The organism is Ruegeria sp. E5, from assembly GCF_056534105.1.
In genome coordinates this window covers 1,353,594-1,409,239 of record NZ_JBQFPA010000001.1, presented here as the reverse complement: position 1 = coordinate 1,409,239, position 55,646 = coordinate 1,353,594, and the positions used below count along the sequence as shown (strand labels likewise).

The following is a 55,646-nucleotide window of genomic DNA, read 5'->3' as shown; positions in this document are numbered from 1 at the left end:
TTGGTTGATCAACGGGCTGACCCCTTCTGAAACAGCCGCCCGCGAGGCCTGGGAAGAGGCTGGTGTTTTGGGGCAGTGCGGAAGCGAAAGTCTTGGTCGGTTTGCCTATATCAAGAACCGGCCTGGCAAGCCATCGGCGCTGTGTCTGGTTGATGTGTTTCCGCTGCATGTGCAGCGATTGGAGGCGCAGTTTCCCGAAGCGGGTGAGCGCAGGCGCAAATGGGTTTCGCCCAAAAAGGCATCGTTGAAGGTGTCGTCGCCCGATCTTGCTGCGCTTTTGGGTGGATTCGGGTTGCATCGGCAATAGCGGGCCAAGATCAAGACTTGATATTGCCATGTTGGTCGGTATCTATTCGCCAACCGGATTTTGGATGTGATATGATTCAATACGCATTGAAATGCAGCAATGACCACAGCTTTGACAGTTGGTTTCAATCCGCAGCCGCCTTTGACAAACTGTCAGCGGCCGGGTTGGTAACCTGCGCGGTATGCGGCTGCGACAAGGTGGAAAAGGCGGTGATGACACCGCGTGTCCGGCCTGCGCGCAAGGCGGTGACCGAGGTTGCACCAGCGCAGCCTTCTGCGGATGAGATCAGCATGGCAACACCTTCGCCCGAGATCGCTGAGGTCCTCAGCGAACTGCGTCGAAAGGTCGAGGAAAACTCGGACTATGTGGGCAAGGATTTCGCCAAAGAAGCCCGCAAAATCCATCTGGGGGATGCGCCCGAGCGCGCAATCTATGGTGAGGCCAAGCCCGAAGAGGCGCAATCGCTGATTGAAGACGGCGTGCCGGTCGCACCGCTGCCGTTTGTTCCTAGCCGCAAAACCAACTGACCCATGCACATCGTTGTTACGGGCGCGAACCGAGGGATCGGGAAATCCATTGCGGATCAGTATCGTGCAGAAGGTCATGAAGTGACCGGAACTGCCCGGGACGGTAGCGCAGATATCGTGCTGGATGTCACGGACCCAGAACAGCACGCTGCGATGGCCGAGCAACTGCGAGGCCGCCAGATTGACCTGCTGATCTGCAATGCGGGCGTTTATCTGGACAAAGGACACGACATTAGTGGCTATCCCGCCGAGATGTGGGCGCAAAGCTTCGCCGCCAACGTGACAGGCGTGTTTCTTACCATCCAGTCCTTGTTGCCGAACCTGTGTACCGCGCGGGGCCGGATCGCCATCGTTTCGTCTCAGATGGCGTCACATACGCGCGCGCCGGGTGGCAGCTATATCTACCGTGCGTCAAAGGCGGCGGCGCTGAATTTGGGCCGCAACCTAGCGACTGACCTACAGGCGGATGGCATTGCGGTGGGAATCTACCATCCGGGCTGGGTGCAGACGGACATGGGCGGATCTGCAGCAGAGATCACGGTCGATCAGGCGGCAAACGGCTTGATCGAGCGATTTGCGGCTCTCTCGCTCGATACTACCGGTTGTTTTGAAACCTGGGATGGTCGGGCGCACCCTTACTGAGAGTTCAGGGCCGCCTTGGGGATTTCGTAGACTTCACCGGGATCAATGAAGATCACCATGATATCACCGCGTGTCTCATAGGTCAGTTTCGATGTCGAACTGCTGGAATCCGGCACACCTTTGGTGAAGTAAATCCGCCGAACCTCGCCAGTGTTCAACTGAACCGCCAACGTCGCCGTTCCATCTTCGCGCTTCCGCAATTCGGCCGGACAACTGGCCAGTGTATCACCTGCCAATGCAGCGCATGGAACGGTGCCTAATGAGTTCTCGCCATCCGTTCCCGATAGGGTGGCCACTTGGGCATTTGCGGCAGTCGAAACCAGGCTTAGGGCAAGGGCAAAGCGGAACATTGAAATCCTCGTGGAATAAGACTTTGACCGAACGCTTACACCACGCACGACCAAAGTAAAGCACTGCGGTGCAGACTTTGCCCACTTGCCCTTGCGCCCCCCCTCGCATAAGAGGCACGGGATCAGAAATTCAAGGCGCGGAGACACTAGCCCCCATGCCCGTACTCGTGATGAAATTCGGCGGCACATCGGTCGCCAATCTAGACCGGATCCGCCGTGCTGCCAAACGGGTTGGTGTCGAGGTAGCCAAAGGCTATGACGTCATCGTCATCGTTTCGGCGATGTCCGGCAAGACCAACGAGCTGGTGGGCTGGGTCGATGAAATCTCTCCGCTCTATGACGCGCGCGAATATGATGCCGTTGTCTCCTCTGGTGAAAACGTTACAGCTGGCCTGATGGCGCTGACCCTGCAGGAAATGGACATCCCGGCGCGCAGCTGGCAGGGTTGGCAGGTGCCGCTGATCACCAACGGTGCCCATTCAGCGGCCCGGATCGAAGAAATCCCGCCCGAGAATATCAACCAGAAATTCGGCGAAGGGATGCGCGTTGCGGTGGTCGCGGGCTTCCAGGGCATCAGCCCCGAAGGTCGCATCACCACGCTGGGTCGGGGCGGTTCGGACACCACCGCCGTGGCTTTTGCTGCCGCTTTCGAAGCCGAGCGCTGCGACATCTATACGGATGTGGACGGTGTCTATACGACCGACCCGCGCATCTGTGAAAAGGCGCGCAAGCTGGACAAAATCTCGTTCGAGGAAATGCTCGAACTGGCCTCGCTGGGGGCCAAAGTGCTTCAAACCCGCTCGGTCGAGCTGGCGATGCGCTACAAGGTGAAACTGCGCGTTCTTTCAAGCTTTGAGGAACAATCCGACGAGGCCGGTACACTGGTCTGCGACGAGGAGGATATCATGGAATCCAATGTTGTGGCCGGTGTGGCCTATTCCCGCGACGAAGCCAAGATGACCGTCGTTTCCGTGGCGGACCGCCCCGGCATCGCCTCGATCATCTTTACTGCGCTCAGCGACGAGGGCGTGAACGTGGACATGATCGTCCAGAATATCTCGGACGAAGGGCGCACCGACATGACGTTCTCCTGTCCGACCAATCAGGTCTCCCGCGCCGAAAAGGCATTGCTGGCGATCAAGGATCAGGGTGAGCTGAACTACGCCGAACTGGTTGCGGATGAGGACGTTTGCAAGGTCTCAGTTGTCGGGATCGGTATGCGCTCGCAATCCGGTGTTGCGGCCAAGATGTTCAAGATTCTCTCGGATGAGGGGATTAACATCAAGGTCATTACAACCTCCGAGATTAAAATTTCCGTCCTGATCGACAGGAAATACATGGAACTTGCGGTTCAGGCACTGCATGATGCCTTTGAACTGGACAAGGCGGCCTGAGCTTTCAGCCAAGTGTCCTGTCTGAAACCGTAACGTGGGTGGGCCATGGCGGAAGGCACGGAAACAGAATCTCGCAAGCTGCTGGGACGGCTGCGCGAAGAAATGGCGAGCGAAGCCGCCGGTCAGGAACGTCTTGACCGGATCACGCACCTGATCGCCGACAGTACCGGTCGCGAAGTTTGCTCGATCTACCTTTTTCGGGATGAGGATACGCTTGAACTGTGCGCCACCGAAGGTCTGTCCCCAGAAGCGGTGCACAAGACGCGGATGCGTATGGGCGAAGGGCTGGTCGGTCGCGTCGCCAAATCTGGCAAGGTGGTGAATACGGCGGACGCGCCCTCGGCCAAGGGCTTTCGGTACATGCCGGAAACTGGCGAGGAACGGTATTCGTCCTTTCTTGGTGTGCCGGTACAGCGTCTGGGTCAGAAACTGGGCGTGCTGGTGGTTCAGTCCCGGGACGCGCGCGAGTTTTCAGCGGATGAGGTTTATGCGCTGGAAGTTGTCGCGATGGTTCTGGCCGAAATGGCCGAACTGGGCGCGTTCGTCGGCGAAGGCGCGGCCTTGTCACCGCTGCACCAGCAATCGGTGCAACTTACCGGTGGCCCGGCGCAGGAGGGATCTGCTGAAGGCCATGTCTGGCTGCATGAACCTCGTGTTGTTGTCACCAATCCCATTGCCGAAGACCCGCATCGTGAGCGTGAGCGGCTGACCGAGGCAGTTGAAGAGCTACGCGTCGGCGTCGACAAGATGCTTGAGATTTCTCAGGGCGGCGACAAAGAGCAGTTGCAGGTTCTGGAAGCCTACCGGATGTTCGCCAACTCCAAGGGTTGGATGCGCCGGATGGAGGAGGACATCGCTCTTGGTCTCAGCGCAGAGGCGGCGGTCGAGAAAGAACAATCTCAGGCGCGGGCTCGCATGGGGCAGGTCACCGATCCGTATTTACGTGAACGGTTGGCCGATCTGGACGACCTCAGCAATCGGTTGCTGCGAATTTTGACTGGACAGGGTAACGGAAATGGGGCTGACCTGCCGCCCGATCCGATCCTAATTGCGCGAAATATCGGCCCCGGTGATCTGCTGGAATATGGCCGTTCTCTCAAAGGGATCGTATTGGAAGAAGGCTCGGTCGGAAGCCATGCCACTATCGTGGCGCGCGCGTTGGCGATCCCACTGGTGGTGCATGTAGGCCGCATCACCACCGAAGCGCTGAATGGCGATCACATATTGGTGGATGGGGATAGCGGTGTCGTACATCTGCGCCCCGAGGACACCGTCGTTAGTGCTTTCCGTGATAAAATCGCGATGGAAGCCAAGGCGCAGGAACGCTACGCCTCGATCCGTGAAACGCCCACCGTCACGCAGGATGGTGCGCGAATCAACATGGTGATGAACGCGGGCCTGATGGCCGATTTGCCCTCGCTTAGTACCTCTGGCGCCGAAGGAGTGGGCCTGTTCCGCACCGAGTTGCAGTTTCTGATCCGCAATCAGATGCCCAAGCGATCCGAGCTGGTGACGCAATACAAACGTGTCCTGGATGCTGCGGGAGAAAAGCGCGTGGTGTTCCGCACGCTCGATATCGGGTCAGATAAGGTTCTGCCTTATATGAAACATGTGGAAGAGCCGAACCCGGCGCTGGGCTGGCGGGCGATCCGGGTGGGTCTGGACAAGCGCGGCGTGATGCGGATGCAGTTGCAGGCGCTGATCCGGGCCGCCGATGGCCGCCCCCTGACGATCATGTTCCCGTTTGTCGCGCAGGCTGACGAATTCCGTGAGGCGCGCTGGGAGGTCAAGAAAACGATCGAGCGTGAACGGCGTCTGGGCCATGTTCTGCCTGAATCGCTCGAAGTGGGGGCGATGCTGGAAACGCCTTCACTTGCCTTTGCGCCGCAGAAGTTCTTTGACGAAGTCGGCTTTATCTCGATCGGTGGGAACGACCTGAAACAGTTTTTCTTCGCCGCCGACCGCGAAAATGAACTGGTTCGCCGTCGCTACGATACGCTGAATGTCAGCTTTCTGAGTTTCATTGAACGTATCGTTGAGAGATGCTCGATCTCGGACACACCGCTCAGCTTCTGTGGCGAAGATGCCGGTCGCCCGGTCGAGGCGCTGTGTCTCGCGGCCATGGGCATCCGTACCCTTTCGATGCGCCCGGCCTCAATCGGGCCGGTCAAAAGCCTGTTGTTGCGGTCGAACCTTCAGGATGTGCGTAAAATTATCGCCGATGCCCGCCATCGTGGGGAACAATCCGTGCGTCCGGCGGTGATGGACTGGCTGCGGACGCAGTCCTGACTGATCTTCCGCGATGCCAGCTGCAAATCCGCGCTTGATTTTTGCGCTCAGGTTTTCTATTCAGCCGGTGAATGTTAGCGATAACATAGCTAATGACGCACATGCGTTTTAATCCCGGGCTGAAACCTCGCTTATGCTGGCGGGGAATTCGAAAGGAGCCTTGCAATGGTCTCACGCGTAATTCCGGTAGATCCGTTCGACCTTGTGTTGTTCGGCGCGACGGGCGATTTGGCGCAGCGTAAAATCCTGCCGGGCCTCTATCATCGCTTCGAAGTCGGCCAGATGCCTGAGAATGCGCGCATCATTGGAACCGCCCGATCCGACATGGACAGCGACGGGTTCCGTGAACAGTTGCGTGCGTCGATGCAAGAGTTTGCGCCGGGTTTTAAAAAGGATACGCTTGATCGCTTTCTGTCCCGCGTCGAGTATGTTCCGGTAGATGCGCTTGGCGATGCGGGTTGGTCTGACCTTGCGGGAACGCTGCGACCGGATGTGGTACGCGCCTTCTATCTGTCAGTAGGCCCAAGCCTTTTCTCGGGCATCGCCCAACGTCTGAACGAGCACGGCCTGTCCACACCTGACAGTCGTATCGTGGTCGAGAAACCCTTTGGTCACGATCTGGCATCAGCCAAAGCGTTGAACGAAGGGCTGCGGGCCTGTTTTGAAGAACATCAGATTTACCGGATCGATCATTATCTGGGCAAGGAAACCGTGCAGAACCTGATGGCGCTGCGCTTTGCCAATTCGCTTTTCGAACCGCTCTGGAACGCCACTCATGTTGATAACGTCCAGATCACCGTGGCCGAAACCGTGGGCGTCGAAGGGCGCGGTGCTTATTATGATCAGTCCGGCGCGATGCGCGACATGATCCAGAACCATCTGGTTCAATTGCTGTGCCTGACGGCGATGGAACCGCCTTCGAAATTCTCACCCAACGCGGTGCGCGATGAGAAGGTCAAAGTGATCGAAGCGCTGGAGCCGGTGGAACCCAAGGATATCGCTCGTGGTCAGTACCGCACCGAAAAAGGGGGCGATGGCTATCTGGATCACGTCGGCAACCCCGCCAGCCGTACCGAAAGCTTCATTGCGCTGAAGGCGCATATCGGCAACTGGCGCTGGGCCGGTGTCCCGTTTTATCTGCGGACCGGCAAGCGCCTGCGCGCACGTGAATCCGAGATTGCAGTGTTCTTCCGCGACCCGCCGCATACGATTTTTCCGAATGTCGGCCCATTGCATGGCAACGTGCTGGTGATCCGCCTGCAACCGGACGAAGGGATCACGCTCCGCACCACCATCAAGGAACCGGGGCAGGGCGGGTTCCGCCTGTCCGACGTTGCACTCGATATGAGTTTCGCTGATGCGCTGGGCGACGACGGCCAATCCCCGGATGCCTATGAACGCCTGATCATGGATGTCATCCGCGGCGACCAGACTTTGTTCATGCGCGGGGATGAGGCCGAGGCCGCATGGGCCTGGGTCGATCCCATCATTCACGGCTGGGAAGAGCGTGGCGATAAGCCCGCGAAATACGATCAGGGCAGTTCGGGGCCTGAAGAAGCATTGATGCTGATGCATCGCGATGGGCGCCGCTGGCGTCAGATCGGAGGGTAATCATGGTCAACACAGTTATATCCGACGTCACCAAACGCATCATCGACCGCAGCGCCGATCTGCGTGGCCCGCATCTTGAACGAATGGAGCAGGCCAAATCCAAAGGCCCTGCGCGTGCGCACCTGTCCTGCAGCGGGCAGGCCCACGCCTATGCCGGGGCGGGCGAAGATCAGGACTCCATGGCCGCCGGCACGGCTGGCAATCTGGGGATCGTTACCGCCTATAACGATATGCTCTCGGCCCATCAGCCTTTCGAACGCTACCCGGCCCTGATCCGCGATGCGATCCGCGCAGCAGGCGGCACAGCGCAGGTTGCAGGCGGCGTGCCAGCCATGTGCGACGGCGTCACGCAAGGCGAGGCGGGGATGGAACTATCTCTGTTCTCGCGCGATGTGATCGCGCTGGCGACCGGAGTGGCGCTAAGCCACAACACTTATGACGCCGCCGTTTTCCTGGGCGTCTGTGACAAGATCGTGCCCGGCCTAATCATCGGCGCGCAAGCCTTTGGGCATCTTCCTGCCGTCTTCCTGCCTGCAGGACCGATGACCAGTGGCCTGCCGAATGACGAAAAGGCCAAGGTCCGCCAGAAATTCGCCGCCGGAGAGGTGGGCCGCGAAGAGCTGATGAAGGCCGAAATGGCCGCATATCACGGCCCCGGCACCTGCACCTTCTACGGAACTGCCAACACCAACCAGATGCTGATGGAATTCATGGGCCTGCACCTGCCAGGGTCCAGCTTCATCAACCCCAACACCCCCCTGCGCGATGCCCTGACCGAGGAAGGCGCGCGCCGCGCCCTGTCTCTCAGCGCGTTGGGCAATCACTACACACCGGTCTGCCAGATCCTTGACGAGCGCGCTTTCGTCAATGGCATCGTCGGCCTGATGGCCACCGGCGGTTCCACTAACCTACTGATCCACCTGATCGCCATGGCGCGTGCCGGTGGTATCGTGCTGGACTGGGAGGATTTTTCCGACATCTCCGCTGTCGTGCCTTTGGTCGCGCGCGTCTATCCCAACGGTCTGGCAGACGTGAACCACTTCCACGCTGCGGGTGGCCTGGGCTTTGCCATCGGCACGCTGCTGGAAGATGGCTTGCTGCACCCCGATACGCTCACTGTCGCGGGGCAGGGCCTGCACAACTACACCAAAGAACCCAAGCTGAAAGACGGCGAGTTGGTCTGGGAAGAGGGCGCGGGCCACAGTCTGAACGAAAAGATCGTTCGCCCGGCCAAAGACCCGTTCCAACCCACGGGCGGGCTCTCTCGCTTGACGGGCAATCTGGGCACAGGGGTCATGAAGGTGTCGGCTGTAGCACCTGAACACCAAGTGGTCGAAGCGCCCGTGCGTGTATTCCACGACCAGAACGCCGTTAAAGCCGCTTTCAAAGCCGGAGAATTCACCGATGACGTCATCGTTGTTGTTCGCTTCCAAGGGCCAAAAGCCAACGGTATGCCTGAACTTCATTCGCTGACGCCGATCCTGTCGATCCTGCAGGGCAGGGGGCAGAAGGTGGCTCTGGTCACCGATGGCCGTATGTCGGGCGCATCCGGCAAAGTGCCCGCCGCCATCCATGTCTGCCCCGAGGCGCTGGATGGTGGACCGATCGCCTATCTGCAAGACGGTGACCTGTTGCGCGTTGATGCGGTCAAGGGCGAGTTGGAAATCCTGACCCCCGGTGTTCTCGACCGCAATCCGGCCACCGCCGACCTTACGGCAAACCAACACGGCGTTGGTCGTGACCTCTTCGGCGCCTTCCGTCAGAATGTCGGCTCAGCCGACACCGGCGCCAGCATTTTCGGAGTGTAACCCAATGTCCAAAACCCAACGCACCCGCGAGATCTGCGCGCTGGCCCCGATTGTTCCAGTCCTGGTCGTCGACGACGCGGCCCATGCGCGCCCGTTGGCCGAAGCTTTGGTCGCCGGTGGCCTCCCGGCGCTTGAAGTCACCTTGCGCACTCCCGCCGCGCTCGACGCGATCCGCGCCATGGCCAACGTCCCCGGCGGTGTTGTCGGGGCGGGTACACTGGTCACGCCCGAAGATGTCCGCGCTGCCAAAGAGGCTGGCGCTCAGTTCGGCGTCTCGCCCGGTGCGACCGATGCCCTGATCGCCGCCTGCGAAGCCGAAGGTCTGCCCCTTCTCCCCGGTGCGGCTACTGCAAGCGAAGCCATGGCTCTGCTGGAAAAGGGCTATGACATGCTGAAATTCTTCCCCGCCGAGGCCTCAGGAGGGGCTCCCGCCCTAAAAGCCATCGGCGCACCGCTACCGCAGATCACCTTCTGCCCAACTGGTGGCGTATCGCCGTCAAATGCCCTCGATTACCTGTCGCTGTCGAATGTTGTCTGCGCCGGCGGCAGCTGGGTCGCGCCCAAGCAGATGGTTCAAAACGGTGATTGGTCCGGGATCGAAACACTTGCCCGCGAGGCCGCCAGTCTGCTGGATTGACGCCGCAGGGCAAGACGCTAGGGTAGGCCTCAATTCAAACAGGTTGCCCTCATGACAAACCAAACCTCCCTCGCGCATGGGCGCGAGTATCTGGCCATCCCCGGCCCTTCGGTCATGCCCGATACGGTGCTGCAGGCGATGCACCGTCCGTCGCCCAATATCTATGACGGCGAATTGATCGAGATGATGCCCGCGCTCACCCGAGACTTGAAACGCGTTGCCGGAACCCAGCACAACGTCGCCATCTATATCGCCAACGGCCACGGTACATGGGAGGCTGCGCTTTCCAACGTCATTGCACCCGGTGAAACCGTGCTTGCCCCGGCCTCTGGCCGATTCACCCACGGTTGGGCCGAGATGGCCGAAGGAATCGGCGCCAAGGTTGACCTGATCGATTTCGGAATGTCCTCGCCCTGGGATCTTGACCGCATCGCCGAGGCCCTGCGTAACGATACCAGCCACAAGATCAAAGCGGTCCTTGCGGTCCACGTCGATACGTCCACATCGATCCGCAACGATATCCCGGCTCTGCGAGCGTTGCTCGACGACCTTGACCACCCAGCCTTGCTGATGGCTGACTGCATCGCGTCGATGGGCTGCGACCGGTTCGAGATGGATGCCTGGGGTGTCGACGTCACTGTCACGGCTTGCCAAAAGGGGCTTATGACCCCGGCGGGCACCGGCTTTGTCTTCTTCAACGACAAGGCGCAAGCCAAGCGCGCCACAATGCCCCGCGTCTCGCATTATTGGGACTGGCAGCCGCGCGCCAATCCCGATCTGTTCTATCAGTATTTCAACGGCACCGCGCCAACCCACCACCTGTATGGCCTGCGCGCGGCGCTCGACCTGATCCATGGCGAAGGGATCGAACAGGTCTGGGCCCGCCATGAACACCTGGCAACGGCCATCTGGGCCGCCTGCGAAATCTGGGCGCAAGGTGGCGCGCTGCATTTCAACGTCACCGACCCCGCCCATCGCAGCCACGCCGTCACTGCTCTGAGGTTGGCAGAGGGGCGCGGCACGCCGCTGCGCAGCTATACCGAAACCCAACTGGGTCTGACGCTGGGCATCGGTCTGGGAATGGAGGATTGGGACGGCTGCTTCCGCCTTGGCCACATGGGGCACGTAAACGCTCAAATGGTCATGGCCATGCTGGGTGGCGTCGAAACCGCTATGGCTGCGCTCGATATCCCCCGTGGTCAGGGTGCGCTCGAAGCCGCCGCCGCGACGCTGGCCGGATAAGCCCGATCCGCCTCTTCATCTGGCCCGAAATACCTTCGGGGGAAATCGCGCATGGGCGCGATAGGGGGCAGACAGCCCCCTTTACGAGGCTCGGGCTTTTGCCAAGGCCGTGGGCAGAGCAGCTTCAAACGCCGCCATTTCCGCCTCACCTCCGCAGCTGACCCGAATGCACCGGTTCTGGGGCGCGGCAAATGGCATCCGCACGAACACGCCTTGTTCAACGAGCGTGTCCAACACGGCCTTGGCAAACACCCCATCGCGCCCACAATCAATCGCCACAAAGTTTGTCGCAGACGGCAAAGGCACCAGACCATTCGACCGTGAAATCTCTTCGATGCGGTTCCGGGACCCGGCAATCCTTTGCTGCACATGCGTCAGCCAATCTTCATCTTTTAGCGCGGCCAATGCCCCTGCCTGCGCGGCTCGGTTCATGCCGAAATGGTTGCGCACTTTGTTGAAGCTCGCAATCAACTCGGATGAGCCGATAGCATAGCCTACCCGCGCCCCGGCCATGCCATAAACCTTGGAAAACGTTCGCATCCGGATCACACGTGAATCATCAGCAGCGACAGGTGCAGCGGTCCCCTCGGGCGCGCATTCGACATATGCCTCGTCAAGAACCACCAAACAGCCCTCTGGCAAAGCCTCCAGAGCGGACACGATATCCTTACCTGCATGCCATGTTCCCATCGGGTTGTCCGGGTTGGCCAGATAGACCAACTTGGCGTCTACCTCCGCCGCTTTGGCGAACAGTGCCGTCGGGTCCTCGTGATCGTCGCGGTAGGGGACCTTGTGCAATACCCCACCAAACCCGGCCACGTGGTAATTGAAAGTCGGATAAGCTCCATCCGAAGTCACAACTGCATCGCCGTAACCAACCAGCAGGCGCACCAGATAGCCCAGCAACCCGTCAATGCCTTCGCCAACCACGATATTTTCAGGCGCAACCCCATGATGTACCGCCAGCGCATGGCGTAGTTCGTAATTCTCGGGATCGCCATACATCCATATCTCGCCTGCGGCCCGTTGCATTGCATCGATGGCGCGCGGGGACGGGCCAAACACGCTTTCATTCGCACCGATCCGGGCCACGAAGGGCGCGCCACGTTGGCGCTCCTGCGTTTCGGGGCCGACAAAAGGCACGGTCGCGGGCAGCGTGAGGGCAAGCGGGGTATAACGAGGACCAGTCATGGCCGCAGATAAGCGCAACCGATCAGGCGGGGCAAGCCTTGCCAGAAGTTCAAAGGAGGCTTCGGATGCGCGGTTTGCCCTGACGTCGCTGTGGCGCTGCTGGCGTCTTGCTGGCATGTTTATACAGCAAATCACGCCCCGGAGGTCCCATGTCCCGCGTATCCGTCGAATACAAAGACCACATCGCCCATGTCACGCTGACTCGCGGCGACAAGATGAACGCGCTGGACGATGCGATGATCAAGGCGATCCTTTCGGCCGGCCAAGAAGTCGCCGCAGCCGATATCCGCGCCGTGGTGCTATCGGGAGAGGGCAAGAGCTTTTGCGCAGGGCTCGATATGGCCAGCTTTGCCAGCATGGCACACACAGACCCAAGCGAATGGCTGATGACCCGCAGCCACGAAGATGCCAACGAAATGCAGGAACTTGCCTTGATCTGGCGGCGCGTCCCAGTGCCGGTGATCTGCGCTATTCAAGGCGTCGCCTATGGCGGTGGGCTACAGATCGCGCTGGGTGCCGACATCCGCATCGTGCATCCCGAAGCCAAGCTGGCAGTGATGGAGATGAAATGGGGCATTATCCCCGACATGGGCGGCATGGTTCTGCTGCCAGAGCTCGTGCGCTCGGACGTGCTGCGCCTGCTGACCTATACCGCCCGCCCTATCGGAGCGCCACAGGCGGCAGATTGGGGGCTTGTTACCAAACTGTCGGATGATCCCCTGACCGAAGCGCTGGCGCTGGCCGAGGACATCGCGGGTAAAAGCCCGTCCGCCATCCGCGCCGCCAAACGGTTGATTGATGTGGCCGAAACCCGTGACCGTGCTGATGTGCTGTTGGCCGAGTCTACCGAACAGGTCGACCTGATCGGTAAGTCGGATCAAATGGAAGTTGTCATGGCACAGATGCAGGGCCGAAAGCCCGAGTTCAAATGATCACCGCATGAATGCGCGCCGTGCATCGCGGGCCATGTTGTATCGCATCTCAAGATCAGCAATCTTTTTCATTGCGGCCCTGCGGTCCTGATTGTCAGGCAGCGCTGCAAACTCCTTGCGGGCGGCGTCGAGCTGTTTCTTGATGTCGAACTCCTCGGGTAGCACTCCGGCCTGCGCCATGATCCGATGACCCGCAGCAATGGCGGGATCGCCTTGTGCCTCGCCCGAGCGGTCGGGTAACGGGGCACCTTCGCCTTCAAGACCCTGCAGTTGGCCTTCGGCCTGCGCCTTTATGATCTGGCGTTCAATCAGTTTTCCAAGCGATCCGAACATGCGCTCATTTTACCGCCTGAGGGGTTCTGATGAAAGGGCTCAGCGCACTCGGTTTGTTGCCAGATATGCGATACCCCCAGCCAACAGCCCCCAGACTGCCGCGCCCAACCCAAAAACCGTTATGCCAGAGGCCGTAATGGCCAGTGTCAAAATAGCCGCTTCGCGCTCGACAGGGACGTCCAGCGCGGCATGCATGGCATTGGCCAGGACCCCGATCAGGGCCACACCTGCCAGAGTGCCCATAAGCAGCGGGTCGGCATGGGCGGCAAAACTGGTGATCGCCACGGCAAAGATACCGAAGAGGCAGTAGAACACGCCACCCATGATTGCCGACCAATAACGCTGCGCCGGATCGGGGTGGCTTTCCTCGTTGGAACACATCGCTGCGGTGATTGCGGCCAGGCAGGTTGCGGGCGCCCCGAAAGGGGCCGAAAGCATGCTTGCGCCACCGACGGATGAAAACAACCGGCCGGGAACAGGATCAAAGCCAAAGCTGCGCATCACCGCGACGCCGGGGATATTCTGTGTCGCCATCGTGACGATAAACAGCGGTACGCCGATCCCGATGGCCGACGCGACCGAGAATGATGGCATGGTCCAGATCGGAGCCGCGATCAAACGATCCGGCATCAATTGGGCATCTCCTGCGTTCAGCGACACAATGATAGCCGCCGCGACCACAGCTGCCGGAACCGCGATCAATCGATTGAAACGGCCCGCGACAAACCACGTCAGGATCACCGGCAACGCCTGCCATGGAATCTCGATCGCCGCCTTGAAGGGCACAAGGCATAGTGGCAAGAGCACGCCTGCCAGCATTGCTTGCGCCAGTGTTGTGGGAATTGCTGCTGCCAATCGTCCCAGCGGCTTCCACAGCCCTGCCAGAACCGTTAATGCTCCGGCGCACAGGAACGCACCAATCGCGCCTGAAAATCCCTCGACCGGGGTGGCCGAGACGGCTAACAGAGCGGCCCCCGGAGTCGACCACGCAACGCTGATCGGCATTTTGTACCGCAGGCTGAGGACGATGGCTGCAAGCCCCATGGCAATCGCCGCACTCATCAGACCCGAGGCGGCTTCCTGCGATGAAGCTCCCATCGCGCCCAACCCCTGCAGTACGATGGGAAACGAGCTGAAGAACCCGACAATGGCCACAACCAACCCGGTTGAGACGGTCTGCATCGGAGGGAAAGATCGCATCGTCAGTGCCTCGCCAGGTTGTTTCGCCGAAGTGCTAACAAGCGGGGCGTGGCGTGAACAAGGGGAAAGCTCTGAGGGTAAAGAAAAACCTCACCGCCGGTTGGGTGGTGAGGTTCGATTTCAATATATCAGCAGCAGGAAAAAGATCAGGCGATTTCAGCCAAACGGGCGAGAGCTTCGTTTAGCTTGGCTTCTTCTTCTTCGCGGGCGGCAAGGTTAGCTTTGGCTTCCGCAACAACCTCTTCCGGGGCCGATGCCACGAATTTCGGGTTGTTCAGGCGTCCGCGCAGACCGCCGAGTTCCTTGGCCAACTTGCCTTTGGCTTTTTCCAGCCGTTCCTTTTCCGCACCAATGTCGATGATGTCCGCCAGTGGCAGGCCAAAGGAGGCACCGGGGGCGGCAATCGAGATCGTGCCCTTTGGCAGTTCATCCGCCTTGGTCAGGCTGTCGATCCGCGCCAGACGTTTGATCAGCGCTTCGTTGCGGTCCCATGCCGCTTGGCCGTGCGCGTCAATCTCAGTCACCAGCATCGGCACGTAGAGGCCAGCAGGAACCCGCATCTGTGCGCGGGCCGAGCGGGTGTTTTCGATCACCGAGATCACCCAGTTCATTTCTCGATCCGCATCCGCGTCGATCAGGTCGGCAGCCGCATAGGTCGGCCAATCTGCGTGTACAACCATTTTGGCACGCTTACCGGTCAGGCCCCACAGCTCTTCGGTGATGAAAGGCATGATCGGGTGCAGCAGAACCATGCACTGATCCAGAACCCAGCGCATGGTGGCGCGGGTCTCGGCCTGTGCCTCGGTGTCGTCGCCTTGCAGCAAGGGTTTAGAGAGTTCCACGTACCAGTCGCAGACCTTGCCCCAGACAAAGGCGTAGAGCCCGTTGGCCGCGTCGTTGAAACGATAGCTTTCCAGCGCCGCGTCGACCTCTTCCCGCACACGGGCGGTTTCACCGATGATCCAGCGGTTCACGGCGGCTTTGGGTTTCAGGTCAGTCACGTCCAGTTGCGGGACAGCGTCGGTGAAGACCTCATTCATCTCGGCAAAGCGGACGGCGTTCCACAGTTTGGTGCCGAAGTTTCGGTAACCTGTGATGCGCTCGCGCGACAGTTTCAGTACCCCGCCAATAGCCGCCATTGAGGCATTAGTAAAGCGCAGCGCGTCAGCACCGAATTCGTCCACGATCTCCAACGGGTCGATCACGTTGCCGGTGGTTTTGGACATCTTCTTGCCCTTCTCGTCGCGGACGAGCTGGTGCAGATACACGGTGTGGAACGGGATTTCGTTCACCACCGCCAGTTGCATCATCATCATCCGCGCGACCCAGAAGAACAGGATGTCAAAGCCGGTGATCAACACATCGGTTGGGAAATAGCGCTCTAACTCTTCAGTCTTTTCAGGCCAGCCCAGCGTGCCGATAGGCCAGAGGCCGGAAGAGAACCATGTGTCGAGCACGTCGGGGTCGCGCCAGACCGGGTAGACCAGCTTGGTCGGGTCTTGTTCGACTGCGTATTGAGCAAGGCTTTCGGCGAACTGATGGATCGCTTCCTGCTTATCGGCAACTTCGATGACCGTCGCGTGGCTCAGCGGGCTGGGTATATTGGCATTGTCGTCGAGGAATTTCTCTGTAACGGCCTCAAGGCTTGCCGCGCATTCCATGACATTGCCACGATGCAGCATGCCGCCTTCGTTGAGCAAACGACCCAATTCGACCAAATCAAGGTCGCCGTCGTTTTCGTCGTCCTTGAAATTCTCAGCCGAGAGATCGAGACCATACCAAACCGGTATCTGATGCCCCCACCATAGCTGGCGCGAGATGCACCACGGCTCGATGTTTTCCAGCCAGTGGTAATAGGTCTTCTCGCCCGACTCGGGGATGATCTTGACAGTGCCGTCCTTGACCGCGTCCAGCGCAGGGCAGACGACCTTGGCGGCGTCGACGAACCATTGGTCGGTGAACATCGGCTCGATGACGACTTTCGAGCGGTCGCCGAAGGGCTGCATGATCGGTTTGCTTTCGACCAGCGGCACCAGCTTGTCCGCGCCTTCGTGTTCCGGCTTTAAAGCGGTCGAACCCAGACGTTGATCATCCGCGCGAGTCATGACAGCCAGACCGTCTGCAGTGATCTCCTCAACCACCTTCGCACGTGCCTCGAACCGGTCGAGGCCGCGCAGATGATCAGGGATCAGGTTGATCGCGTCGATCTCGTTCTCGGTGAACTCTCGCCCGCGCGCGTATTCCTGCGCCTTGTCCGCCTCTTCGGCATAAGGCGCACCATCGGCGCGCATTGCGCCTTTGGTGTCCATCAGGCGATACATTGGAATGCCGCCGCGCTTGGCGACCATATTGTCGTTGAAGTCATGTGCACCGGTGATTTTCACCGCGCCCGAGCCGAAATCTGGATCAGGGTAATCATCGGTGATGATCGGGATCTGACGGCGATGCTCTTTCGGGCCTACCGGGATTTCGCAAAGTTTTCCGACGATGGGCGCATAGCGCTCATCGGATGGGTGAACCGCAACTGCGCCGTCGCCGAGCATGGTTTCGGGGCGGGTCGTGGCGATCGAGATATAGTCGCGCTCTTCCTCCAGCACGATATTCCCGTCCTCATCTTTCTCGACGTAGGTATAGGTCTCACCGCCCGCCAGCGGATACTTGAAGTGCCACATATGGCCCGCAACTGCGATATTCTCGACCTCAAGGTCCGAAATCGCGGTCTCGAAATGCGGGTCCCAGTTGACCAACCGCTTGCCGCGATAGATCAGACCCTTTTCGTACATGTCGACAAAGACCTTGATCACCGCGTCGTGAAAATTCGCAGAATTTTCGTGCCCGGTGCGCGGGTCACGCGGCGCACCCGCCATGGTGAAGGCGTTGCGCGACCAATCGCAGGACGAGCCCAGGCGCTTGAGCTGCTCGATGATCGTGCCGCCGTATTCTCCCTTCCATTCCCAGACCTTGTCCAGAAACGCCTCACGTCCCAGCTCACGACGTCCCGGCTGCTGGGTGTTGGCCAACATCTTTTCCACCTGCATCTGCGTGGCGATACCAGCGTGGTCCTGACCGGGCTGCCATAGCGTGTCGAACCCGCGCATCCGGTGCCAGCGGGTCAGAACATCCTGCAGCGTGTTGTTGAACGCGTGGCCCACATGCAGCGCACCCGTCACGTTCGGTGGCGGGATCATGATGGTAAAACTCTCGTCGCGCGATTTGTTCGCGCCTGCCTTGAAGGCTCCGGCCGCTTCCCAGGCCTGATAGATGCGGGCCTCGGCCTCGGCCGCGTTGAATGTCTTTTCCATCGCCATGGGATGCGTCCTGCGTCAACAATATCGGGTCAGCGCCTGCAATAGCGAATGGACGCAGGAAGGGGAAGGCCCTGCGCGGCGGTCCTGCAATGATCAGCCGGGATTTGATGGGGCGGGCGCATAAAGATCCAGCTTTTCGCTGGCCCCTTGCCCCATCGCCTTGGCCTGATCGCTGCGGATGCGCGCGTGCAGGTCCAGCGCCTCAGGAGCAAACAGCTCGGTCGGCTCAGGGATATGGATGAAATTCCCCACCCGGTCCTCGCCCCGCGCCAGAATGGCATAGTCGCGATCCGCCACTTTTTGCTGCGCATTGGGGTTGAGATAACGGATAGCCAGGCCAATTCGACGATCATCAGATACGTTCGGCCCTGACCCGTGAATGGTCAGCCCATGGTGCAGCGACATCTGGCCGGGCTGCAACTCGATATGGGTTTTGTCTTCCTCTGCGACATCGACTGCCACCTCTTGCCCGCGCGACAGCAGGTTGTTGTCGGAAAACGTATCATTATGCGGCAGGATCGGGTTCTTGTGGCTGGCCTTCACGAAATCCATGCAGCCACTCTCAACCGTCGCAGGGGATAGGGCGATCCAGGCGGTCAACTGGTCCGAGGTTTCACCCATACCCCAATATGTCAGGTCCTGATGCATGCCCACCACTTGCGTCGTGCGCGGTTCCTTGATGAACAGCTCAGCCGACCACAACAGCAGGTCTGGGCCCAAAACACCTTCGACAACGTCCAAAACGCGCGGGTCCAACGCGATGCGAGTGGCAAATGGCATCACCACATGCGCGTTGATGCGTTTGTACATGTTCAGGGGTAGCGGCAGGTCAGCCTCGCGCCAGCTGGCCTCGACATCTTCCAACTCGGCACGGTACCCGGCGGCTTCTGCGGCAGAGAACACGGGGATCGGAAATATAAACCCATCATCCCAATAGGCCTCGGCACTTTGGCTGTCCAATCGGCCATTCGTCAGCTTGATTTCTTTGGGCATGGAAACCTCCACTCGACTGAATTTAGGTTCAGCCTAGGCGCGGCCCAGATCGGCGCGCAACGCTGTTTCCAGACATGAATGTCGCTTTCAGACCGTGCGGGGTTAATTTTCTCAGCCACTGGACAAGGTCCTGCTTCACGCTAGGGTCGCGCATTCAGGCAGCCAGAGGATCATCCCATGGAAAAATTCGGCAAAAGCCAGCCCATCAAACGGACCGAGGACCAGCGGTTTCTGACCGGGCAGGGGCAATACATGGACGATTCTGTGCCCGAGAATGCGCTGTTCGCAGCATTCTTTCGCAGCCCGGTGGCGCATGCCACGATCACGTCGCTGGACCTTGAAGATGCACGTACAGCGGATGGGGTGCGCTTGGTCATGACGCTGGAAGATCTGACTGCTGCCGGGATCGATACGGTGATGAACGCGACTACAGTCGCCAACCGCGACGGCAGTCAAGGCGCTGCGTCTGAGCGGAACATGCTGGCCAAGGACCGCGTGCGTTTCGTCGGAGAACCCGTTGCGGTCGTCATTGCCGACTCGTTGTTACAGGCCCGCGATGCAGTCGAATTGATCTGGATGGAAACCGAAGACCTGCCGGTCAAGATGGATGTCGCTGCGGGTGGCGAACCTTTGCATCCACAAGCCCCCGACAACCGCGCCTTTGACTGGGGCTTGGGTGATGAGAAGGCGACCAATGCCGCCTTTCAGGCAGCGGCGCGCACCGTCGCGCTGAACGTGCATGACAACCGGGTCATCGTGAGCTCGATCGAACCGCGTGGCTGTCAGGCCGATTGGTCGGATGGCCGTATGCATTTCTCATATGGCGGGCAGGGTGTCTGGGGGATGAAAGCGCAACTGGCACAAAAGCTGAAACTGGACCCCGAGGCGATCCGCGTCACTACGCCAGATGTCGGCGGCGGATTTGGTATGAAGGCGATGCCTTATCCCGAATATTTCACCGTTGCTGTTGCTGCCATGAAACTGGGCCAGCCGGTGCACTGGATGTCGGACCGGTCCGAAGCGATGTTGTCCGATCACCACGGCCGCGACCTGACCTCACTGGCGGAGCTCGCCTTTGATGCCGATCACAAGATCACTGCTTACCGGGTCCACAGCAAGATCAACCTTGGCGCTTATAACAGCCATTTCGCGCAGGCGATCCAGACCAGCCTGTTCAGTAAGGTTTTGATGGGTGTCTACGATGTTCAGACCACCTACTTGCGGGTCGAAGGATTCTTCACCAACACCACGCAGGTCGACGCCTATCGCGGTGCCGGGCGACCCGAGGCGATCTATGTGCTGGAACGCGTCATGGACCGTGCTGCGCGTGAGTTGGGGATTGATCCGTGGGAGTTGCGGCGCAAGAATTTCATCCGACCCGAAGCCTTCCCCTATAAGACCGCAACCGGCGAAACCTATGATGTGGGTGAGTTCAACATGGTCCTCAGCCGCGCCGCCGAACAGACTACGGGCTTTGAGGCCCGCAAAGCGGCGGATGCGGAAAACGGCCTGATCCGGGGGCAGGGGCTTTGTTACTATATCGAAAGTATTTTGGGAGACCCTTCCGAAGGCGCGAAGATCGAGTTTTGCGAGGACGGAACGGTGAACCTCTATGTCGGCACTCAGTCCAATGGGCAAGGGCACGAGACCGTCTATGCCCAGTTCCTATCGGACCAGACAGGGATTCCTTCGCACCTGATCAATGTTGTGCAAGGCGACACGGACAGGCTGGCGCAGGGCGGCGGAACCGGCGGATCACGCTCGGTCACGACCCAAAGCAACGCGACACTGGTCACAGTTGATACGATGATCGCCGCATTCACGCCCTATCTTGCGGATAAGATGGGGGTCGAGGAAAGCGATGTGACCTTCGACCATGAAACCTTCCGCGCGCCGGGGTCCAACCTGACCCCCACGCTGACCGAGGCGGCCGAGATGGCGCGCGCTGACGGGCGCACCGATCTGTTGCAGCACGAAGCCCGCGCTACGCTAGATGCACGCAGCTATCCCAATGGTGCACATGTTGCCGAAGTCGTTATCGATTCTTTCACTGGTGAAACATGGGTCGACCGCTACACGGTGGTGGATGATTTCGGCAATCTTATCAACCCGATGCTGGCCGAGGGGCAGGTGCATGGCGGGGTAGTGCAGGGTATCGGCCAAGCACTGACCGAGCATGTTGTTCATGATGCCGAGGGGCAACTGCTCACGGCTTCGTTCATGGACTACGCCTTGCCCCGCGCTGCTGAGATACCCATGATAGAGTTTACCTCGGCGCCGGTTCCGTCAACCGCCAACCCGATGGGGATGAAAGGCTGTGGCGAGGCAGGCACCGTGGGCGCACTGGCCGCAGTGGCGAACGCGGTACAGGATGCGCTCTGGGATCACGGGGTGCGGCAGGCGGATATGCCTTTCACACCTCACAAAGTTTGGGAATTGTTGACGCATGGTTCTGTCGCGGCTGAGTAGAAAGGTACTGGGATGGCTCGGACGGCCTCTGCGGTCCGAGCACTCGGCCGAAACGCGCCACCGCGAACCTGTCAGCCATGTCATCATTCTTGACGGCACCATGTCGACGCTGGAAGCAGGGCGGGAAACCCACGCGGGCCAGACTCTGCGCCTGTGCTGCGAGATGGGCAGCCAGGTTTCGGTTTTCTACGAATCCGGCGTGCAGTGGGAAAGCTGGAAGTCGACTATGGACGTGATGATGGGGCGGGGTATCAACCGTCAGATTCGTCGGGCCTATGGTTATTTGGCTTCGCGTTACAAACCCGGTGATAAGATCTTTTTCATCGGCTATTCACGCGGCGCATACGGGGTCCGCAGCCTTGCGGGCGTGATCGATGCTATCGGGTTGCTCAAGGCCGAACACGCCACTGTCCGCAATATCAAACAGGCCTATCGACACTATGAATGTAACGCCAATGGCGAAGCGGCGGCGGTCTTTCGTCGGGAGTTCTGTCACGAGGATGTCGCCATCGAGATGGTCGGCGTCTGGGACACGGTCAAGGCGCTGGGCCTGCGCCTGCCGCTGCTCTGGCGCTGGGCCGAGGAACGCCACGCCTTCCACAACCACCAGCTTGGCCCGGCCACCCGCCACGGCTATCACGCCATGGCGCTGGACGAGACCCGCGAAGTGTTCGAGCCGGTGCTGTGGAAATGCACGCCTGACTTCAAAGGCCATATCGAGCAGGTTTGGTTCCGCGGCACCCACGGCGATGTTGGCGGCCAGCTGAACGGGTTCGAAGAGGCCCGCCCCCTCAGCAACATCTCGCTGATCTGGATGCTGGACAAGGCCGAACTGCACGGCCTACCATTGCCCGACGGCTGGCGCGACCGCTTCCCCACCGACACCCATGCCCGCTCGGTCGGCACATGGCGCGGCTGGGGCAAGATTTTCCTGCTGCGCAAGCATCGCAAAGTTGGCCGTGACCGGTCCGAGCGCCTACACGTTTCGGTCTCACCAGACGAACTGCCCCGCTGGGTCCCGATGCCGGACTTACCGTCGCATCCGGCGCAATAGCGATCAACTTGGAACGCAGGCGTTTCTAACAGGCTTGAGTAGTGCATCCGGACGTTCAATCAGATCGAAACGCCATCGCCTTGGAGACCAGTTGTAAACCCTTTGTTCATCGGGATTATCCACGATCATGAGACCGTGGAAGTACCACTTCGAAGTGGATTTGTATCCTATCTTTGTGGTGTAGAACGAAAATCCGCGCAGTTCGAACAAGGCTTCGACCGGAGAGTTCTCTGCATGTTCGGCGATGCAATAAGGCGCGCCATTTGAGATCAGGCGTGCCTGAACAAGAACCATCGGAACTGTTAACACAGACCAAAGAGCAATCAGGGTCGCGACCAAAATACCAACCTTTGCCACCCTTGAAGGTTGTGGTTTCCCATCGTGACCCGACCAGATGAGAAAGCTGGATGCGATGGCAATGGTCAAACTGGTGCCATGTAAGGCTTGGGTATCGGTAAAGGGTCCAAAAACGCCAGATGCCAGTGTCAGAAACAGCCCTAGAACGACTGAGATACCCGCAAGAAATCTGGCAAGAAGTCGCGGGATAGGCTTCATGCCCAGCAAAATAAAACCGCCGATGAATGCGGGTATGGCTGGAATGAGCCACAAGGACAAAAACAGGCCGCGAAAGAGGAAAAGAAGGGCTTTCTTGTCCGCGTCAGCTTCGAACAAGTACGGATTTACGGGCTGTATGTAGGCCGCAAAGATCAGCACAGCATAGACACAGAACAAGGTTTTGTATTTTAGGTCCGGCCGAATAGCGAAATCTCTCTGATCAAAAAATCACTGCCCACCTGTTTTGTGACGGGTGGGCAGTTAAGAAAATGCTAATGCCACGCCACGAATACAGGCGCGCAAAATTAACTTCTACCGCCGACGATCCCGGCGCGAGCTCATCGGCTGGAACGCCACGCCCACATGTGCCTCGCAATAGGGTTTGCCTGCCTCGACCGGCAGGCCGCAGAACCAGAAATCCTCGGTCGCGGGGTCGCCGACGGGCCATTTGCAGGTCTTTTCGGTCAGCTCCATCAAAGACAGCTTCTTGGCCTTCTTTTCAATCTCGTTGACCTTGGCCAAAGCCTCGGGGCTGATCTCATTGGCCGACGGTTGCGGAGGCAGCGGCTGGCCGGCGGGTATGATCTGGCGACGGGCCGGGGTGACCGGTTTGGCCTCGGGGGCTGGCACCGGACGGGCCGGTTCAGTCTTGGGTGTCGGTTTCGGTTTGGCCTCGGCCTTGGGCGCGGGGGCCGGTTTTTCCTTAGGCTCGGCCTTTGCCGGGCTTGCACCGGTGGCGCGATTCGACAGACCCAGACGGTGCACCTTGCCGATCACCGCATTGCGGGTCACGCCGCCCAGTTCCTTGGCGATCTGGCTGGCCGACTGGCCCTCGCCCCACATCTTTTTCAGCAGCTCTACACGCTCGTCAGTCCAGGACATCATTTGCCTTTCAAAAGCGGAAAGCGGCCCCGGATTCGGGCCGCCTTGGGAAATCATCTCAGCGCCCTATTCTAAACACTGCGGCCCGAGTTACAAGCGGTCTTCGAATCAGGTATGGGGCAGAGCATGCATAATCTCATGGATCACGACGCACGCCGCTTTGGCGCGGTGAATTGGATGGGCCTCTATACACTGGCGCAGCGCGAAACCCTGCGCTTTCTGGCCGTGTGGACGCAGACCCTGCTGGCACCGCTGGTGACGGCAGGCCTGTTCCTGCTGATCTTCAACATTGCCATTGGTCCCAGCCGACCGGATGTGATGGGGGTGCCGTTTCTGACCTTTCTGGCACCGGGCATCATGATGATGACCGTGATTCAGAACGCCTTTGCCAATACATCGTCATCGATGGTGATCGCCAAGGTTCAGGGCAATATCGTCGATACGCTGATGCCGCCGCTATCGCCGCTGGAAATCCTGTTGGGTTATCTGGCCGGAGGCATCGCCCGCGGAATCCTGATCGCCCTTGTTGTCGCAATCGCTCTGGCGTTGGTTCTGGGCATCGTGCCGCAGAACCCGCTGATCGCACTGATATTCGTGGTTTTAGGTGGCGCGTTCATGGGCGCGCTTGGGCTTTTTGCCGGGATTTTTGCCAACAAGTTCGACCAGATGGCGGCGATCACCAATTTCATCGTCACGCCTTTGGCTTTCTTGTCCGGCACGTTCTATTCTGTGCAGGCGCTACCGCCAGTGCTCAATCGGCTAAGCCATGCGAACCCTGTCTTCTATCTGATTGACGGGTTGCGCTATGGGATGATCGGCGTGTCCGACAGCTCTCCTTGGTTGGGCATGGCGATCTGCGCCAGCGCGACGTTGTTGGTTGGAGGATTGACCTGGCAGATGTTGCGCACCGGCTACCGGCTCAAGGCCTGACGGTGTATCGCCTCGCGCCAGACCAGAATCAGACCTCCGGTCAGGATGATGGCCGAGCCGATCAGGCTGATCCCATCCGGTATCACCTTGAATACCGCGAAATCGTAGAAGGCAGCGAAGATCAGGGTAGCGTAGCTGATCGGAGCCACAAAAGAGGCATCCGCCCGCGCCATTCCGTTGACGAAACAAGCCTGCGCACAGGCCATTAGCACACCAATCGAGGCCAGCGCCGCCCATTGCTGAGGCGTCGGCATCTGGAAAATGAAACTTACCGCGACTGTCGCAATGGTCAGACCCATCGCATTGTTGATCAGCAGAATCTGGATCGGTATTTCTCGGCCCGAGAGCTTTTTGATAAAGATCAGTTCCATCCCAATTATCACTGCTGCGGTCAGGGCCAGTAATGCAGCGGGTTGAAAGCTAGCGGGCGTTGGACGCAACAGAACCAAGGCACCGATCAAGGCCACGATGGCGGCCAACCAGCGCCACGGGCCGACACCTTCTTTCAGCAGCGGGATCGCCAACATCATGGCAAAGACCGGGTTCAGGAACGAGATCGCCGTCGCATCCGCAATCGGTATGAAAGCAACGGATGCAAACATCAGCGTGATCCCCAGCCAGCCGAAGCTTGTCCGTCCGATATGCAGACCCCAATGCGGGCGGCTCAGACGGGGGCGCATGATGCCGACGGCTGTCACGATTACCAGAAAGGCAAACAGAAACCGTCCATGGCTGATCTGCATCGGATGCAGGGCAGGGCCAAGCACATCCGTCCCCAGTGCTTTCGCCAGCAATGTGGTCCCTGCGAGAAGGGCGCTGGCCGCAAGGATCAGCAGGGCCGCAAGGGCAGGATTCTGACGTATCGGTGTCATGGTTCAGCCGTGCGCCAGCGTCGGGTAAATGACAAGCGGTAAATCCCGGTCTCAGAATGATTTTTGCCCCGATCGCAAAAACGGGGTTTTCAGACCCGGTGCGCCCCGCTATATGGCTTCACATGATCAATACCGCACATATCCTGCGCCTCCGACGCCGACGCCTGACCGCATAATCGGCCCGTTTGATCCATTTGCGCTGTCCAAATCCGCGCAAACCCCACCAAATCAGTTGACGACCATGGCCCCAGTGTATCACTCACAGGGCTCAAGCTATTCGAAAAGGATGATCCGATGATCCCGTCCGTTCTGCCGACCTATAACCGCGCGCCCCTGACATTCGTGAAGGGCGAAGGCGCCTGGCTGACCGAGGCGGATGGCCGACGTTTTCTGGATCTGGGCGCGGGCATAGCGGTAAACGCGCTGGGTCATGCGCATCCGGCGCTGGTGGCGGCCCTGACAGAACAGGCGCATGCGCTGTGGCATGTTTCAAACCTCTATAACATCCCGCAACAGCAGGCACTGGCGGACAAGCTGGTGGAACACACCTTTGCCGATACGGTGTTCTTCACCAATTCGGGCACCGAATCCTGCGAATTGGCCGTCAAAATGGCCCGCAAGTATTTCTATGACAAAGGTCAGCCCGAGAAGGTCGAGATCATCACTTTCGACGGCTCATTCCATGGCCGGTCATCGGCGGGTATCGCCGCCGCCGGGTCAGAGAAAATGACCAAAGGTTTCGGCCCGCTGCTGCCAGGCTTTGTCCATCTGACATTCGGAGACCTCGACGGTGTCACCAACGCCATCACCGACAACACGGCGGCCATCCTGATCGAACCGGTTCAGGGCGAAGGCGGCATCCGCCCCGTTCCGGATGCAGAGCTGAAAGCCCTGCGCCAGATTTGCGATGATAACGGCCTTTTGCTGATCCTCGATGAGGTCCAATGCGGCGTGGGGCGGACCGGCAAACTCTTTGCCCATGAATGGGCCGGCATCACGCCGGATATCATGATGGTCGCCAAAGGCATCGGCGGCGGTTTTCCTCTGGGTGCGGTTCTGGCCACCGAAGAGGCCGCCAGCGGCATGACGGCAGGCACCCACGGCTCGACCTATGGCGGCAACCCCTTGGGCTGTGCCGTTGGCTGCGCGGTGATTGATCAGGTCGCTACTCCGGCCTTCCTCGAAGGTGTGAATCGCAAGGCAGGCCTGCTGCGTCAGAAGCTCGAAGGCCTGATCGCGGACCACCCCGAAGTATTCGAGGAGGTGCGCGGCTCAGGCCTGATGCTAGGCCTGAAATGCAAGCCCACCAATATCGACGTGGTCAACGCTGGCTATGACAACGAGGTCATAACGGTTCCCGCCGCAGATAACGTGATCCGCCTGCTGCCGCCGCTGACCCTCACCGAGGATGACATCGCACAAGCCCTGATCCGCCTCGAGAAAACTGCGGCACAAGTCGAAAACGCAATGGCTTCGGCCTGAACTCGCCTGATTAAAAAGTGAATTAAAATGAACCACTTCCTTGATATCCACAAAACTGACGCAGGTGATCTGCGGAACATGATCGATCAGGCCAGCGCGATGAAACAGGCGCGCCTTGGGCGTCCCAAAGCCGCCCCCGACGACGAGCAGCCTCTGGCAGGCCGCATGGTTGCGCTGATCTTTGAAAAGCCATCAACGCGGACCCGCGTGTCCTTCGATGTTGGCGTGCGCCAAATGGGCGGGCAGACCATGGTGCTGTCCGGCAAGGACATGCAGCTGGGCCATGGCGAGACCATCGCCGACACCGCCCGGGTCCTGTCGCGCTATGTCGACATGATCATGATCCGGACCTTTGATGAAACCATCCTGACCGAGATGTCCGAATACTCGGACGTTCCCGTCATCAATGGTCTGACCGATCGTACACATCCCTGCCAGATCATGGCCGATGTGCTGACCTATGAAGAGCATCGCGGCCCCATCGCAGGAAAAAAGGTCGTTTGGACCGGCGACGGCAACAATGTCTGCGCTTCATTTCTGCATGCCGCCGGTCAATTCGGTTTCGACCTGACATTCACCGGCCCGGCGCAGCTGGACCCGGAAGAAGAATTCATGGGGCTTGCACGCCAGAAGGGCTCGAAAATCGTGATCGAACGGGACCCGCACAAAGCTGTTGAAGGGGCCGACCTCGTGGTCGCCGATACTTGGGTCTCAATGCACGATTCTCAATCCGCGAAGGAGCGCCGCCACAACATGCTGCGCCCCTATCAGGTCAACGCCGAGCTGATGTCGCATGCCAAGCCAGACGCGTTGTTCATGCACTGCCTGCCTGCGCACCGCGAAGAAGAGGCCACATCCGAGGTCATGGACGGCCCGAACTCGGTGATCTTTGACGAGGCCGAAAACCGCCTGCATGCGCAAAAAGCCGTGATGCGCTGGTGTCTGGGCGTCTGAGGCCGACAGCAATCTGGGAGAGCGATAGATGGCTCTCTTAAATCTCGGAGCAACCAATGCCACACATCACTCTGGAATTCTCTGCCGGGCTCGAAAAAACTCATGATTTTCAAGCCATCTGTGAGCAGCTCTATTCCGAGCTCGCCGCGCATGAAGTATTCGATGCCCCAACACTCAAAATCCGTGCCACCTCGTTTCCGTATTTCCGCATCGGGACCGAACCGCAGACCTTCATTCATGCCACGCTCTTGTTGTTGCAAGGCCGAGATGAGGCAACGCGCGCCGAGTTGAACGCGATCATTCTGAATGTTCTGGCTGCGTCTGCGCCCACGGTCGGCAGCATCACCGTGCGGGATGTTGAAATAGATCGCGCGACCTATGCCAAACGCCTGTCAGCCTGACGCGGCCCCGGTATGCGTATGGGAGGACTAAACGCGTCGGGACACTTCCCAGACCCGTAATCTGGCGAGCGTAGCGACGCACGCCAGAACTACCAGCACACACAATGCGATCTTGGTCATGATCTCCATCGTGCCCTCAATCAGCAGGGCGTGTACGACACTGCCCAGAATGGTTACCAGCGCCAGTCCTGTGTGCCCCAGACGCCAGAGCCGAAATCGCAGGTTCAGGCGTAGGCGCAGAACGCCCATCGTTGCTGCAGCAAAACCCGTCCACATCGCGATCACACCCCAGACGGAAAAGGGTGTGGCTGATACGAATAGAAGCGCGTCCACGACATCCGGCGGGCTCGTAATCCACAAACCGCCCACATGGATTACGATCGCTGCGACAAGGGCCAGACCGCACCGCCTGTGCCATAAGCGGCTGCGCACAGGTGAAAGCCCAGGCAACCAGCGTCCGGTCAGCAAGGGTTGCATCAGCAGAAGGCACATCCCGACGATGCCCGCAAACCCGGCAAGGATGTAGATCGGCTCGCGCCACGCCAGATAAGGGCTGAATGCTGCCGCGATAACCGGCACCAGAAGGGCGACAATCAACGCTGCCCAGATCAGTATGCGCCACAACACGTATCAGGCAGGCTGCAAGACGAAATGCGCGGCAAGCGTTTTATCCTTCGCGCTCGACATCACCGGGCGTAGGAAAACCGTTTCGAATTCGCCGCTGTCATAGGCCAGATGCCCGTGCGGTTGGCCAAAGGCGGGCACGATTTGTGGCATCTCAAGCCGAAATTCACCGTTCGCATCCGTCAGCGTCGCCCCATGGCTGCGCTGGTCGCGCTCGTGCCCCTCGGTCGTATGCGCCCAGATCTGGATACGTTGGCCGGGCAAGGGGGCACCGTCGCCTGCGCGGCGCACGGTGCCGGTCATCCAGAAACCTCCGCCGCCGATGCGCTGCACAATAGGGGCGCCGGGGCGATAGTTGTTCGATCCGCCCCGCATGGACGGGGTCGGTGCAACGCCCTGCGCCCGCGCGGGCGTGGTCAGCCCGGCCGTGCCTAGCGCTGCAAAACAGCCCGCCGTAACCAACGCGCTGCGGCGGGTAAGAAGAACGTGCGACATCGAGAGGGCTCCTTTCGATAACGGGCATGTTGTCTGGCCTGATACTCAATCTAGCACGTTTGTTGCGAAAGCCGAGTTAAGCTGGTCTGAAGATCGGGTCATTTCATCACCGTCACGTGAGCGTTGCCGCCGTTTCCGCCCATCGTGCACTGTATATGTGCACTCATGCGCTATGCCAGATAATAAATCATACTATATTCCACATTATCAAACATATTGAAGCCCAAGCCAGATCCTGACCTAAGGGAGAGCGAGAATGAGCTGGAATCCGACCCATACCCCCGACTGCCGGTCCGAGAACCCGGCGCTGGACAGCCTGATCATCCCCCGTGCCCGTGATCTGGGCGGGTTCGAGGTGCGCCGCGCGCTACCCTCGGTCAAACGGCAACTGGTCGGCCCCTTCATCTTCTTCGACCAAATGGGTCCGGCCGAATTCATCACCGAAGGCGGTATTGACGTACGGCCGCATCCCCATATCGGACTTGGTACCGTGACCTATTTATATCAGGGCGAGTTTGAACACCGCGACAGTCTCGGCACGCATCAGATGATCTATCCCGGCGAGGTCAACTGGATGGTCGCTGGGCGTGGTGTGACCCATTCCGAACGTACCAGTGACCAAACACGCGGCAAGAAACACAGCCTGTTTGGCATCCAGACTTGGATCGCCCTGCCCGAAACTCACGAAGATATGGCCCCCGATTTCGAACACCACAAACAGGGCGCGTTGCCCCATATTCAGGATGCAGGCGTCAGCGCCCGCCTGATCCTTGGTTCCGCCTATGGCGAAACCAGCCCGGTCACCATGCTGTCCGAGACCTTTTATCTCGACGTCCAGCTCGAACCGGGTGCCTCCTTCCCGCTGCCCGACAATCACGAGGATCGCGGTGTCTATGTCACCACAGGCTCGGTCGAGATCGCAGGCGACAGCTTCGAGGCGGGTCGCATGATGGTCTTCCGCCCCGGCGATCACCTGTCCGTGAAGGCCGGACCACTGGGTGCGCGGCTGTTGCTGCTGGGCGGCGCGACCTTGAACGAAGATCGCTACATCTGGTGGAACTTCGTCTCCTCCTCGAAGGAGAAGATAGAAACCGCCACACGCGAATGGAAAACTGCCGACTGGGCGAACGGCGCCTTCCACCTGCCGCCCGGTGATGATCAGGAGTTCATTCCGATCTCGGAAGACCTCGAACGCACCCGACCCAGACGCGCCCGCGTCTGACCTCACGTCACGCTGGCTCCGTTGAACGATCCCGGCGATCCTTGGAGGCACAGCGGAGGTAAGCCATGAATATCGTCATCGCCGGTGCAGGCAGCATTGGCTGCTTTTGCGGCGCATTGCTGGCCGCAGCGGGACACAGCGTGACACTGCTGGGTCGCGCGCGGGTGCTGAACGCCATCCGGGGACAGGGGCTGACGGTGACAGATTTCTCGAACCTGCATCGTCACGTCGCCGCCGCACAACTCACGCTCAGCGAAGACCCTGCCTGTCTCTGGGATGCCGAGTTGGTCATCGTCACGGTAAAAACAGGCGCGACCGGCGAGATGGCAGCGCTGATCGCCGCATACGCCACGGAAACGGCCCCGGTTCTGTCTTGGCAGAATGGGCTCGAGAACGCCCGCACCCTGCGCACCGCTCTTCCCGGACGCGACGTTCGGGCTGGAATGGTGCCCTTCAACGTGGTGCCGACGGGCCCGGCAACCTATCACCGCGCCACATCGGGCGAGATCGTCATCGAGCGTGGCTCCCGGTCTCTGGCTGAACGCCTAAGCGCCCCAGATCTACCCGTCAGCGAAAGCGACCAGATCGAGGCAGTGCAATGGGGTAAGCTGGTGATCAACCTCAACAATGCATTGAACGCATTGTCCGGCCTGACCTTGCAAAACCAACTGCTCGACCGAAACTGGCGTCGCCTGATGGCTGATCAGATGGCCGAGGCGCAGCGTGTTTTGAAAGTCGCCGAGATCGAGGCCACCTCCACAACGCCACTACCCGCATGGATGACACCGCACATTCTACGTCTGCCAACGCCAATTTTTACACGAATTGCGGCAAAAATGCTGACCATCGACCCCAATGCGCGCACCTCGATGGCTTATGATCTGACGGCGGGTCGCCCGACCGAAATCGACAGTCTACAGGGCGAAATCATCAAACTCGGCCAACAGTACGCGATCCCAACCCCGATCAATAGCCGAGTCTCTCAACTCATCCATCAATCACCTGACACGCCGCTAACAGTCGACCAGATCATAACCTGATCCGTCTCTTCATCTGGTCTAAAATACCTCGGAGCGCGAGGCAGAGCCTCGCAAATTCCGATCAAGCGAACGCAGTCAAAACCCAGAAAATTAGCGCCGACATCACCGCCGCTGCCGGTACCGTGATCACCCAGGCCGCCACGATGGTCATGAAATGCGACCGCCGCACCAGCTTGCGCCGCCGCCGTTCCTCGCGCGCCAGTCGCAGCTCTGCCGGTCGCTGGCGGTTCGAGTATTTCCACCGCCGTTCTGCATGCCACTCCCGATAGAAGCCAACACCAAAGACGGCCCCAACCGCGATATGAGTCGAACTGACCGGCAGACCCAGCCAACTGGCGACGATGACCGTGATCGCCGCCGATAGCGCGACACAGAACGCCCGCATCGGGTTCAGCTTGGTGATCTGGCTGCCGACCATACGGATCAGCTTGGGACCGAACAGGAATAGGCCGAACGAGATGCCAAACGCGCCGATCACCATGACCCATGTCGGGATCGAGACTTTCGTGGCAAAATCTCCGAACTCGGCCGCATGCACGATCGCCGCCAGTGGACCCACCGCATTGGCCACATCATTGGCCCCATGCGCAAAGCTCAGAAATGTGGCCGAAATCACCAGAGGCAGACCAAACAATGTCTTCAACGACCGGGTCCGGTTCTCCAACCCTTCAGACTTGCGCTTGACCCACGGTACCGTCGCAGCCCAGACCAGGCCGCCAAAGGTCAGACCGATCAAAAGGGCAAATTGAAGATCAATTTTGACGATCCGCTTCAGGCCTTTGACCGACAAGTAGGTGGCAAACGCCCCTGCCATCACGGCAACCAGAATGGGCACCCAGCGCCGCGCTGCCGCGATCTTGTCGTCCTGATACTGGATCTTGTGTTTGATCAATGCCAGAAAGGCGGCTGCAATCATCCCGCCCAAAACGGGTGAGATCACCCAACTGGCGGCAATCGCGCTCATCGTGCCCCAGCTCACCGCACTTAGGCCCGCCGCAGCAATGCCGGCACCCATCACGCCGCCAACCACCGAATGCGTGGTCGAAACCGGTGCCCCGACCCAGGTAGCCAGATTGACCCACAGTGCCGACGATATCAGGGCCGCCATCATCGCCCAGATGAACACATTGCTGTTCTGCACCGACATCGGATCGATGATGCCCTTAGAGATGGTCGAAACCACATCCCCCCCTGCCAGCAATGCGCCTGCGCTTTCTGCGATGGCGGCAATCAGGATGGCTCCGCCCATGGTCAGAGCATTGGCCCCAACTGCCGGGCCCATATTGTTGGCCACGTCGTTGGCACCGATATTGATCGCCATGTAAGCGCCGAATGCAGCAGCTGCGACAACGATCACGCCGCCATCGGCCCGTCCGAACAGAAGCGCTGCAGCCAAACCTGCCAGCGCGATAAAGGCCAGTGCAATTCCGGGGGCCAACAGAGGACGCGATACTTGGGCATTGGCGTGCTCAACGCGCGAGATACGCTGTAGGTCACGGTCCAGTGCGTGCCAACGGGCTTTGGTGGGGTGGTCTGACATCGGTTCACAACGGCTGTTTTGAATGATGCCCGCCGCTAAACGGTTCCAATGGGCGCGGCAACCTTTGTCATCAGTTTTTTACAATATTGTTACAATTGCAGTAGCAAGTCGCGCAATTCCGGCTCTTGCACGCGTTCGGCGGCCACCTTCGGGGACACCCAGCAGCGCTTACGCTGATCGGACTCGGGGAATACATCCGCCAGATCGGTCACCTCGATCCGATAAACGCTGGTGATCACCGGCAACGCCGTGCCGTCATCCAACCTTTTGTCGTAAGAGTAATGACCAACGGGATCTTTCTGCACCTCAGTCGCGCGCACTCCAGCCTCTTCCCAGGCTTCCCGCAATGCGGTTTCCGGCCCGTTGAGCCCATCAATGGGCCAGCCTTTGGGGATAATCCAGCGTCCGGTGCCCCGACTGGTGATTAACAAAACGTCGTCACCGGGACCTGCCTTGCGGGTACACAACGCAGCAACCTGCACCCGGCTTGGGCGCTGGATCAGCGGTCGCGCGACCTCTTCCCAGATGTTGCGTATCCATGTCGTCATGTCAGGCCTGCTCGGGCGTATTCTTTTTGTAATTCGAAGAAGTTACATAATCATGTATTGCTGAGTTAACAATACCGCTCTCGGATAACCGCAAAATATGGCCTGAACTTTCAGTGTTTCGTGTATTTTTGCAGCGATTTGTGCGCTTTCCGCCGTTTCCGCCAATGAGGCTTATCAACGCCCACCTGATCAGCTTAGCCTTTGCGCCGCTTCGCGCGCAGCGTCGGATCCGCCTGAGTTGGATCTTCGGGCCAGGGATGTTTTGGGTACTGCGCCCGCATGTCCTTGCGCACATCCGCATAAGACCCGGCCCAGAATCCGGGCAGATCACGGGTGATCTGGATCGGTCGCTGGGCCGGTGACAGCAGCGTGATCTTCAAAGGCTCGCCCCCAACTACCGGATGTTGCGTAACGCCAAATACCTCTTGTAGCCGAACCGAGATTTCGGGCACCGCACCGCCATAGTCAATTGGCAGCTTGCGGCCCAACGGAGTCACAAACGAGCCCGGCGCCCGCCGATCCAGTTCCTGCATCTGGTCCCAGTCCAGCCGGGCGCGCAGCGCGGGCAGCAGGTCGAACCGCTTCCAGTCATCGGCATTGCGCACACCCGAGAGCATCGGCAGCAGCCAGTCTTCCAGCGTATCCATCAGCCCGGTTTCCGAGAAGTCCGGCAAATCAGCGCCTTCCGCGCGGATCAACTCGACCCGAGCGGCCAATCGCGCTGCGGCCCCGTTCAGCCGCACACCCAGATCGCGCACCCCGTCCAACATCGCCTGCGCCAATGCATCCCCGGGGACATCTTTCCAGATGCGGTCGTCCAGCGTGATCGCTCCGAACCGCTCTTGCCTGCGCGCCACCACACGGCGTTCGCGTTTCGACCAGTCGCAGCTGTCGACCCACGCGATCTGATCGCCGAATATATCGCGAATTTCCCCCTCGGAAATCTGCGCTGCCATGCGCACGCGCGCTTCACGCGGGTTCCCATCCGTATCCGTCACCACAAGATAGGGTGCACCCGCCAACGTATCACCGGCTTCCAGCACGACGCCTTTGCCACCCGACAGGACATAACGCGGGACATCTCCCTTGCGTCGCTGTCCGATGCGATCGGGATAGGCCAGCGCCGCCATCGCTGCCGGGCTCAGACCGCCCGCATCCTTAGATTGCGCGCGCAACCGTTTTGCTTCGCCCTTGATCCGATCCAGCGCGCCCATGTTGACCTGCCAGACCCGATTGCGCTGAAACGCGCGCACGTCCCGCAGCACCTCAAGCCTCAAAGACAGATCGACCGGCGCGCCCCGCAGCGGATCGCGTTCCGCCATCAGCGCCGCCAGTGTCGCGGCCTCAGGTCCCGCGTGCAGCAGCATGTGCCCCAGCCGAGGATGCAGCGGCAGCGCCGCCAGCGCCCGCCCATGTTCGGTGATCCTACCTTTGCCATCCAGGGCACCCAGCATCGCCAGCAACGCGCGCGCCTCAGCCAGCGTGCCTTCGGGCGGCGCGGTCAGAAACGCAAGATCACCCGGTTCTGCGCCCCAGAGCGACAATTCTAACGCCAGCCCGGTCAGATCGGCTGCCTCGATCTCGGCAGGCGGGTAGGCGGCTAGTGCACCTTCTTCGCCCTTGGACCACAACCGATAGCAGACACCTTCGGCCACACGCCCCGCACGGCCTGCGCGCTGCGTCGCTTCGGCCCGCGTCACCCGCTCGGTCACCAGCTGCGACATGCCTGATCCGGGATCGAACCGTGCCCGCCGGGCTTGCCCCATATCGACCACCACGCGGATATCGGGAATAGTCAGCGAGGTTTCGGCAATCGACGTCGCCAGAACCACCTTGCGACCTTGCTTAACCGGCGCAATCGCCGCGCGCTGGGCGGCAAAGGGCAGTGCTCCGAACAAAGGCCGCACTGAACAGGTGTCGGGTAGACGGCTGGCCAAAGCCGCCTCGGCCCGCCGAATTTCACCTTCACCGGGCAGGAACACCAGCATGCCCCCTTTGGTTTCCCGTTCGGCTCGCACCACCAGATCGATCAGCGCGTCCAGTCGCCGCGCCTGCGGCGCCAAAGGCCGGTCCAACCAGCGGGTCTCGACCGGATAGCTGCGCCCTTCGGATGTCACCAGAGGCGCGTTCATCAGCTGGCCCACCGGTTCAGCATCCAGCGTCGCGGACATCGCCAGCAAGATCAGGTCATCGCGCAACGCTCCAGTCACCTCAAGGCACAGTGCAAGCCCAAGATCGGCGTTCAGGGACCGTTCGTGGAATTCATCGAATATCACAGCACCTACGCCGGGCAGGTCAGGTTCGGATTGCAGCATCCGTGTCAGGATACCTTCGGTCACAACCTCGATGTGCGTCGCCTTTGAAACTTTCACGTCTCCACGGACACGATAGCCCACGGTCTGGCCCACGGGCTCACCCAGCGTCTCAGCCATGCGTTCGGCGGCGGCGCGGGCGGCCAGCCGCCGGGGTTCCAGCATGACGATCCGGCCCTCGCACAGACCGGCCTGCAGCATCTCAAGCGGCACGCGGGTTGTCTTGCCCGCACCCGGCGGCGCCTGCAGCACCGCGCGCCCATGCGTTCGCAAGGCGTTCAGAAGATCGGGAATGGCGTCATCAATGGGCAACCGGGTCATATCGCCTTATCGCCAAAGCCTCGGCCAAGGTCCAGCGTCGCCAAACTCGGCTCCGGTTGGGGCTGGACAAACCGGGTCATCCCCCCTCATCTAGGGCAAATTCCAGCCGGGGACTTACCGATGAACATTGCCGAGCTTGGCGACAGGATCTTGAACGGAGAGCGCAGGGCATTGGCCCGTGCGATCACACTGGTCGAAAGCGGGCGTGAAGATCATCGAGCGCAGGCAACCGCGCTGCTGGATCAATTGAGCGGCGCCGGACGCCAGGCGTTGCGGATCGGCCTGTCGGGCACGCCGGGTGTGGGCAAATCCACCTTTATCGAAAGCTTTGGCATGATGCTGACGGGGCAGGGGCTGCGTGTTGCGGTTCTTGCAGTTGACCCCAGCTCGGCCCGTTCGGGGGGCTCGATCCTGGGCGATAAGACCCGCATGGAAAGACTGAGCCGCGAGAAAGACGCCTTTATCCGCCCGTCCCCCAGCCAGAGCCATCTTGGTGGCGTGGCGCGCCGCACACGCGAAGCGATTGCACTTTGTGAGGCGGCTGGTTTTGACGTCGTGCTGATTGAAACCGTGGGTGTGGGCCAATCGGAAACCGTTGTGGCCGAGATGTCTGACCTGTTCCTGCTGCTGCTGGCCCCGGCGGGTGGAGATGAGTTGCAGGGCGTCAAGCGCGGCATCATGGAGATGGCCGACATGATCCTGATCAACAAGGCCGATGGCGACCTGAAAGCGACTGCAACCCGCACCTGCGCCGATTACGCGGGCGCGCTGCGTCTGCTGCGCAAACGCCCGCAGGACCCCGAAGGGTTTCCCAAGGCCATGACCGTTTCAGCAGTTGAAGAGCATGGGCTGGAACAGGCCTGGGACGAGATGCAGGCCCTGACAACCTGGCGGCGCGAAGCCGGGCATTGGGTATTGAACCGCGCCACACAGGCACAATACTGGTTCGAGCAAGAGGTACGCCACGCATTGCTTGCGCGTCTCGAAACGCCACAGATGCGCAGTCGGATGAGCGATCTTGGCGCTCAGGTCAGTGCGGGCCACCTCAGCCCATCGGCGGCGGCCGAACAAATCCTCTCCGGGCTGTCCGACGCGTAACACTCTGGCGGTATGATGCGTGCGCGGCTGGTGCGCTGACCGCTAATCGTGTATTAAAGCTACATATATTGTTGTGTTTGAGTGTAAGTCACTGCGTTTGAACCGGGTTGAGAAAGGGCTTGGTCAGCTCGGATCGTGCCCGGATTCTCCGAGGAACGGGACACGTCAGAATGCCCAATATCAATGGTACCAACGGCGACGACGATATCGATGTCACAAATGACAACGGTACTCTGAACGGAAACCCGGCGACGCCTCCGGTGACCGGTATCCGTGGCCGTGGCGGCGATGACGATATCACCATCACCAATAGCACCATTGCCAACAATGTCCTGGGCAATGCAGGCACCGACACGATCATTGTCACCAACAGCACGGTTGGCGGGCGCATCGCTAGCGGGTCCGATGCGGATACGGTTGATATCAGGGGGTCAACCGTCGGCGATATCCGGCTTGGTGCCGGTAATGACACGCTGAATTTCACTAGCACCACGGTGTCGGGTGACATTCGCGGCGGCAGCGGAACCGACACGCTGAACCTCCCTGAGGGCACTGTTATCACGGACGATACTTTCGGGGTGATTACGGTCGAAGACGGGGTTGGTTATTCAGTCTCTAGCGGCACATTTACCCTGCCTTCAGGCATCACCGTCACGTATTCAGCGTTCGAGAACGGGTCGGGTATGCCCTGTTTCACGCGCGATACATTGATCACGACGCAGCAGGGCCAGACCCCCATCCAGTCGCTGTGCACCGGTGACCTGATCCCCACGCTGGGGCAGGGCCTGCACCCGATCCGTTGGATCGGGCGGCGTGAATTTGATCGCTTCCAGCTTGAAGCCAACCCCAGACTCTGGCCTGTGCGTATCCTTGCAGGGGCATTGGGCGAGGGGCTGCCGCATCGCGATCTGCTGGTCTCGCGCCAGCATCGGATGCTGGTGCACTCAAAGATCGCCCAACGCATGTTCGGCACGACCGAGGTTCTGATTCCGGCCATCAAACTCACCGCAATGCCGGATATCTACGTTGATGAAAGCGTGGAAAGCGTCGAGTATTACCACCTGCTGTTCGACCGCCATCAGGTGATCTTTGCCGAGGATGCGCCAACCGAAAGCCTCTATACCGGCCCCGAAGCGCTGAAAATGCTGAGCGCCGCGTCGCGTCGCGAGATATTCGAGATTTTTCCCGAATTGACAGACCTTGACTACCGCGCCGACCCGGCCCGCATGATCCCCGGCGGGCGGCTGCAAGCGCAGTTGATAACGCGGCATTTGAAGAATAACAAGCCGCTGTTGCGGATGTCCCCGATCTTGACCTCAAATGAATTCAACTCGGGTGCAAAGATTTCGCCGCAGCCGTCTTGACCCTTCGCGCGATTCCCACTAAACGCATCCAACCAGTTTTCGGGCGCGACTTCGGGTTGCGCCCCTTGTGATTTGGCCGCGGGTCTTGTACCCGGCCTCCAGAAACAAAGGAAGAAACCATGTCGCGCCGTTGCGAACTGACCGGAAAAGGCCCGATGACTGGCAACAATGTCAGCCACGCCAAAAACAGAACTCGTCGCCGTTTTCTGCCCAACCTGAACGACGTTACCCTGCAGTCGGAAACTCTGGGTCGTGGCGTCAAGCTGCGCATCTCGGCAGCTGCCCTGCGCTCGGTCGACCACCGCGGAGGTCTGGACGCGTTCCTGGCCAAAGCCAAGGATGACGAGCTGTCGGCGAACGCCCTGAAAGTGAAGAAAGAAATCGCCAAGGCACAAGCCTCGGCCTAAGCGCTTTCTCACGCAAGAATTCAGCCCTGCACCCTGCGGTGTGGGGCTTTTCTTTTTTGCATTCACTGCCCCTGTGCGAATGATTGTCTCTGAAATGGTAATAAAACGCCCCGCTTCGTGACGTTGTTCACAGAACGCCTGCTGAATATCGCATATGTTTATGCATATTCATGTTGAGGGGGTTACCATGTCACTCAAAGCAAAGAATTTTCTGTTTTTACTGCCACGATCAATTGCAAAAGCCGTGATCCGCTGCACCCGGATGCAGCGCCGGGTAAACCGACTGCATACGGGGATGAATGCCGAGGCGTTCAGGCCGCCGAAAAGCTGAGCTAGGCCATACTGTCTCAGCCACTGCTTTGCGCTTGAAGCCGGTTCAGCGGGCGGCGTATATACCAAGCTGACATGACAGGCTTTTTCCGCACATTTCTGCCTTATGCGCTGTCCCTGATGGTGATCCTCACCGGGCAGGGACTGGCCGTGTCGCGGGGTATGGAGCGCGCGGTCGGGCAGATGGTTTTGTGCACCGGCAGCGGGCCGGTCGTCGTCTATATGGACGAAGACGGCCAACCGACCCGCGCACCGCAATACTGCCCTGACTATGCGCTCAACCTGCTGGGCGCGATCCATGAAGCCTCGGTTGCCGTACCTCCGGCCCCGTCGCGCGCGCTCCCCGCGCCGTCGCTCCTTTCCCAGCATCTGATTGCCGCGCCGCTGCCGCGACACCCAGCTCGTGCCCCGCCGGTTTCTGCCTGATTCCAGTTTCCAAATTCTATCAGACAGTTACCAAGGAGAGGCACAATGACCCTCAAATCCAGCCTGCTTGCAGTCCTGACTACCTTTTCGCTGACCGGTGCGGCGCTGGCTGCCGATACCATCTCGGTCGAAGACCCTTATGCACGGTCTTCGGGCAAAACCGCGAAGGCGGGTGCCGCCTTCATGATTATCCAGAATCAAGGCGATACCGATGACCGCCTGATCGGCGTGACCTCGGATGCGGCTGCCCGTGTGGAACTGCACACTCATAAGGTTGACGAAAACGGTGTCGCCAAGATGGTGCATGTGAAGGAAGGCTTCGCCATTCCGGCGGGCGAAACCCACATGCTGAAACGCGGCGGTGATCACGTCATGTTCATGGGCCTGACAGCGCCCTTCGAACAGGGAGGGAGCGTTCCCGTCACACTGATCTTCGAAAACGCCGGAGAGGTCGCGGTCGAGATCCCGGTCGATCTTGAGCGCCAGGACAAAGGCGGCCATTCGAACTAACGCCTGTCTTCAGGCTGTGGTACAGCCATCATCCATACGTCAGGCCGGGCAATGCCCGGCCTGTTGCGTCATCTGTTGACGGTTTTCATCTCCAATCGATCGCCCGCTTTTTTGAACCGTGCCGCCAGAAAGAACATCACCACCGCCGAGGTCAGCGCGAAGAAGGCAATTGCCCAGCCCAACGCCACCATGCCGCTGCCGGGCCAGAAGATCAGCACCAGCCCGACGATGAGTGCGAAGATACCTGAATTACGCACCGTTGCGCGCTCGGGGTCTTGTGGATGCATTTGCGGCAGCGCCATGAACGAGCCGATCGCAACGAACAGCGCCATCGCCCCCATGAGGGTGAACGCCAGCCAGGCCACGCCCTGTGGCCAGATCAGCAACACCAAACCGACCAGCGCGGCACCGATACCGACGCCTCCGATCAGCCCACGCCGCCCAAAACCCAGCCAGGTCAGCGCGCCATCCAGAATCAGCAGCGCCCCTACCAATCGCAGCAATAATGAGATGCTGCTGGTCGGCCAGAACAGCGCTGCAATCCCGATCAGACCCGCGAGAATTCCACGCAGCAGAAAGGTCCACCACAGGCTGGCCAGATTGGTACTTAACGTATCGCGCGCGTCGATACTGCTGTCGTCAAGGATTTCTCCGTCTTTGGGCGGTAGATCGGTCATGTCACTCACTCGGGTTTGCGTTTTCTGCACCATAGACGGGAAGACGCGCCGCTGTCTGCCCCTATCGCGTGCTGCCTCGCGCCAACAGCTCATCGACCCAGCGCGGTACTGCCTCTGAGGCTGGCCCCAGCCGGGTTTCATCAAATATTCCGGCGGATGGCTCAAGGTTCAATTCGATCGTCCGCGCGCCCACGGCCCGCGCCTCTTGTACAAACCCTGCCGCCGGATAAACCTGCCCCGAGGTGCCGATCGAGGCGAACAGCGATGCTTCCATCAGATGGTCGTAGATCTCATCCATGAAATATGGCATCTCGCCGAACCATACCACGTCGGGCCGGGCCGAGGTCTGGTGACAGGACGGGCAGGGCTCACCCACATCCATTTCGGGTGGCGAAGCCCAACGATATCCGCACGCCGCACACAAAGCCCCAGCCAAGGTGCCATGCATATGGATCACATGCGTGGCCCCTCCTGCCTCGTGCAGGCTGTCGACATTCTGGGTGACAAGGATCACCTCTCCAGGCCAGCCCTGCTGCAACCGGGCCAGCGCCTGATGCGCCGCGTTGGGCTGCGCCTTGGCGGCCTGTACTCGGCGGGCATTGTAAAACTGATGCACCAGCGACGGATTGCGGGCAAAGCCCTCGGGCGTGGCCACATCCTCGATCCGGTGCTGCGCCCACAGGCCCCCCTTATCGCGGAACGTGCCCAACCCGCTTTCGGCGGAAATCCCGGCCCCGGTTAGAATGACGATCTTTTCCATACCCGCCCCACGCGCTAAACCTCTCTTATGTCACACCGTATCCTTTTCGTCTGCCTGGGCAATATCTGCCGGTCCCCCGCCGCCGAGGGTGCTTTTCGCGCCCGCGCCCCGCAGCACCAGACCGACAGCGCCGGAACCTCGGGCTGGCATATCGGAGACCCGCCCTACGGCCCAATGCAAAAGGCCGCCCGCGCGCGTGATATCGACCTCAGCGACCTACGCGCGCGCCAGTTCGTGGCCGAGGATTTCAACCACTTCGACCTGATCATCGGAATGGACGCAGAAAACATCGCGAACATCGAAGATTTGCGCCCGGACGGCAACGACACCCCGGTCCGCCTGTTGACCGATTTCGCCCCCCATATCGGTGCCGACCATGTGCCTGACCCGTACTACACCCGGGATTTCGACGGCGTTCTGGACCTGATCGAACAGGCCGTGGCGGGGCTGGATGCGCATGTACGGGCTCAGTGGTAGTTTTGCCTTGCGTATTCAATCAATCCAGAGCGACAGCATGTTTGAGCCCAAAACCAACGTTTATTCGGCCTCCGCAGGCTGCATCGCAATCAGCGACAGGGGTCAAATCATCCGCCCTCTTAGCGCAAACCCTTGTGCCTATGCAGATAGTCGCATTAAGTGCATGGAATAGTAGTCCGATCCCCAATGGTCATTTGATGGAATGATACAAACTCCTGATACACGCACGAGGCTGTCATCAGCACACATAAAACTCCAAGCTCCAAGTGAGACTGCAGCCAGTTAATCCAAATGAGTTAGACATATGATCACAGGCACGTTTAACCAGCTGAATACCCCGAAGGGTAGTCACAAAAAATGAACGACGAGCGCGCGCTGTTCCTGCACGAAGTTCTGTCACCGGAAAGACTGACGCGAGTGGTGGATGTGGGTGCCAATCCTCTTGGCGCTACCCCATATTCAACCCTCCTGAAGAACCGCATATGCGATGTCTGGGGTTTCGAACCACAGCAAGATGCATTTGCACGGCTCTCTGAAGAGGGAGGAGAAAATGAAACCTATCTTCCTTATGCGATCGGCAGAGGAGGAAGTGAGCGCCTTCATGTTTGCAAGGGAAGTGGCTTCACTTCGCTATTCGAGCCCAACCCCGACTTCATCAGAGTTATGGGAAGGTGGCCCAGGCAAATGCGGGTCGAAGAAGTTGTACCAATAACCACCCATCGGCTGGACGACCTGAAAGAGCTGCCAGAGTTCGATCTGCTGAAGATTGACGTGCAGGGCGGAGAATTGGACGTATTCAGGAATGCGCGCGAAAAACTCAAGAATGCGGTTGCTGTGATATCCGAAATCGCCATGGTGCCGCTTTACAAAGGTCAGCCTCTGCTTGACTCACAAATGAGCGAGTTGTCTGCGCAGGGATTTCATTTCCACAAGTTTCTTTTTCTAAAATCGATGGCGGTTAAGACCCGTGCCTCGTCCCGCCTGAAGATGCGCGCTATGCGCAATCAGGCCATTGATGGCGACGCCGTGTTCCTGAAAAGGTTCTTCGCACTTGATGACATACCGACAGAAAGCTTGAAACATCTTGCGATCCTGGCGGACGCAGCGTTTCAAAGCCCCGATGTCGCACTTATGGCTTTGGAAGTGCTGGCTGATCGCGACGTTGTCAAAGAGGCTGAACTGGACGCCTACGAGGCGTTAGTAGAAGCTGAATTCAGCAGGTGAGAACAGCCTTTATTCCGGACATACTAACGCTCATTAAACGTCTTTTGGTTTGCAGGACGGATCACGCATGGCTCAAACCAAAGAGCCTGGATGCTCACTTTCCGGTTCACCCCACCACCTTCAACTGACCACCTAACCACGGCAGTTGCGCAATCGCTGGATCAACGATCTGGCTGCGCATCAGGCGTCGGATCATGTCGGCCACTTCCTGCGGTACCTGATCGGACCAGTCGGTCCGTGTAAACAAGGAAATGGTGCGTGCGAACTCACCGAACGGGGCAGGGTGCGCCTCCATCCCGTCGTGGAAGCGGGCGGCGCGCATATAGCCCAGCGGCGTGGTAATCGCCCAGCCAAGGCCGCGCGCAACCATCGCCATCAGCGCGAGGTGTGAGCCGATTTCGAACCGTTCCTCGAACTCCAGCTGCTGCCGGGCCAGATGGCTTTCGATCTGACGGCTGATCAACTGCTCGCGGGCATAGCGCAGAAAGGGCAGATCCTGCACTGGTTGCGCAACGCCCTTAGGCGCGACCAGAATGAACGGATCCTGCACCAGCGGATATTCGACCACGCCCTCCAGCACCTCGCCAGAATGGGCCGAGACCGCCATGTGCAGGCGCTGCGCCTCCAGCTCGGCAAACAGGTCCAGACTGGGCAGCGTGATCAGCTTGAATTTCGACCGGGTCAGACTGTCGGCCAGCAACGTCGCCAATCGCGGCGTCAGGTCGTTGTCGAAATCGTCGATCAAGCCGATGGACAGGGTGGTCAGATGCCCCAGATCCATCACTGCCAGTTCGCCTTGCGCCATCTGCAACTCGGCCAGCACTGCCTCGGCCCGCGCCAGGAAACTGCGGCCGGCCTGCGTCAGTCGCATCGGTCGCCGCCCGTGATCCACCAGATCGGTGCCCAAAGCCTTTTCCAGATTGCGCAACTGCTGGGAAACCGAGGGCTGGCTGAGCCCCGTGATCTCGGCCGCCTGCGCCACCGATCCGGTCCGCGCCAGCGCCTCGAACACTTCAAGGCCCCGCAGGGTCAGCCCTTTCATCACCATCGCACATACCTTTCGCTGCGCCATTTCTGAGGCGCAGCGGGCATCAGGTCAAGGATTGACAGGGCTCAGTTGCAGATCGCTTGCGCCATCTGGCCAAAGTTCTGATACCGATCCCACAGCGCATCATCGCGCGCGGTCTGCGACATCTTCAACTCCTGCGCCTGATGCGGGTTGGTGAACCACTTGGCGACGGTCTTCTGATCACTACGCGTCAGCGCCTGATCCGCCACGCGCTGAATACACCGGCACCGCGCCCGCGTCGCCGCTTCACGGTCTGATGCCAGACACGCCCGCTTGATCTGCGCCGCGTCCACTGTGTGGGCCACCGACGTCAGCGATGCCGCACAAAATGCGATTAAGAGGAACTGTTTCATACTCGAGCCTCGTTTTTTGCCTGCCCGGACGGGTCTTATGCCCCTCTCGGTCTGCGGCGGAGTATGAATCAAACTGGATTCGGGATCAATTGTTTTGACAGTCAGATCAAACGGTGTTGATTTGACGAGGACAGAAACCACGCACCGAGATACATCGGAAGTGATTACGAGCAGTCAATTGAACAGGTAAGACGATGATTTCTATCAAATCGTTATTTATTTCGGTGTTACTTTTTTTGTCTCCGATTGTGGCTTTGTCGGCTACGCATTCTTTGCAAGGCGAAGATGCGCCGGAATTCAAAGAGGCGGTTCAGGCATGGCTGAACGGTGATGATTTGGCTGCATTGCGCGAGCTGTCTGAGCAGGCGCAACAGGGTAACACAGCAGCTCAAATCCTTCTGGCAAGCATTGCAAACCGGAGTAGTTTTCATGCGCATGTAACATCCGAACTGGATCGAAAGGAGCGTATTGCTCTGCTGAGGAAACCTGGTGGCTTGTCTGGTAAGTCTTGGCTGACAGAAGCTCAGCTTTCAGAACCGTTGGCATTAGCACTTCTACAAGTGTCGAGGATCGGTGAAAAAGCTCCTGCAATCGCTGCGTTGGTCGAGTTGGGAGAGCCACAAACGGCGATGATTGCAGCGCAATCTATGTTGTTGAATGGAGAAGCGGAAGAACTGATTTTCGTATTGCAGGGGTTGGATAACAAGTTGCCCAGAGAAGCCGATATTCTCTTGGGCTGGGCCCTGTACCAAGCCTCGCAAGGTTTGGATAACAGATACGCGGGTTCGGCAAGTGTAACTGGTGAGTTGTCTGGAGACGACCGCTTCCTTGCCTCTGAATTGGCCTGGATCAGGTATTCAGTTTCTCAGGCAAAGGAAGATCCAGAAATGCTGGAGAAAGTCCTTGAAATGACAAAGGACGTGCGTGCCTGGACACCCATGAGACGATTCTGTGAAGACAAGTGCGCCAGCTCTTTGAAACAGTGCACCTTAACTGCTGGCATGTTGTCTACCGCACCATTTTCACCGCGCAGCCCTCTCGAAAGCGTAATTCCTAACGAGACGTATTGGGCCAGTGATCGCGTGAATGGGGATCTGGCACGTTCGACCCTTGATCTGAGTCGGGCTCGCGTTCCAAGCAACGAGGTTCCGGATGCCTGGTTCCTGCGCGAAATGAAGCAACTGCAAATTACCGAGGGCCACGGGTGACTAGCAATTGGCGCAACGCTGGGGCCGTGCACAATCGGCTTGAACCCACGTGCTTGTAGTACTCGCTAGAAACTCTCTGTGGCGCTTTCGCATAAGAGGTTTTTTGACTCTTGTTGTTGCTTAGCAGCCATTGACCGCAGCCCGTTTCCGACGCATATCCCCAATCCATGACAGACCTCGCTCATATCCGCAATTTCTCCATCGTCGCGCATATCGACCATGGCAAATCCACCCTTGCTGACCGGCTCATCCAAGAGACCGGAACGGTCAAGGATCGCGACATGAAGGAACAGCTGCTCGACAGCATGGATATCGAGCGTGAACGCGGCATCACCATCAAGGCCAACACGGTTCGCATCGACTATACCGCCGACAATGGCGAGGCTTATGTGCTGAACCTGATCGACACGCCCGGCCACGTGGACTTTGCCTATGAGGTCAGCCGGTCCATGCGTGCGGTCGAGGGCTCGCTGCTGGTCGTGGACTCGACCCAAGGGGTTGAGGCGCAGACGCTGGCGAATGTCTATCAGGCCATCGACGCCGATCATGAGATCGTGCCGGTGCTCAACAAGATCGACCTACCAGCGTCCGATTGTGACCGCGTCGCGGAGCAGATTGAGGATGTGATCGGCATCGACGCCACCGACGCCATTCAGGTCTCCGCCAAGACGGGGCAGGGCATCCACGAAACGCTCGAAGCCATCGTGCAGCAACTGCCCGCGCCACAGGGCAATCTGGACGCGCCGCTCAAGGCGATGCTGGTGGATTCCTGGTACGACGCCTATCTCGGCGTCATCGTTCTGGTCCGCATCATGGACGGCACGCTGAAAAAGGGGATGCGGGTGAAGTTCTTGTCGAACAACACCCTGCACCATGTCGACCGCGTCGGCGTCTTCCGGCCTGAGATGGAGATGGTGGATTCGCTGGGCCCCGGTGAGATCGGCTTCCTGACCGCCTCGATCAAACAGGTCCGCGACACCCGCGTCGGCGACACCATCACCAATGACCGCAACGGCACCGAAGAGGCCCTGACGGGATTCAAACCCGCGCAGCCGGTGGTGTTCTGCGGCCTCTTCCCCGTCGACAGTTCCGAATTCGAAGACCTGCGCGATGCGATCGACAAACTGGCCCTGAACGACGCCAGCTTCAGCTTTGAAATGGAAACCTCGGCGGCATTGGGCTTTGGCTTCCGCTGCGGTTTCCTCGGCCTGCTGCACCTAGAGGTCATCCGCGACCGGATCGAACGCGAATACGATATCGAGCTCATCACGACGGCTCCCTCGGTGATCTATCACGTCTACATGAAAGACGGCGAGATGATCGAGCTGCACAACCCCGCCGACATGCCCGACCCGTCGAAGGTCGACCATATCGAGGAACCGCGCATCAAGGCGACCATTCTGGTGCCGGATGAATACCTCGGCGACGTGCTGAAACTCTGCCAAGACCGCCGTGGCATCCAGCTGGACCTGACATATGCGGGCACCCGCGCCATGGTCGTCTATGACCTGCCGCTGAACGAGGTTGTCTTTGACTTCTACGACCGCCTGAAATCGGTGACCAAGGGCTATGCTTCGTTCGACTACCAGATGACCGGCTACACCGAGGACAATCTGGTCAAGATGTCGGTGCTGGTGAATGACGAACCGGTCGACGCGCTGTCGACCATGGTTCACCGCGACCGGGCCGAGATGCGGGGCCGTGCAATGTGCGAAAAGCTCAAGGACCTGATCCCGCGCCACATGTTCAAAATCCCGATCCAGGCCGCCATCGGAGGCAAGGTCATCGCCCGCGAGACCCTCTCGGCCTTGCGCAAGGACGTGACCGCCAAATGCTACGGAGGCGACGCCACGCGGAAACGCAAACTGCTGGACAAGCAGAAGGCGGGTAAGAAAAAGATGCGTCAGTTCGGGAAGGTGGATATCCCGCAGGAGGCGTTTATTTCAGCGTTGAAGATGGACAGCTAAGGCTGTCCTTCCTCTCCGTTGATCGGTTCTATACGGCCTCAGGATCAGCGTCACTCTGACCAAGTTCCGCGAGTTCACTCCAAACCGCTCTTGGGATATCCCAATCCGCCCATTCGAGTGTTTGTCTCACATGCTGTGGCCAAGTCACTCCACACACCGTTGACGCAATTTTTGCGTCCCGCATCGAGAATTGCAGCGCTAAGGCGCCTAAGGGCACGTCAAAGCGGGCACAGATTTCCTCAACCGCGCGCACAGGTGCGAGCGTTTCTTCTGTTGCTGGCCGATAGACGTAGAAATGATGGATTGCGCTACCTCTGGCCAAGATTCCGCCGGCGTAAGGCGCTGCATTCAATACCGTAACGTCCTTCGAGTTGGCCAGTTCGATCAGCGGCGCCGCATTCATGTTTACAAGCGTGTGCCGGTTGTGAGTCATCACCACGTCGAAATCCCGTTCGCGCAGCATTGGCATCAACACATCCAACTGCCCGCCCGCCAGACCAACTGCAGTTGCCAATCCTTCCTCTTTAATTTTGAATAATTCGTCCAGCGCACCTCCGCTGCGGGTAATCTCAGTTACGTCACCAGCGTATTCCGGGTCGTGCAGATGAAGGATGTCCACGCGATCTACCTCAAGAGCCTTGAGGCTTTGTTCAAAGGACCGCCGCGCTTGGGCGGCGTCGAAAACATTCGTTTCCATGTCACGGTCTACTTTTGTGGACAGAACGCGGCCTTTCGGCCAGCCACCGAGTTCACGGATGACACTCCCGATGCGCTCCTCGCTACGCCCCAACGCATAGCCTCGGGCGGTGTCGATAAAACCGTCGGGCCGGGCAAGTATGGCACGTATGGTCTCGCGCGCCCTATTCTCATCAACTTCGTAACCGTAAATCTGTGGAATGTTGCCTATACCGGTTGATCCAAAGCCAATTCGTGGGATTCGCACTCCGGTTTGACCTATTTCGCAAAGTGTTGTCATTGCACCCCTCCCCAGTCGCATATGAATAATTGAATTTTGAACAGGTCGACCCATCACTGCAAGTTCGGGGGCAAAAAAACACTAGAAGAAAAGCGAGAATGGAACCTGAAACTGTGACCCACCTCACAGCCCTAAATCAGCCCATCTGCTACAGTTGACCCAACGGCAACCTTTGCAGGAGGCCCTTATGTCTACATCGCTTGTTCCCCTTATCGCTTTTGGATCAGCAGGCCTTTATTCCGTTGCCATGATCGCGATGAAGTTCTGGTGGAAACTCCCCGGCGTGGGTCTTGGTCTACTGATCGTCGCGACCCTGCTGGCCGGGGCCACGCTCGAACTCGCCGCTCTGCGCGAGGAACGGCTGGGCATCATCTATACCGGCATTCTTGGGGCCGAAGTGGTTCTGATCGCCATCGCCTCATTCTTTCTGTTCGGCGAGAACTTCTCGTATCGCGAGGCGGCAGGTATCGGTCTGGTCATCCTCGGCACTGCGCTGGCCTGGGCCTGACGCAAACATTACCGGTTCATGAAGTTTCCCTTAGGTGAGTTGTAACCGGCGCACCTCCGCCCAATCTGTATGCCACAGCAAGGATGTTCGCTTTTGAACTCCAAAGGGTCGCTTTCAGGAGGAGATCCCCATGACCAGATACATGACTGCCGGAGCCGCCGCTCTGGCCACGTCCCTCGCCCTCGGAACCGCAGCACTGGCCGATACCACACCGGATCTGCGCGGCACGTGGTTGGGAAGTTATACGACCGTGCAGCCCAGCCATTATTACAAGGGGGATCAGCCCCGCTTTAATCAGGCCGAATGGATGCTCGACGTCCAGATGCAGGAAGACAATGTCTTCTGGGGCCCCAGCAAGTGGCGCCGCGAGGGTGATACTGAATGGAACGAATACGAAGCCACCGGAACCATCAGCCTCGATGGGTCTGGCGCGATCGGCATCGTTGAAACATCCCCGCTGGTGATTGGCGCCAATGCGTTGATCGATGCGCGGTACGAGGACGGCAAGATCTTTGCCGATTTCCGTAGCCTGCGGAACGGAACGACCTACAGCACAGTTCTGGAACGTCAGGTGAACTGAAGCGTTTCCGGCCCGATCGGATGTTAAAGGGGGTTAATGCCGCTGAGATTTGTGACTGCGGCAGGAGTAGTAGGTACCCCGTTCAGGTCGGAGCGCTTCTCATAAACAACAGTCTCCACAGGGAGGCGACGGGCCGGGCGGCGATCTCGCCGCTCGCGACAGGGTCCAGACCCCCGCGTTTGAGAATGCGGCGTTCCTCGGCACGGGTCATCTGGATCTCGCGGACCTTCAGCGCGGCGTCGCGCGCGGTGAGGTAAGAACCGTCCGGCCCAGGTTCCATTCCCGGGATTCCACGCCCCTTCGACCACCACCCGCGCAGCCCGCTGAGCGGGTGTTTGCGTCCGATGGTGTCATCATCCATTAACTCCCAAATCCGCTGCGCCTCGTTCATCGACACCAGTGCGGCGATCGGTTTGCAATAACGGGTCAGCACGATCACTTGTCGGGGGTCCTGCGACAAGGTGGCCAGTTCGCCCAAACGGGCGCGGGCTTGAGAAATGGTCAGGCGCATAGGCGAATCTCCGGTTGTACGATTCGAAAGATTGGGGGCTTGAGTGTTGTACAACTCGGACAATACCCCCCTAATTCAGCGCACGGGACCTTCGCAGGTGCAGAAACCAAGCGAATTCTGGCCGGCGATCCATATTTGACTTTTTCCATCCCCAAGCCTGCGCGATGACGCGAATTCTCGGGTTATCCACATGGCTCTCCCGGCGGATATCAACAGCTTATCCCCGTTTAATTTTTATGCTGCAGTGCTATTTTCTTGCCGGATCATGACGCTGATGTAACAGTCTGGTTACTGCTTCTGATCTTCGGAACAGGGGCGGGACGCAAGGGCTAAGGGGGCCACAGCAACGAAGGCGGATTTTAGGATTTGTTTTTAGTTGCAATGGCTTACCGGTGGTAGAGCAAGTGGTCTGGGCTTCGGTTCGGGTTAGATGCTCAGCCTCTCAGAAGGTCCGCGCGGACTGCGACGCGACATAGCGCGTGTGGCAGTGGCCAAAGTCCCTTCGGGGGCCGAGGCAACTGGACCGGGAAGCCCCTCGGGCGGAACGGACCGGCAAGGCGTCAGGAGTGTCCGCAAGGATGCATGCAAAGACCGCGTCTGAGCACCTGACGCCTTTTCCTTTTTGAGAACCCAAGGTTCATACAGGCTACCACGCACCACCCTCCGGACCAGAACGGGGTTCTTTCGCTTGCGCAAAAGAACCCCGTCAAAGTGTCAGAAATGCAATGCCGCGTCTATGCACCTGTACCGGCACACTACTCGGGTTGGGTCGGTGTGGCAACTACATATTGCGGGTAAGCGTTGCCTGAACGCAACATCCCGTCACGATCAGATGTTTTCCTGAACGTCCTCGGCCGCGTTCTGGATGGCATCTCCGGCGTTTTCGATATCTTTACCAGCGCCCTTTGCGGTTTCGCATGCGGTCAAGGTGAACAGGGCCAGGCCAATCAGAATTGCGCGGATCATCGGTTGCTCCATAAGTGCTTGTTTCGAATTGACTAGCAGCTTTCCCGGGCCATAGCTACAGGTTTTGCATGGCCGATTTCGAAGGGCTAAAAACTAGACTCAGGTCGCATCCTGAGCGCAAAACAGTTCGTACACCACTTCCAGTATTCGGGCTGGTCGATCATCTGCCAGCCGGTAGTATATCGCCTTGCCTTCGCGACGAGGAACAACCAGCCCCTCAAGTCTGAGCCGCGACAGTTGCTGAGAAACGGCGGCTTGGCGGGCCGATAGCAATTGTTCCAGTTCAGTAACGGATTTCTCGCCCGAGACGAGGTGACACAGGATCATCAAACGCCCTTCGTGGCTTATGGCTTTCAGAAAGTTCGACGCGCGCGTTGCGTTTTCAACCATCCGGTCAAGGTCGCCGGGTGACATATCCTCGGTCATTTGCGGAAAAGCCATGATCGTATTCCCTCGTTAGTGCCGCCGAATCCCGACGCCTGACCGGCGCCGCATCCGCAGCGAGAACTCTTGGTACAATTTCCAGGCATGTATTTCCATATGCATGGATCAAAATAGCGTGATGTAACCAGCACGTTTCCGCGCAATCCGTCAACCGACCTGTAGCGGCGTGTGCATTCGGGTCGTGCAGGTAGACGGAATTCGTGGGAACGTTCGGCCCCCCTTGCAGCCCCCCTGTGGCGGCACTAAGACTCGGGTAACTACTCTTCGGGTAATGTCCCGATCCATCGCAAAACAGGCAGGTTCCGAATGTTCGATCCAGTTGATACATATATGAACACACTCGTCCCCATGGTCGTCGAGCAGACCAGCCGGGGCGAGCGCGCATACGACATCTTCTCGCGCCTTCTGAAAGAGCGGATCATTTTCATCAACGGCCCCATCCATGACGGTATGAGCCATTTGGTGGTCGCTCAGCTGCTGCACCTTGAGGCGGAAAATCCGAACAAGGAAATCTCGATCTACATCAACTCTCCCGGTGGCGTGGTCACCAGTGGTTTGTCGATTTACGACACAATGCAGTATATCAAGCCGAAATGTTCCACATTGGTGATCGGTCAGGCGGCGTCGATGGGTTCGGTTCTGCTGGCCGGGGGCGAGAAGGGAATGCGCTTTTCGCTGCCTAACAGCCGGATCATGGTGCACCAGCCCAGCGGCGGTTATCAGGGCCAGGCGAGCGACATCATGATCCACGCGGCCGAGACGCAAAAGCTGAAAGATCGCCTGTATGACATCTATGTGCGCCATACCGGGCAGACCAAAAAGGCGGTTGAAAAGGCGCTGGATCGTGACAATTTCATGAGCCCGGAAGAGGCCAAGGATTGGGGCCATATCGACGAGATCGTCGAGAACCGCGCCAAGATGGATGGTGAAGAGGCCTAGGTTCAAATCCGCGCGCGTCCGGCGTGAGGGATGATTTTGAGATTGTAGCTGCCAGAACGCTGGCCTAAGCTGCAGGCATATACGGCAAGCGCGGTCCTTGAGAGGGGCCGCTGAGACGGAGCCCGAGGGGTAAAGCATGGCGACGAATTCAGGCGGTGACGGCAAGAACACGCTCTATTGCAGCTTTTGCGGCAAAAGCCAGCATGAGGTGCGTAAGCTGATCGCAGGCCCGACCGTGTTCATCTGCGATGAGTGTGTCGAGCTGTGCATGGATATCATTCGCGAGGAAACCAAGGCCAGCGGTCTGAAATCCTCGGACGGTGTGCCAACACCCAAGGATATCTGCGAAGTGCTGGATGACTATGTGATCGGTCAGGCCACCGCCAAGCGGGTGCTGTCGGTTGCGGTACACAACCACTACAAGCGTCTCAATCATGCCCAGAAAGCGGGCAGCGATATAGAACTGGCAAAATCCAACATCTTGCTGATTGGCCCCACCGGCTGCGGCAAAACCCTGCTGGCGCAAACGCTGGCGCGGATTCTTGACGTGCCGTTTACGATGGCGGACGCAACCACGCTTACCGAAGCCGGTTATGTGGGTGAAGATGTTGAAAACATCATCCTCAAACTGCTGCAGGCCAGCGAGTACAATGTCGAACGCGCACAGCGCGGCATCGTCTATATTGACGAGGTCGATAAGATCACCCGCAAGTCTGAAAACCCTTCGATCACCCGCGACGTATCGGGCGAGGGCGTTCAGCAGGCCCTGCTGAAACTGATGGAAGGCACCGTGGCCAGCGTTCCTCCGCAGGGTGGGCGCAAACATCCGCAGCAGGAATTCCTGCAGGTGGATACCACCAACATCCTGTTCATCTGTGGTGGCGCATTCGCCGGACTAGACAAGATCATTGCACAGCGTGGCAAAGGCTCGGCCATGGGCTTTGGTGCCGACGTGCGTGACAATGACGAGCGCGGCGTGGGCGAGATCTTCAAGGATCTGGAACCCGAAGACCTGCTGAAATTTGGCCTGATCCCCGAATTCGTCGGCCGACTGCCGGTTCTGGCGACGCTGGAAGATCTGGACGAAGACGCTTTGGTCACCATCCTGACCAGCCCGAAGAACGCTCTGGTCAAGCAATACCAGCGGTTGTTTGAGTTGGAAGATGCGGAACTGGCCTTTACCGATGATGCGCTGAAGGCGATCGCCAAGAAAGCGATCGAGCGTAAAACCGGTGCACGTGGTCTGCGTTCTATCCTGGAAGACATCCTGCTGGATACAATGTTCGAACTGCCGGGCATGAAGAACGTGACCGAAGTTGTGGTCAACGAAGAGGCTGTGACGTCGGATTCTCAGCCTTTGATCATCTACGCAGACGCGGCGGAATCGGCTTCGGCGGGTTGAACCGCATAGATTGATGCACACACGGCGCGGCAATGCCCGCGCCGTTTTCGTTTGAGGACACGATGACAGTAAGACGTATCTCTTCGGGTGGTGAGTTTGAAGCCAAGGTTGGCTATTGCCGCGCGGTTGTCGCGGGTGGCTGGGTTCATATCGCGGGAACTGTTGGGCAAGGTGAAACGGTCGTGGAGCAATGCCGCTCGGCGCTGTCTATCATCGAAAACGCGCTGGCCGAGGCGGGTGCTTCATTCTCTGATGTCGTGCGCATCACTTATATGCTGCCGGATCGAACCGAATTTGAACCTTGCTGGCCCATTCTGGCCGAAACCTTTGGCGCGAACCCTCCTGCGGCGACGATGATCGAATGCGGATTGATCGATCCGAAATACCGGATTGAAATTGAAGTCACCGCTATCCTGCCGGAATGACGCAGGTAGCGCTGGCAGTACTGGACCTTAGCGTGCCTTTGGTCCATATCTTCGGGGACAGAAATGCCGGAGGCAGCCGATGGGAATCCTGAACAGTCTTTTGCGGGCCGTGACCTGGTGGAACGGGGCCACCCTGAACACGCAATTCTACACTGCGCGCAAGGGGATCAAGGTCGGTGAGGACGACGAGGGCAACGTGTTCTATCGCAATGCCGACGACAGCAAGCGCTGGGTGATTTTCAATGGCGAAGCCGAGGCCAGCCGGATCGATCCCGATTGGCATGGCTGGCTGCACCGCACATGGGATGAACCGCCAACCGATAAACCTCTGGCGCACAAGTCCTGGGAAAAACCGCATCAGGAGAATCTGACCGGCACCGCGCTGGCCTATGCACCTGCCGGTTCTCTGCGTCGTGCCGATCCGGTTGAACGTAGCGATTACGAGGCGTGGAGCCCGGAATAAGCGAGGCCAGATGTCTAATCATACGAAGACCGAAGTTATCGTCGGCGGTGCCGTGCTGGCCTGCGCCATTGCGTTCGGTGTCTACGCCAGCCAATCC

56 protein-coding genes (2 of these 56 cut by a window edge) are annotated in these 55,646 nt (G+C 59.1%); 34 read left to right on the top strand and 22 right to left on the bottom strand.

Annotated elements, in window-relative coordinates:
* From ACR0BI_RS07120 to ACR0BI_RS07110, 3 genes are all read left to right on the top strand, one after another.
* Window positions 1-307, top strand: partial view of an NUDIX hydrolase gene (locus ACR0BI_RS07120; RefSeq protein WP_170404261.1) — the 3' portion only. The gene continues 179 nt to the left of window position 1, outside the view; only the last 307 of its 486 coding nucleotides appear in the window; its start codon lies beyond the left edge, outside the window; it ends in the stop codon at window positions 305-307.
* A 71-nt stretch (window positions 308-378) separates the two neighbouring features.
* Window positions 379-834, top strand: coding sequence for a DUF1178 family protein (locus ACR0BI_RS07115; protein WP_170397281.1), 456 nt, complete (start codon window positions 379-381; stop codon window positions 832-834).
* A 3-nt stretch (window positions 835-837) separates the two neighbouring features.
* The gene (locus ACR0BI_RS07110; protein WP_480561170.1) at window positions 838-1,476 is read left to right on the top strand and encodes an SDR family NAD(P)-dependent oxidoreductase; all 639 of its coding nucleotides are present in this window, start codon (window positions 838-840) and stop codon (window positions 1,474-1,476) included.
* On the opposite strand, the gene ACR0BI_RS07105 is transcribed toward ACR0BI_RS07110, so the two are convergent.
* Window positions 1,470-1,826 (bottom strand): hypothetical protein, encoded by a 357-nt coding sequence (locus ACR0BI_RS07105; protein ID WP_170397277.1) that lies wholly within the window; start codon window positions 1,824-1,826, stop codon window positions 1,470-1,472. The two genes, ACR0BI_RS07110 and ACR0BI_RS07105, sit on opposite strands and share 7 nt — an antisense overlap.
* Before the next feature lie 155 nt (window positions 1,827-1,981).
* On the opposite strand from ACR0BI_RS07105, the gene ACR0BI_RS07100 reads away from it, so the two are divergent.
* From ACR0BI_RS07100 to ACR0BI_RS07075, 6 genes are all read left to right on the top strand, one after another.
* On the top strand, window positions 1,982-3,220 hold the full coding sequence (locus tag ACR0BI_RS07100) for an aspartate kinase (protein ID WP_170397275.1): 1,239 nt from the start codon (window positions 1,982-1,984) through the stop codon (window positions 3,218-3,220).
* A 45-nt stretch (window positions 3,221-3,265) separates the two neighbouring features.
* Window positions 3,266-5,509, top strand: coding sequence for a phosphoenolpyruvate--protein phosphotransferase (gene ptsP / locus ACR0BI_RS07095; protein WP_170511353.1), 2,244 nt, complete (start codon window positions 3,266-3,268; stop codon window positions 5,507-5,509).
* A gap of 165 nt (window positions 5,510-5,674) precedes the next feature.
* Window positions 5,675-7,120: a glucose-6-phosphate dehydrogenase gene (gene zwf / locus ACR0BI_RS07090; RefSeq protein WP_170663861.1), complete on the top strand. Its 1,446-nt coding sequence runs from the start codon at window positions 5,675-5,677 to the stop codon at window positions 7,118-7,120.
* A gap of 2 nt (window positions 7,121-7,122) precedes the next feature.
* On the top strand, window positions 7,123-8,928 hold the full coding sequence (edd, locus tag ACR0BI_RS07085) for a phosphogluconate dehydratase (RefSeq protein ID WP_480561171.1): 1,806 nt from the start codon (window positions 7,123-7,125) through the stop codon (window positions 8,926-8,928).
* Between the two features lie 4 nt (window positions 8,929-8,932).
* The gene (locus tag ACR0BI_RS07080; RefSeq protein WP_170397269.1) at window positions 8,933-9,565 is read left to right on the top strand and encodes a bifunctional 4-hydroxy-2-oxoglutarate aldolase/2-dehydro-3-deoxy-phosphogluconate aldolase; all 633 of its coding nucleotides are present in this window, start codon (window positions 8,933-8,935) and stop codon (window positions 9,563-9,565) included.
* Between the two features lie 51 nt (window positions 9,566-9,616).
* On the top strand, window positions 9,617-10,807 hold the full coding sequence (locus ACR0BI_RS07075) for a pyridoxal-phosphate-dependent aminotransferase family protein (protein WP_480561172.1): 1,191 nt from the start codon (window positions 9,617-9,619) through the stop codon (window positions 10,805-10,807).
* An 81-nt stretch (window positions 10,808-10,888) separates the two neighbouring features.
* On the opposite strand, the gene ACR0BI_RS07070 is transcribed toward ACR0BI_RS07075, so the two are convergent.
* Window positions 10,889-11,998 carry a pyridoxal phosphate-dependent aminotransferase gene (locus ACR0BI_RS07070; protein ID WP_480561173.1) on the bottom strand — a complete coding sequence of 370 codons (1,110 nt, stop codon included), beginning with the start codon at window positions 11,996-11,998 and terminating at the stop codon, window positions 10,889-10,891.
* Between the two features lie 149 nt (window positions 11,999-12,147).
* Here ACR0BI_RS07070 and ACR0BI_RS07065 point away from each other — a divergent pair, with 149 nt between their 5' ends.
* On the top strand, window positions 12,148-12,930 hold the full coding sequence (locus tag ACR0BI_RS07065; protein ID WP_480561174.1) for a crotonase/enoyl-CoA hydratase family protein: 783 nt from the start codon (window positions 12,148-12,150) through the stop codon (window positions 12,928-12,930).
* On the opposite strand, the gene ACR0BI_RS07060 is transcribed toward ACR0BI_RS07065, so the two are convergent.
* The 4 genes from ACR0BI_RS07060 to ACR0BI_RS07045 form a co-directional block, all read right to left on the bottom strand.
* Complete coding sequence (locus tag ACR0BI_RS07060) at window positions 12,931-13,263, bottom strand: DnaJ family domain-containing protein (RefSeq protein WP_480561175.1); 333 nt, start codon at window positions 13,261-13,263, stop codon at window positions 12,931-12,933.
* A gap of 39 nt (window positions 13,264-13,302) precedes the next feature.
* Complete coding sequence (locus ACR0BI_RS07055) at window positions 13,303-14,463, bottom strand: benzoate/H(+) symporter BenE family transporter (protein ID WP_170424251.1); 1,161 nt, start codon at window positions 14,461-14,463, stop codon at window positions 13,303-13,305.
* A gap of 146 nt (window positions 14,464-14,609) precedes the next feature.
* Window positions 14,610-17,771 (bottom strand): valine--tRNA ligase, encoded by a 3,162-nt coding sequence (locus tag ACR0BI_RS07050; protein WP_480561176.1) that lies wholly within the window; start codon window positions 17,769-17,771, stop codon window positions 14,610-14,612.
* 93 nt (window positions 17,772-17,864) lie between these two features.
* Window positions 17,865-18,764: a phytanoyl-CoA dioxygenase family protein gene (locus ACR0BI_RS07045; RefSeq protein ID WP_170404230.1), complete on the bottom strand. Its 900-nt coding sequence runs from the start codon at window positions 18,762-18,764 to the stop codon at window positions 17,865-17,867.
* A gap of 177 nt (window positions 18,765-18,941) precedes the next feature.
* Here ACR0BI_RS07045 and ACR0BI_RS07040 point away from each other — a divergent pair, with 177 nt between their 5' ends.
* Both ACR0BI_RS07040 and ACR0BI_RS07035 read left to right on the top strand, forming a co-directional pair.
* Window positions 18,942-21,233 (top strand): xanthine dehydrogenase family protein molybdopterin-binding subunit, encoded by a 2,292-nt coding sequence (locus ACR0BI_RS07040; protein WP_480561177.1) that lies wholly within the window; start codon window positions 18,942-18,944, stop codon window positions 21,231-21,233.
* Window positions 21,211-22,287, top strand: coding sequence for a T6SS phospholipase effector Tle1-like catalytic domain-containing protein (locus tag ACR0BI_RS07035; protein ID WP_170597010.1), 1,077 nt, complete (start codon window positions 21,211-21,213; stop codon window positions 22,285-22,287). The genes ACR0BI_RS07040 and ACR0BI_RS07035 overlap by 23 nt, the downstream gene beginning before the upstream one ends.
* A 3-nt stretch (window positions 22,288-22,290) precedes the next feature.
* Here ACR0BI_RS07035 and ACR0BI_RS07030 read toward each other — a convergent pair whose 3' ends face one another.
* Window positions 22,291-22,959 (bottom strand): hypothetical protein, encoded by a 669-nt coding sequence (locus ACR0BI_RS07030; protein WP_480878335.1) that lies wholly within the window; start codon window positions 22,957-22,959, stop codon window positions 22,291-22,293.
* A 195-nt stretch (window positions 22,960-23,154) separates the two neighbouring features.
* The gene (locus ACR0BI_RS07025; protein ID WP_170397240.1) at window positions 23,155-23,724 is read right to left on the bottom strand and encodes a GcrA family cell cycle regulator; all 570 of its coding nucleotides are present in this window, start codon (window positions 23,722-23,724) and stop codon (window positions 23,155-23,157) included.
* Window positions 23,725-23,850: 126 nt separating this feature from the next.
* Here ACR0BI_RS07025 and ACR0BI_RS07020 point away from each other — a divergent pair, with 126 nt between their 5' ends.
* Window positions 23,851-24,654, top strand: coding sequence for an ABC transporter permease (locus ACR0BI_RS07020; protein WP_170397238.1), 804 nt, complete (start codon window positions 23,851-23,853; stop codon window positions 24,652-24,654).
* Here ACR0BI_RS07020 and ACR0BI_RS07015 read toward each other — a convergent pair.
* Window positions 24,636-25,526 carry a DMT family transporter gene (locus ACR0BI_RS07015; RefSeq protein WP_480561179.1) on the bottom strand — a complete coding sequence of 297 codons (891 nt, stop codon included), beginning with the start codon at window positions 25,524-25,526 and terminating at the stop codon, window positions 24,636-24,638. The genes ACR0BI_RS07020 and ACR0BI_RS07015 overlap by 19 nt on opposite strands.
* 294 nt (window positions 25,527-25,820) lie before the next feature.
* Here ACR0BI_RS07015 and ACR0BI_RS07010 point away from each other — a divergent pair, with 294 nt between their 5' ends.
* The 3 genes from ACR0BI_RS07010 to ACR0BI_RS07000 are packed head-to-tail and all read left to right on the top strand — an operon-like array spanning window position 25,821 to window position 28,363.
* Window positions 25,821-27,008, top strand: coding sequence for an acetylornithine transaminase (locus ACR0BI_RS07010; protein WP_480561180.1), 1,188 nt, complete (start codon window positions 25,821-25,823; stop codon window positions 27,006-27,008).
* Window positions 27,009-27,035: 27 nt separating this feature from the next.
* Window positions 27,036-27,962, top strand: a complete 927-nt coding sequence (gene argF / locus ACR0BI_RS07005; RefSeq protein WP_170404219.1) for an ornithine carbamoyltransferase — start codon at window positions 27,036-27,038, stop codon at window positions 27,960-27,962.
* A 56-nt stretch (window positions 27,963-28,018) separates the two neighbouring features.
* Window positions 28,019-28,363 (top strand): 5-carboxymethyl-2-hydroxymuconate Delta-isomerase, encoded by a 345-nt coding sequence (locus ACR0BI_RS07000; protein ID WP_170647577.1) that lies wholly within the window; start codon window positions 28,019-28,021, stop codon window positions 28,361-28,363.
* A gap of 27 nt (window positions 28,364-28,390) precedes the next feature.
* On the opposite strand, the gene ACR0BI_RS06995 is transcribed toward ACR0BI_RS07000, so the two are convergent.
* Both ACR0BI_RS06995 and ACR0BI_RS06990 read right to left on the bottom strand, forming a co-directional pair.
* Window positions 28,391-28,987, bottom strand: a complete 597-nt coding sequence (locus ACR0BI_RS06995) for a ferric reductase-like transmembrane domain-containing protein (RefSeq protein WP_480561181.1) — start codon at window positions 28,985-28,987, stop codon at window positions 28,391-28,393.
* A 6-nt stretch (window positions 28,988-28,993) separates the two neighbouring features.
* A complete protein-coding gene (locus tag ACR0BI_RS06990) occupies window positions 28,994-29,482 on the bottom strand; it encodes a peptidase associated/transthyretin-like domain-containing protein (protein ID WP_170397223.1) in 489 nt (162 codons plus the stop codon).
* Window positions 29,483-29,738: 256 nt separating this feature from the next.
* Here ACR0BI_RS06990 and ACR0BI_RS06985 point away from each other — a divergent pair, with 256 nt between their 5' ends.
* Complete coding sequence (locus ACR0BI_RS06985) at window positions 29,739-30,704, top strand: pirin family protein (RefSeq protein WP_170424227.1); 966 nt, start codon at window positions 29,739-29,741, stop codon at window positions 30,702-30,704.
* A gap of 65 nt (window positions 30,705-30,769) precedes the next feature.
* Complete coding sequence (locus ACR0BI_RS06980) at window positions 30,770-31,744, top strand: 2-dehydropantoate 2-reductase (protein ID WP_480561182.1); 975 nt, start codon at window positions 30,770-30,772, stop codon at window positions 31,742-31,744.
* 61 nt (window positions 31,745-31,805) lie between these two features.
* On the opposite strand, the gene ACR0BI_RS06975 is transcribed toward ACR0BI_RS06980, so the two are convergent.
* The 3 genes from ACR0BI_RS06975 to hrpB all read right to left on the bottom strand — a co-directional run bounded on the left by ACR0BI_RS06975 (window position 31,806) and on the right by hrpB (window position 36,465).
* Window positions 31,806-33,284: an inorganic phosphate transporter gene (locus ACR0BI_RS06975; RefSeq protein WP_170397220.1), complete on the bottom strand. Its 1,479-nt coding sequence runs from the start codon at window positions 33,282-33,284 to the stop codon at window positions 31,806-31,808.
* An 89-nt stretch (window positions 33,285-33,373) separates the two neighbouring features.
* Entirely contained in the window at window positions 33,374-33,832 is a 459-nt protein-coding gene (locus tag ACR0BI_RS06970; protein ID WP_170404203.1) for an NUDIX hydrolase, read from the bottom strand.
* Window positions 33,833-34,026: 194 nt separating this feature from the next.
* The gene (gene hrpB / locus ACR0BI_RS06965; RefSeq protein WP_480561183.1) at window positions 34,027-36,465 is read right to left on the bottom strand and encodes an ATP-dependent helicase HrpB; all 2,439 of its coding nucleotides are present in this window, start codon (window positions 36,463-36,465) and stop codon (window positions 34,027-34,029) included.
* A 120-nt stretch (window positions 36,466-36,585) separates the two neighbouring features.
* Between hrpB and meaB the strand changes: the two genes are divergently transcribed.
* From meaB to ACR0BI_RS06940, 5 genes are all read left to right on the top strand, one after another.
* Window positions 36,586-37,563, top strand: coding sequence for a methylmalonyl Co-A mutase-associated GTPase MeaB (gene meaB, locus ACR0BI_RS06960; protein ID WP_170397215.1), 978 nt, complete (start codon window positions 36,586-36,588; stop codon window positions 37,561-37,563).
* Between the two features lie 170 nt (window positions 37,564-37,733).
* Window positions 37,734-38,927 (top strand): Hint domain-containing protein, encoded by a 1,194-nt coding sequence (locus tag ACR0BI_RS06955; protein ID WP_480561184.1) that lies wholly within the window; start codon window positions 37,734-37,736, stop codon window positions 38,925-38,927.
* Window positions 38,928-39,046: 119 nt separating this feature from the next.
* The gene (gene rpmB / locus ACR0BI_RS06950; protein ID WP_008756960.1) at window positions 39,047-39,334 is read left to right on the top strand and encodes a 50S ribosomal protein L28; all 288 of its coding nucleotides are present in this window, start codon (window positions 39,047-39,049) and stop codon (window positions 39,332-39,334) included.
* Between the two features lie 405 nt (window positions 39,335-39,739).
* On the top strand, window positions 39,740-40,090 hold the full coding sequence (locus ACR0BI_RS06945; RefSeq protein WP_170424215.1) for a glycosyltransferase family protein: 351 nt from the start codon (window positions 39,740-39,742) through the stop codon (window positions 40,088-40,090).
* Between the two features lie 45 nt (window positions 40,091-40,135).
* Window positions 40,136-40,600 carry a copper chaperone PCu(A)C gene (locus tag ACR0BI_RS06940; protein ID WP_170647588.1) on the top strand — a complete coding sequence of 155 codons (465 nt, stop codon included), beginning with the start codon at window positions 40,136-40,138 and terminating at the stop codon, window positions 40,598-40,600.
* A gap of 68 nt (window positions 40,601-40,668) precedes the next feature.
* Here ACR0BI_RS06940 and ACR0BI_RS06935 read toward each other — a convergent pair whose 3' ends face one another.
* Both ACR0BI_RS06935 and ACR0BI_RS06930 read right to left on the bottom strand, forming a co-directional pair.
* Window positions 40,669-41,277, bottom strand: coding sequence for an HdeD family acid-resistance protein (locus ACR0BI_RS06935; protein ID WP_480561185.1), 609 nt, complete (start codon window positions 41,275-41,277; stop codon window positions 40,669-40,671).
* 61 nt (window positions 41,278-41,338) lie between these two features.
* Window positions 41,339-42,037, bottom strand: coding sequence for an NAD-dependent deacylase (locus tag ACR0BI_RS06930; protein WP_480561186.1), 699 nt, complete (start codon window positions 42,035-42,037; stop codon window positions 41,339-41,341).
* A gap of 27 nt (window positions 42,038-42,064) precedes the next feature.
* Between ACR0BI_RS06930 and ACR0BI_RS06925 the strand changes: the two genes are divergently transcribed.
* Both ACR0BI_RS06925 and ACR0BI_RS06920 read left to right on the top strand, forming a co-directional pair.
* On the top strand, window positions 42,065-42,514 hold the full coding sequence (locus ACR0BI_RS06925; protein ID WP_480561187.1) for a low molecular weight protein-tyrosine-phosphatase: 450 nt from the start codon (window positions 42,065-42,067) through the stop codon (window positions 42,512-42,514).
* A 417-nt stretch (window positions 42,515-42,931) separates the two neighbouring features.
* Window positions 42,932-43,738 carry an FkbM family methyltransferase gene (locus ACR0BI_RS06920; protein WP_480561188.1) on the top strand — a complete coding sequence of 269 codons (807 nt, stop codon included), beginning with the start codon at window positions 42,932-42,934 and terminating at the stop codon, window positions 43,736-43,738.
* A 106-nt stretch (window positions 43,739-43,844) separates the two neighbouring features.
* Here ACR0BI_RS06920 and ACR0BI_RS06915 read toward each other — a convergent pair whose 3' ends face one another.
* Together ACR0BI_RS06915 and ACR0BI_RS06910 are read right to left on the bottom strand one after the other, a co-directional pair.
* Window positions 43,845-44,786, bottom strand: a complete 942-nt coding sequence (locus tag ACR0BI_RS06915; RefSeq protein WP_170397757.1) for a LysR family transcriptional regulator — start codon at window positions 44,784-44,786, stop codon at window positions 43,845-43,847.
* Between the two features lie 65 nt (window positions 44,787-44,851).
* Window positions 44,852-45,160 carry a hypothetical protein gene (locus ACR0BI_RS06910; RefSeq protein ID WP_170404173.1) on the bottom strand — a complete coding sequence of 103 codons (309 nt, stop codon included), beginning with the start codon at window positions 45,158-45,160 and terminating at the stop codon, window positions 44,852-44,854.
* A gap of 194 nt (window positions 45,161-45,354) precedes the next feature.
* Here ACR0BI_RS06910 and ACR0BI_RS06905 point away from each other — a divergent pair, with 194 nt between their 5' ends.
* Both ACR0BI_RS06905 and lepA read left to right on the top strand, forming a co-directional pair.
* Window positions 45,355-46,368, top strand: coding sequence for a hypothetical protein (locus tag ACR0BI_RS06905; protein WP_480561189.1), 1,014 nt, complete (start codon window positions 45,355-45,357; stop codon window positions 46,366-46,368).
* A 167-nt stretch (window positions 46,369-46,535) separates the two neighbouring features.
* Window positions 46,536-48,335 (top strand): translation elongation factor 4, encoded by a 1,800-nt coding sequence (lepA, locus tag ACR0BI_RS06900; protein WP_480561190.1) that lies wholly within the window; start codon window positions 46,536-46,538, stop codon window positions 48,333-48,335.
* A gap of 28 nt (window positions 48,336-48,363) precedes the next feature.
* On the opposite strand, the gene ACR0BI_RS06895 is transcribed toward lepA, so the two are convergent.
* The gene (locus tag ACR0BI_RS06895; protein ID WP_170597020.1) at window positions 48,364-49,311 is read right to left on the bottom strand and encodes an aldo/keto reductase; all 948 of its coding nucleotides are present in this window, start codon (window positions 49,309-49,311) and stop codon (window positions 48,364-48,366) included.
* Between the two features lie 187 nt (window positions 49,312-49,498).
* Here ACR0BI_RS06895 and ACR0BI_RS06890 point away from each other — a divergent pair, with 187 nt between their 5' ends.
* Together ACR0BI_RS06890 and ACR0BI_RS06885 are read left to right on the top strand one after the other, a co-directional pair.
* Complete coding sequence (locus tag ACR0BI_RS06890) at window positions 49,499-49,819, top strand: hypothetical protein (RefSeq protein ID WP_170397195.1); 321 nt, start codon at window positions 49,499-49,501, stop codon at window positions 49,817-49,819.
* Between the two features lie 130 nt (window positions 49,820-49,949).
* Entirely contained in the window at window positions 49,950-50,399 is a 450-nt protein-coding gene (locus ACR0BI_RS06885) for a hypothetical protein (RefSeq protein WP_170511300.1), read from the top strand.
* A gap of 82 nt (window positions 50,400-50,481) precedes the next feature.
* Here the strand turns inward: ACR0BI_RS06885 and ACR0BI_RS06880 are convergent, their stop codons facing one another.
* From ACR0BI_RS06880 to ACR0BI_RS06870, 3 genes are all read right to left on the bottom strand, one after another.
* Window positions 50,482-50,910: a type II toxin-antitoxin system Phd/YefM family antitoxin gene (locus tag ACR0BI_RS06880; protein ID WP_170564805.1), complete on the bottom strand. Its 429-nt coding sequence runs from the start codon at window positions 50,908-50,910 to the stop codon at window positions 50,482-50,484.
* 828 nt (window positions 50,911-51,738) lie between these two features.
* Window positions 51,739-51,876: an entericidin A/B family lipoprotein gene (locus ACR0BI_RS06875; protein ID WP_010443271.1), complete on the bottom strand. Its 138-nt coding sequence runs from the start codon at window positions 51,874-51,876 to the stop codon at window positions 51,739-51,741.
* A 99-nt stretch (window positions 51,877-51,975) separates the two neighbouring features.
* On the bottom strand, window positions 51,976-52,317 hold the full coding sequence (locus tag ACR0BI_RS06870) for an ArsR/SmtB family transcription factor (RefSeq protein ID WP_170397190.1): 342 nt from the start codon (window positions 52,315-52,317) through the stop codon (window positions 51,976-51,978).
* Window positions 52,318-52,626: 309 nt separating this feature from the next.
* On the opposite strand from ACR0BI_RS06870, the gene ACR0BI_RS06865 reads away from it, so the two are divergent.
* From ACR0BI_RS06865 to mlaD, 5 genes are all read left to right on the top strand, one after another.
* Window positions 52,627-53,259, top strand: a complete 633-nt coding sequence (locus ACR0BI_RS06865) for an ATP-dependent Clp protease proteolytic subunit (RefSeq protein WP_170564807.1) — start codon at window positions 52,627-52,629, stop codon at window positions 53,257-53,259.
* 136 nt (window positions 53,260-53,395) lie between these two features.
* Entirely contained in the window at window positions 53,396-54,661 is a 1,266-nt protein-coding gene (clpX, locus tag ACR0BI_RS06860; RefSeq protein ID WP_170397188.1) for an ATP-dependent Clp protease ATP-binding subunit ClpX, read from the top strand.
* 62 nt (window positions 54,662-54,723) lie between these two features.
* Complete coding sequence (locus tag ACR0BI_RS06855; RefSeq protein ID WP_170663838.1) at window positions 54,724-55,086, top strand: RidA family protein; 363 nt, start codon at window positions 54,724-54,726, stop codon at window positions 55,084-55,086.
* A gap of 79 nt (window positions 55,087-55,165) precedes the next feature.
* Window positions 55,166-55,549 (top strand): NADH:ubiquinone oxidoreductase subunit NDUFA12, encoded by a 384-nt coding sequence (locus ACR0BI_RS06850; protein ID WP_010443266.1) that lies wholly within the window; start codon window positions 55,166-55,168, stop codon window positions 55,547-55,549.
* A 10-nt stretch (window positions 55,550-55,559) separates the two neighbouring features.
* Window positions 55,560-55,646 carry the 5' portion of an outer membrane lipid asymmetry maintenance protein MlaD gene (gene mlaD, locus ACR0BI_RS06845; protein WP_170466091.1) on the top strand. 366 nt of this gene lie beyond the right edge of the window, so 87 of the gene's 453 nt are visible here — the first part of the coding sequence; the start codon lies at window positions 55,560-55,562; its stop codon lies beyond the right edge, outside the window.

Bases quoted from the DNA above. Each gene is read 5' to 3' on its own strand.
- ACR0BI_RS07110 (WP_480561170.1), top strand. From the start codon at position 838: ATGCACATCGTTGTTACGGGCGCGAACCGAGGGATCGGGAAATCCATT.
- hrpB (WP_480561183.1), bottom strand. From the start codon at position 36,465: ATGACCCGGTTGCCCATTGATGACGCCATTCCCGATCTTCTGAACGCC.
- ACR0BI_RS07055 (WP_170424251.1), bottom strand. From the start codon at position 14,463: ATGCGATCTTTCCCTCCGATGCAGACCGTCTCAACCGGGTTGGTTGTG.
- rpmB (WP_008756960.1), top strand. From the start codon at position 39,047: ATGTCGCGCCGTTGCGAACTGACCGGAAAAGGCCCGATGACTGGCAAC.
- zwf (WP_170663861.1), top strand. From the start codon at position 5,675: ATGGTCTCACGCGTAATTCCGGTAGATCCGTTCGACCTTGTGTTGTTC.
- ACR0BI_RS06885 (WP_170511300.1), top strand. From the start codon at position 49,950: ATGACCAGATACATGACTGCCGGAGCCGCCGCTCTGGCCACGTCCCTC.
- ACR0BI_RS07070 (WP_480561173.1), bottom strand. From the start codon at position 11,998: ATGACTGGTCCTCGTTATACCCCGCTTGCCCTCACGCTGCCCGCGACC.
- ACR0BI_RS06880 (WP_170564805.1), bottom strand. From the start codon at position 50,910: ATGCGCCTGACCATTTCTCAAGCCCGCGCCCGTTTGGGCGAACTGGCC.
- ACR0BI_RS07000 (WP_170647577.1), top strand. From the start codon at position 28,019: ATGCCACACATCACTCTGGAATTCTCTGCCGGGCTCGAAAAAACTCAT.
- ACR0BI_RS07045 (WP_170404230.1), bottom strand. From the start codon at position 18,764: ATGCCCAAAGAAATCAAGCTGACGAATGGCCGATTGGACAGCCAAAGT.
- argF (WP_170404219.1), top strand. From the start codon at position 27,036: ATGAACCACTTCCTTGATATCCACAAAACTGACGCAGGTGATCTGCGG.
- ACR0BI_RS06940 (WP_170647588.1), top strand. From the start codon at position 40,136: ATGACCCTCAAATCCAGCCTGCTTGCAGTCCTGACTACCTTTTCGCTG.
- meaB (WP_170397215.1), top strand. From the start codon at position 36,586: ATGAACATTGCCGAGCTTGGCGACAGGATCTTGAACGGAGAGCGCAGG.
- ACR0BI_RS06855 (WP_170663838.1), top strand. From the start codon at position 54,724: ATGACAGTAAGACGTATCTCTTCGGGTGGTGAGTTTGAAGCCAAGGTT.
- ACR0BI_RS07020 (WP_170397238.1), top strand. From the start codon at position 23,851: ATGCATAATCTCATGGATCACGACGCACGCCGCTTTGGCGCGGTGAAT.
- ACR0BI_RS06925 (WP_480561187.1), top strand. From the start codon at position 42,065: ATGTCACACCGTATCCTTTTCGTCTGCCTGGGCAATATCTGCCGGTCC.
- ACR0BI_RS06905 (WP_480561189.1), top strand. From the start codon at position 45,355: ATGATTTCTATCAAATCGTTATTTATTTCGGTGTTACTTTTTTTGTCT.
- ACR0BI_RS06865 (WP_170564807.1), top strand. From the start codon at position 52,627: ATGTTCGATCCAGTTGATACATATATGAACACACTCGTCCCCATGGTC.
- ACR0BI_RS06985 (WP_170424227.1), top strand. From the start codon at position 29,739: ATGAGCTGGAATCCGACCCATACCCCCGACTGCCGGTCCGAGAACCCG.
- ACR0BI_RS07035 (WP_170597010.1), top strand. From the start codon at position 21,211: ATGGTTCTGTCGCGGCTGAGTAGAAAGGTACTGGGATGGCTCGGACGG.
- ACR0BI_RS07040 (WP_480561177.1), top strand. From the start codon at position 18,942: ATGGAAAAATTCGGCAAAAGCCAGCCCATCAAACGGACCGAGGACCAG.
- lepA (WP_480561190.1), top strand. From the start codon at position 46,536: ATGACAGACCTCGCTCATATCCGCAATTTCTCCATCGTCGCGCATATC.
- ACR0BI_RS06930 (WP_480561186.1), bottom strand. From the start codon at position 42,037: ATGGAAAAGATCGTCATTCTAACCGGGGCCGGGATTTCCGCCGAAAGC.
- ACR0BI_RS06935 (WP_480561185.1), bottom strand. From the start codon at position 41,277: ATGACCGATCTACCGCCCAAAGACGGAGAAATCCTTGACGACAGCAGT.
- ptsP (WP_170511353.1), top strand. From the start codon at position 3,266: ATGGCGGAAGGCACGGAAACAGAATCTCGCAAGCTGCTGGGACGGCTG.
- ACR0BI_RS06870 (WP_170397190.1), bottom strand. From the start codon at position 52,317: ATGGCTTTTCCGCAAATGACCGAGGATATGTCACCCGGCGACCTTGAC.
- ACR0BI_RS07115 (WP_170397281.1), top strand. From the start codon at position 379: ATGATTCAATACGCATTGAAATGCAGCAATGACCACAGCTTTGACAGT.
- ACR0BI_RS06850 (WP_010443266.1), top strand. From the start codon at position 55,166: ATGGGAATCCTGAACAGTCTTTTGCGGGCCGTGACCTGGTGGAACGGG.
- ACR0BI_RS06975 (WP_170397220.1), bottom strand. From the start codon at position 33,284: ATGTCAGACCACCCCACCAAAGCCCGTTGGCACGCACTGGACCGTGAC.
- clpX (WP_170397188.1), top strand. From the start codon at position 53,396: ATGGCGACGAATTCAGGCGGTGACGGCAAGAACACGCTCTATTGCAGC.
- ACR0BI_RS06945 (WP_170424215.1), top strand. From the start codon at position 39,740: ATGACAGGCTTTTTCCGCACATTTCTGCCTTATGCGCTGTCCCTGATG.
- ACR0BI_RS07075 (WP_480561172.1), top strand. From the start codon at position 9,617: ATGACAAACCAAACCTCCCTCGCGCATGGGCGCGAGTATCTGGCCATC.
- ACR0BI_RS07050 (WP_480561176.1), bottom strand. From the start codon at position 17,771: ATGGCGATGGAAAAGACATTCAACGCGGCCGAGGCCGAGGCCCGCATC.
- ACR0BI_RS06895 (WP_170597020.1), bottom strand. From the start codon at position 49,311: ATGACAACACTTTGCGAAATAGGTCAAACCGGAGTGCGAATCCCACGA.
- ACR0BI_RS06910 (WP_170404173.1), bottom strand. From the start codon at position 45,160: ATGAAACAGTTCCTCTTAATCGCATTTTGTGCGGCATCGCTGACGTCG.
- ACR0BI_RS07080 (WP_170397269.1), top strand. From the start codon at position 8,933: ATGTCCAAAACCCAACGCACCCGCGAGATCTGCGCGCTGGCCCCGATT.
- ACR0BI_RS07025 (WP_170397240.1), bottom strand. From the start codon at position 23,724: ATGTCCTGGACTGACGAGCGTGTAGAGCTGCTGAAAAAGATGTGGGGC.
- ACR0BI_RS06955 (WP_480561184.1), top strand. From the start codon at position 37,734: ATGCCCAATATCAATGGTACCAACGGCGACGACGATATCGATGTCACA.
- edd (WP_480561171.1), top strand. From the start codon at position 7,123: ATGGTCAACACAGTTATATCCGACGTCACCAAACGCATCATCGACCGC.
- ACR0BI_RS06890 (WP_170397195.1), top strand. From the start codon at position 49,499: ATGTCTACATCGCTTGTTCCCCTTATCGCTTTTGGATCAGCAGGCCTT.
- ACR0BI_RS06970 (WP_170404203.1), bottom strand. From the start codon at position 33,832: ATGACGACATGGATACGCAACATCTGGGAAGAGGTCGCGCGACCGCTG.
- ACR0BI_RS07105 (WP_170397277.1), bottom strand. From the start codon at position 1,826: ATGTTCCGCTTTGCCCTTGCCCTAAGCCTGGTTTCGACTGCCGCAAAT.
- ACR0BI_RS06915 (WP_170397757.1), bottom strand. From the start codon at position 44,786: ATGGTGATGAAAGGGCTGACCCTGCGGGGCCTTGAAGTGTTCGAGGCG.
- ACR0BI_RS07015 (WP_480561179.1), bottom strand. From the start codon at position 25,526: ATGACACCGATACGTCAGAATCCTGCCCTTGCGGCCCTGCTGATCCTT.
- ACR0BI_RS07060 (WP_480561175.1), bottom strand. From the start codon at position 13,263: ATGTTCGGATCGCTTGGAAAACTGATTGAACGCCAGATCATAAAGGCG.
- ACR0BI_RS06980 (WP_480561182.1), top strand. From the start codon at position 30,770: ATGAATATCGTCATCGCCGGTGCAGGCAGCATTGGCTGCTTTTGCGGC.
- ACR0BI_RS07065 (WP_480561174.1), top strand. From the start codon at position 12,148: ATGTCCCGCGTATCCGTCGAATACAAAGACCACATCGCCCATGTCACG.
- ACR0BI_RS06875 (WP_010443271.1), bottom strand. From the start codon at position 51,876: ATGATCCGCGCAATTCTGATTGGCCTGGCCCTGTTCACCTTGACCGCA.
- ACR0BI_RS07100 (WP_170397275.1), top strand. From the start codon at position 1,982: ATGCCCGTACTCGTGATGAAATTCGGCGGCACATCGGTCGCCAATCTA.
- ACR0BI_RS06990 (WP_170397223.1), bottom strand. From the start codon at position 29,482: ATGTCGCACGTTCTTCTTACCCGCCGCAGCGCGTTGGTTACGGCGGGC.
- ACR0BI_RS07010 (WP_480561180.1), top strand. From the start codon at position 25,821: ATGATCCCGTCCGTTCTGCCGACCTATAACCGCGCGCCCCTGACATTC.